General features: G+C 57.8%; 51 protein-coding genes and 1 pseudogene (2 of these 52 only partly in view). 14 read left to right on the top strand and 38 right to left on the bottom strand.

Annotated elements, in window-relative coordinates:
- The 15 genes from nuoG to AB7M29_RS24285 all read right to left on the bottom strand — a co-directional run.
- Positions 1-1,715 carry the 5' portion of an NADH-quinone oxidoreductase subunit NuoG gene (gene nuoG, locus AB7M29_RS24355; protein WP_217857155.1) on the bottom strand. The gene continues 1,000 nt to the left of window position 1, outside the view, so only the first 1,715 of its 2,715 coding nucleotides appear in the window; the start codon lies at positions 1,713-1,715; the stop codon falls past the left edge of the window.
- A 137-nt stretch (positions 1,716-1,852) separates the two neighbouring features.
- Positions 1,853-3,208, bottom strand: coding sequence for an NADH-quinone oxidoreductase subunit NuoF (nuoF, locus tag AB7M29_RS24350; protein ID WP_454248185.1), 1,356 nt, complete (start codon positions 3,206-3,208; stop codon positions 1,853-1,855).
- Positions 3,205-3,702 (bottom strand): NADH-quinone oxidoreductase subunit NuoE, encoded by a 498-nt coding sequence (gene nuoE / locus AB7M29_RS24345; protein WP_007940871.1) that lies wholly within the window; start codon positions 3,700-3,702, stop codon positions 3,205-3,207. The genes nuoF and nuoE overlap by 4 nt, the downstream gene beginning before the upstream one ends.
- Positions 3,703-3,704: 2 nt before the next feature.
- On the bottom strand, positions 3,705-5,489 hold the full coding sequence (nuoC, locus tag AB7M29_RS24340; protein WP_217857153.1) for an NADH-quinone oxidoreductase subunit C/D: 1,785 nt from the start codon (positions 5,487-5,489) through the stop codon (positions 3,705-3,707).
- A gap of 72 nt (positions 5,490-5,561) precedes the next feature.
- Positions 5,562-6,236, bottom strand: coding sequence for a NuoB/complex I 20 kDa subunit family protein (locus tag AB7M29_RS24335; RefSeq protein ID WP_008014893.1), 675 nt, complete (start codon positions 6,234-6,236; stop codon positions 5,562-5,564).
- A 10-nt stretch (positions 6,237-6,246) separates the two neighbouring features.
- Positions 6,247-6,660 (bottom strand): NADH-quinone oxidoreductase subunit A, encoded by a 414-nt coding sequence (locus AB7M29_RS24330; protein ID WP_007905050.1) that lies wholly within the window; start codon positions 6,658-6,660, stop codon positions 6,247-6,249.
- Positions 6,661-7,221: 561 nt separating this feature from the next.
- Positions 7,222-8,547, bottom strand: a complete 1,326-nt coding sequence (gene aceA / locus AB7M29_RS24325; RefSeq protein WP_007905048.1) for an isocitrate lyase — start codon at positions 8,545-8,547, stop codon at positions 7,222-7,224.
- Between the two features lie 510 nt (positions 8,548-9,057).
- Positions 9,058-9,819 (bottom strand): secretin N-terminal domain-containing protein, encoded by a 762-nt coding sequence (locus AB7M29_RS24320; protein ID WP_217857152.1) that lies wholly within the window; start codon positions 9,817-9,819, stop codon positions 9,058-9,060.
- A gap of 243 nt (positions 9,820-10,062) precedes the next feature.
- Complete coding sequence (locus tag AB7M29_RS24315; protein WP_007905044.1) at positions 10,063-10,488, bottom strand: GNAT family N-acetyltransferase; 426 nt, start codon at positions 10,486-10,488, stop codon at positions 10,063-10,065.
- Positions 10,481-11,650, bottom strand: a complete 1,170-nt coding sequence (locus tag AB7M29_RS24310; protein ID WP_454248184.1) for a ribosomal protein uL16 3-hydroxylase — start codon at positions 11,648-11,650, stop codon at positions 10,481-10,483. The genes AB7M29_RS24315 and AB7M29_RS24310 overlap by 8 nt, the downstream gene beginning before the upstream one ends.
- A gap of 86 nt (positions 11,651-11,736) precedes the next feature.
- Entirely contained in the window at positions 11,737-13,107 is a 1,371-nt protein-coding gene (purB, locus tag AB7M29_RS24305) for an adenylosuccinate lyase (protein WP_217857150.1), read from the bottom strand.
- A gap of 127 nt (positions 13,108-13,234) precedes the next feature.
- Positions 13,235-13,858, bottom strand: coding sequence for a high frequency lysogenization protein HflD (gene hflD / locus AB7M29_RS24300; RefSeq protein ID WP_048396927.1), 624 nt, complete (start codon positions 13,856-13,858; stop codon positions 13,235-13,237).
- Positions 13,855-14,988 (bottom strand): tRNA 2-thiouridine(34) synthase MnmA, encoded by a 1,134-nt coding sequence (gene mnmA, locus AB7M29_RS24295; protein ID WP_008014884.1) that lies wholly within the window; start codon positions 14,986-14,988, stop codon positions 13,855-13,857. Before mnmA ends, hflD begins: the two co-directional genes overlap by 4 nt.
- Positions 14,989-15,047: 59 nt before the next feature.
- Positions 15,048-15,494: an NUDIX hydrolase gene (locus tag AB7M29_RS24290; RefSeq protein ID WP_048396931.1), complete on the bottom strand. Its 447-nt coding sequence runs from the start codon at positions 15,492-15,494 to the stop codon at positions 15,048-15,050.
- A 230-nt stretch (positions 15,495-15,724) separates the two neighbouring features.
- Positions 15,725-17,950 (bottom strand): NADP-dependent isocitrate dehydrogenase, encoded by a 2,226-nt coding sequence (locus tag AB7M29_RS24285; protein WP_454248183.1) that lies wholly within the window; start codon positions 17,948-17,950, stop codon positions 15,725-15,727.
- Between the two features lie 492 nt (positions 17,951-18,442).
- Between AB7M29_RS24285 and icd the strand changes: the two genes are divergently transcribed.
- Positions 18,443-19,699 carry an NADP-dependent isocitrate dehydrogenase gene (gene icd / locus AB7M29_RS24280; protein ID WP_007905029.1) on the top strand — a complete coding sequence of 419 codons (1,257 nt, stop codon included), beginning with the start codon at positions 18,443-18,445 and terminating at the stop codon, positions 19,697-19,699.
- A 61-nt stretch (positions 19,700-19,760) separates the two neighbouring features.
- On the opposite strand, the gene AB7M29_RS24275 is transcribed toward icd, so the two are convergent.
- Positions 19,761-20,045, bottom strand: a complete 285-nt coding sequence (locus AB7M29_RS24275) for a cold shock domain-containing protein (protein WP_217857147.1) — start codon at positions 20,043-20,045, stop codon at positions 19,761-19,763.
- Positions 20,046-20,269: 224 nt separating this feature from the next.
- Between AB7M29_RS24275 and clpS the strand changes: the two genes are divergently transcribed.
- Together clpS and clpA are read left to right on the top strand one after the other, a co-directional pair.
- A complete protein-coding gene (gene clpS, locus AB7M29_RS24270; RefSeq protein ID WP_015094394.1) occupies positions 20,270-20,632 on the top strand; it encodes an ATP-dependent Clp protease adapter ClpS in 363 nt (120 codons plus the stop codon).
- Between the two features lie 30 nt (positions 20,633-20,662).
- Positions 20,663-22,933, top strand: a complete 2,271-nt coding sequence (clpA, locus tag AB7M29_RS24265) for an ATP-dependent Clp protease ATP-binding subunit ClpA (protein WP_052967012.1) — start codon at positions 20,663-20,665, stop codon at positions 22,931-22,933.
- A 235-nt stretch (positions 22,934-23,168) separates the two neighbouring features.
- On the opposite strand, the gene infA is transcribed toward clpA, so the two are convergent.
- The 4 genes from infA to trxB form a co-directional block, all read right to left on the bottom strand.
- The gene (gene infA / locus AB7M29_RS24260; RefSeq protein ID WP_002553999.1) at positions 23,169-23,387 is read right to left on the bottom strand and encodes a translation initiation factor IF-1; all 219 of its coding nucleotides are present in this window, start codon (positions 23,385-23,387) and stop codon (positions 23,169-23,171) included.
- A 100-nt stretch (positions 23,388-23,487) separates the two neighbouring features.
- Positions 23,488-24,195: an arginyltransferase gene (locus tag AB7M29_RS24255; RefSeq protein ID WP_052967992.1), complete on the bottom strand. Its 708-nt coding sequence runs from the start codon at positions 24,193-24,195 to the stop codon at positions 23,488-23,490.
- A 56-nt stretch (positions 24,196-24,251) separates the two neighbouring features.
- Positions 24,252-24,932: a leucyl/phenylalanyl-tRNA--protein transferase gene (gene aat, locus AB7M29_RS24250; RefSeq protein WP_454248182.1), complete on the bottom strand. Its 681-nt coding sequence runs from the start codon at positions 24,930-24,932 to the stop codon at positions 24,252-24,254.
- A gap of 68 nt (positions 24,933-25,000) precedes the next feature.
- The gene (gene trxB / locus AB7M29_RS24245; RefSeq protein ID WP_454248181.1) at positions 25,001-25,960 is read right to left on the bottom strand and encodes a thioredoxin-disulfide reductase; all 960 of its coding nucleotides are present in this window, start codon (positions 25,958-25,960) and stop codon (positions 25,001-25,003) included.
- A gap of 306 nt (positions 25,961-26,266) precedes the next feature.
- On the opposite strand from trxB, the gene AB7M29_RS24240 reads away from it, so the two are divergent.
- The 6 genes from AB7M29_RS24240 (at position 26,267) to cysG (ending at position 33,918) form a co-directional block, all read left to right on the top strand.
- Positions 26,267-28,672, top strand: coding sequence for a DNA translocase FtsK (locus AB7M29_RS24240; protein WP_032830114.1), 2,406 nt, complete (start codon positions 26,267-26,269; stop codon positions 28,670-28,672).
- A 68-nt stretch (positions 28,673-28,740) separates the two neighbouring features.
- Entirely contained in the window at positions 28,741-29,364 is a 624-nt protein-coding gene (gene lolA, locus AB7M29_RS24235) for an outer membrane lipoprotein chaperone LolA (RefSeq protein ID WP_007904916.1), read from the top strand.
- A gap of 166 nt (positions 29,365-29,530) precedes the next feature.
- Positions 29,531-30,853, top strand: a complete 1,323-nt coding sequence (locus AB7M29_RS24230) for a replication-associated recombination protein A (protein WP_008008559.1) — start codon at positions 29,531-29,533, stop codon at positions 30,851-30,853.
- Positions 30,853-31,227 (top strand): fluoride efflux transporter CrcB, encoded by a 375-nt coding sequence (gene crcB / locus AB7M29_RS24225; protein ID WP_217857144.1) that lies wholly within the window; start codon positions 30,853-30,855, stop codon positions 31,225-31,227. Before AB7M29_RS24230 ends, crcB begins: the two co-directional genes overlap by 1 nt.
- 15 nt (positions 31,228-31,242) lie before the next feature.
- Positions 31,243-32,523, top strand: a complete 1,281-nt coding sequence (serS, locus tag AB7M29_RS24220) for a serine--tRNA ligase (RefSeq protein WP_050682726.1) — start codon at positions 31,243-31,245, stop codon at positions 32,521-32,523.
- Positions 32,524-33,918, top strand: a complete 1,395-nt coding sequence (cysG, locus tag AB7M29_RS24215; protein ID WP_052967901.1) for a siroheme synthase CysG — start codon at positions 32,524-32,526, stop codon at positions 33,916-33,918. It begins immediately after the preceding gene.
- Positions 33,919-34,057: 139 nt separating this feature from the next.
- On the opposite strand, the gene AB7M29_RS24210 is transcribed toward cysG, so the two are convergent.
- The 13 genes and pseudogenes from AB7M29_RS24210 to AB7M29_RS24150 form a co-directional block, all read right to left on the bottom strand.
- Positions 34,058-35,065: a glutathione S-transferase family protein gene (locus tag AB7M29_RS24210; RefSeq protein ID WP_454248180.1), complete on the bottom strand. Its 1,008-nt coding sequence runs from the start codon at positions 35,063-35,065 to the stop codon at positions 34,058-34,060.
- A 90-nt stretch (positions 35,066-35,155) separates the two neighbouring features.
- Positions 35,156-36,157 carry a glycosyl transferase family protein gene (locus tag AB7M29_RS24205; RefSeq protein WP_448724685.1) on the bottom strand — a complete coding sequence of 334 codons (1,002 nt, stop codon included), beginning with the start codon at positions 36,155-36,157 and terminating at the stop codon, positions 35,156-35,158.
- Positions 36,158-36,254: 97 nt separating this feature from the next.
- Positions 36,255-36,413 (bottom strand): annotated as a pseudogene (locus AB7M29_RS24200) (IS3 family transposase); the annotation flags it as partial.
- Between the two features lie 89 nt (positions 36,414-36,502).
- Positions 36,503-36,991: a thioesterase family protein gene (locus tag AB7M29_RS24195; RefSeq protein WP_007929174.1), complete on the bottom strand. Its 489-nt coding sequence runs from the start codon at positions 36,989-36,991 to the stop codon at positions 36,503-36,505.
- Between the two features lie 491 nt (positions 36,992-37,482).
- Entirely contained in the window at positions 37,483-37,671 is a 189-nt protein-coding gene (locus AB7M29_RS24190; RefSeq protein WP_192408072.1) for a hypothetical protein, read from the bottom strand.
- 102 nt (positions 37,672-37,773) lie between these two features.
- Positions 37,774-38,145: a DoxX family protein gene (locus AB7M29_RS24185; protein ID WP_427622863.1), complete on the bottom strand. Its 372-nt coding sequence runs from the start codon at positions 38,143-38,145 to the stop codon at positions 37,774-37,776.
- A 44-nt stretch (positions 38,146-38,189) separates the two neighbouring features.
- On the bottom strand, positions 38,190-39,212 hold the full coding sequence (dmpG, locus tag AB7M29_RS24180) for a 4-hydroxy-2-oxovalerate aldolase (RefSeq protein ID WP_427622862.1): 1,023 nt from the start codon (positions 39,210-39,212) through the stop codon (positions 38,190-38,192).
- A gap of 11 nt (positions 39,213-39,223) precedes the next feature.
- Entirely contained in the window at positions 39,224-40,165 is a 942-nt protein-coding gene (locus AB7M29_RS24175; RefSeq protein ID WP_427622861.1) for an acetaldehyde dehydrogenase (acetylating), read from the bottom strand.
- A 52-nt stretch (positions 40,166-40,217) separates the two neighbouring features.
- Positions 40,218-41,009, bottom strand: a complete 792-nt coding sequence (locus tag AB7M29_RS24170; RefSeq protein WP_192408086.1) for a 2-keto-4-pentenoate hydratase — start codon at positions 41,007-41,009, stop codon at positions 40,218-40,220.
- Complete coding sequence (gene mhpA / locus AB7M29_RS24165) at positions 41,006-42,757, bottom strand: bifunctional 3-(3-hydroxy-phenyl)propionate/3-hydroxycinnamic acid hydroxylase MhpA (RefSeq protein ID WP_427622860.1); 1,752 nt, start codon at positions 42,755-42,757, stop codon at positions 41,006-41,008. Before mhpA ends, AB7M29_RS24170 begins: the two co-directional genes overlap by 4 nt.
- Before the next feature lie 12 nt (positions 42,758-42,769).
- Positions 42,770-43,765, bottom strand: coding sequence for a VOC family protein (locus tag AB7M29_RS24160; RefSeq protein ID WP_427622859.1), 996 nt, complete (start codon positions 43,763-43,765; stop codon positions 42,770-42,772).
- 24 nt (positions 43,766-43,789) lie between these two features.
- Positions 43,790-44,659 (bottom strand): alpha/beta fold hydrolase, encoded by an 870-nt coding sequence (locus tag AB7M29_RS24155; RefSeq protein WP_427622858.1) that lies wholly within the window; start codon positions 44,657-44,659, stop codon positions 43,790-43,792.
- A gap of 251 nt (positions 44,660-44,910) precedes the next feature.
- Positions 44,911-45,516 (bottom strand): TetR/AcrR family transcriptional regulator, encoded by a 606-nt coding sequence (locus AB7M29_RS24150; RefSeq protein WP_192408094.1) that lies wholly within the window; start codon positions 45,514-45,516, stop codon positions 44,911-44,913.
- A 192-nt stretch (positions 45,517-45,708) separates the two neighbouring features.
- Between AB7M29_RS24150 and AB7M29_RS24145 the strand changes: the two genes are divergently transcribed.
- The 5 genes from AB7M29_RS24145 (at position 45,709) to AB7M29_RS24125 (ending at position 51,943) form a co-directional block, all read left to right on the top strand.
- Positions 45,709-46,782 carry an amidohydrolase family protein gene (locus AB7M29_RS24145; RefSeq protein WP_192408096.1) on the top strand — a complete coding sequence of 358 codons (1,074 nt, stop codon included), beginning with the start codon at positions 45,709-45,711 and terminating at the stop codon, positions 46,780-46,782.
- Positions 46,783-46,889: 107 nt separating this feature from the next.
- Positions 46,890-48,185 carry an OmpP1/FadL family transporter gene (locus AB7M29_RS24140; protein WP_454248179.1) on the top strand — a complete coding sequence of 432 codons (1,296 nt, stop codon included), beginning with the start codon at positions 46,890-46,892 and terminating at the stop codon, positions 48,183-48,185.
- Between the two features lie 123 nt (positions 48,186-48,308).
- The gene (locus AB7M29_RS24135; RefSeq protein ID WP_192408100.1) at positions 48,309-48,557 is read left to right on the top strand and encodes a VOC family protein; all 249 of its coding nucleotides are present in this window, start codon (positions 48,309-48,311) and stop codon (positions 48,555-48,557) included.
- A 147-nt stretch (positions 48,558-48,704) separates the two neighbouring features.
- On the top strand, positions 48,705-50,561 hold the full coding sequence (locus AB7M29_RS24130) for a DUF1302 domain-containing protein (RefSeq protein WP_427622856.1): 1,857 nt from the start codon (positions 48,705-48,707) through the stop codon (positions 50,559-50,561).
- A 14-nt stretch (positions 50,562-50,575) separates the two neighbouring features.
- Positions 50,576-51,943, top strand: a complete 1,368-nt coding sequence (locus AB7M29_RS24125; protein ID WP_427622855.1) for a DUF1329 domain-containing protein — start codon at positions 50,576-50,578, stop codon at positions 51,941-51,943.
- Positions 51,944-52,232: 289 nt separating this feature from the next.
- Here the strand turns inward: AB7M29_RS24125 and AB7M29_RS24120 are convergent, their stop codons facing one another.
- From AB7M29_RS24120 to AB7M29_RS24100, 5 genes are all read right to left on the bottom strand, one after another.
- Positions 52,233-52,715, bottom strand: coding sequence for a TetR family transcriptional regulator (locus tag AB7M29_RS24120; protein ID WP_427622854.1), 483 nt, complete (start codon positions 52,713-52,715; stop codon positions 52,233-52,235).
- Entirely contained in the window at positions 52,712-54,592 is a 1,881-nt protein-coding gene (locus tag AB7M29_RS24115) for an integrase (RefSeq protein ID WP_454248178.1), read from the bottom strand. The genes AB7M29_RS24120 and AB7M29_RS24115 overlap by 4 nt, the downstream gene beginning before the upstream one ends.
- Positions 54,589-56,265 carry a hypothetical protein gene (locus AB7M29_RS24110; RefSeq protein WP_454248177.1) on the bottom strand — a complete coding sequence of 559 codons (1,677 nt, stop codon included), beginning with the start codon at positions 56,263-56,265 and terminating at the stop codon, positions 54,589-54,591. The genes AB7M29_RS24115 and AB7M29_RS24110 overlap by 4 nt, the downstream gene beginning before the upstream one ends.
- Positions 56,265-57,410 (bottom strand): tyrosine-type recombinase/integrase, encoded by a 1,146-nt coding sequence (locus AB7M29_RS24105; RefSeq protein ID WP_454248176.1) that lies wholly within the window; start codon positions 57,408-57,410, stop codon positions 56,265-56,267. Before AB7M29_RS24105 ends, AB7M29_RS24110 begins: the two co-directional genes overlap by 1 nt.
- A gap of 140 nt (positions 57,411-57,550) precedes the next feature.
- Positions 57,551-57,671, bottom strand: partial view of a TusE/DsrC/DsvC family sulfur relay protein gene (locus tag AB7M29_RS24100; RefSeq protein ID WP_048396941.1) — the 3' end only. It continues 215 nt past the right edge of the window; only the last 121 of its 336 coding nucleotides appear in the window; its start codon lies beyond the right edge, outside the window — the gene reads right to left on this strand; its stop codon occupies positions 57,551-57,553.

Genomic DNA, 57,671 nt, shown 5'->3' with positions numbered 1-57,671 from the left:
TCGGTACGGGTGTACAGATCGTTTTCCAGCACGACGATGGCGTCCGCCTTGCCGTCGATCACCGCTTGCAGGGCTGCGTCGACCGAGTCACCACCGAGCATGGCCAGGCCGAGGCTGTTGGCCTCTGGCACGATCAGGCTGATGGAGCCGTTCTTCTCGCGCAGCTTCAGGGCCTTGGCGATGTTCGCCGCGGCTTCGATCAGCGCCTTGGAACCCAGCGAGGTGCCGGCAATGATCAATGGACGCTTGGCAGCGAGCAGGGCGTTGGCGATGCGCTGAGCCAGTTCGAGGGCTTCAGCGTCCAGGCCTTCAACGGCCGGCGCGCTGGCATCGAGGGCGTGAGCCACGGCGAAACCGATGCGGGCCAGGTCGTCGGGAGCTGCGTGAACGCATTCTTCAGCCACGTCGTCGAGCTTGGTTTCAGCCAGGCTGGCGATGAACAGCGGGTTCAGCGCGTTCTGACCGATGTTCTTCACCGCGGCATCGAGCCATGGCTGAACACGCATGGCGTCGGCCATGTCTTCGGCCTTGCCCTTGACCGATTGGCGCAGGGCCAGGGCCATGCGCGCAGCAGTCTGGGTCAGGTCTTCGCCGAGGACGAAAATCGCATCGTGATCTTCGATGTCGCGCATGTTCGGGATCGGCAGCGGGCTGTCTTTGAGCACCTGCACAACCAGACGAATGCGTTCCAGCTCAGCGGCTTCGATACCGGAGTAGAAGTGCTCGGCACCGACCAGTTCAAGCAACGCGTAGTTGCTTTCGAGGCTGGCGCGCGGCGAACCGATACCGACGATATTGCGACCGCGCAGCAGGTCAGCGGCTTTATCCAGCGCTTCGTCGAGGCCCAGCTTGGCGCCGTTGGCCAGCAATGGCTGACGCGGGCGGTCTTCGCGGTTGACATAGCCATAGCCGAAACGGCCACGGTCGCACAGGAAGTACTGGTTCACCGAACCGTTGAAACGGTTTTCGATGCGACGCAGTTCGCCGTAACGCTCGCCCGGGGAAATGTTGCAGCCGCTGGAGCAGCCATGGCAGATGCTCGGCGAGAACTGCATGTCCCACTTGCGGTTGTAGCGCTCGGAGTGAGTCTTGTCGGTGAACACACCGGTCGGGCAGACCTCGGTGAGGTTGCCGGAGAACTCGCTTTCGAGGGTGCCGTCTTCGACGCGACCGAAGTACACGTTGTCGTGGGCGCCGAACACACCGAGGTCGGTACCGCCAGCGTAGTCCTTATAGAAGCGCACGCAGCGATAGCAAGCGATGCAGCGGTTCATTTCGTGGGAAATGAACGGCCCCAGTTGCTGGTTCTGGTGAGTACGCTTGGTGAAGCGATAGCGGCGCTCGTTGTGGCCGGTCATCACGGTCATGTCTTGCAGGTGGCAGTGACCGCCTTCCTCACAGACCGGGCAGTCGTGAGGGTGGTTGGTCATCAACCATTCAACGACGCTGGCGCGAAACACTTTCGCTTCTTCGTCGTCGATGGAGATCCAGCTGCCGTCGGTGGCGGGGGTCATGCAGGACATGACGATCCGACCACGCTTGTCGTTCTCGTCGGTGTACTGCTTGACCGCGCACTGGCGGCAAGCGCCAACGCTGCCAAGGGCTGGGTGCCAGCAGAAATAAGGGATATCGAGGCCTAGCGACAGACACGCCTGTAACAGGTTGTCTGCCCCATCGACTTCGAGCTCTTTGCCGTCTACGTGGATAGTGGCCATGGTTCAAAGTTCTTCGTTGGCCCGGTGTCAGCGGGCGTGGCTAATGGAATCTTGTTATTCGCGTGAATCAACACAGCCGTTTTCGGCGTCATCACACGAGAAGACGAAGGGCACGGACCCTTCGCCTTTTTAAGCGTTTACGCGCCGACTACGATCGGCTTTGCCAGAGGCGGGACGACGGCGCTGGTGGGCGCGATGCCGGCTTCGAACTCTGGACGGAAGTATTTGATGGCGCTGCCCAACGGCTCCACGGCACCCGGTGCGTGTGCACAGAAGGTCTTGCCCGGGCCGAGGAAACCGACCAGACCCAGCAGGGTCTCGATATCGCCGGCTTGCCCTTCACCGTTCTCGATCGCCCGCAGCAGCTTGACGCTCCACGGCAGACCGTCACGGCACGGGGTGCAGAAGCCACAGGATTCGCGGGAGAAGAACTCTTCCATGTTGCGAAGCAAGGACACCATGTTGACGCTGTCGTCCACCGCCATGGCCAGGCCGGTACCCATACGGGTGCCCACTTTGGCGATGCCGCCGGCATACATTTGTGCGTCCAGGTGTTCCGGCAACAGGAAACCGGTACCGGCGCCGCCTGGCTGCCAGCACTTGAGCTTGTAACCGTCGCGCATGCCGCCGGCGTACTCTTCGAACAGCTCGCGACCGGTGACGCCGAACGGCAATTCCCACAGGCCAGGGTTCTTGACCTTGCCGGAGAAGCCCATGAGCTTGGTGCCCATGTCTTCGCTGCCTTCGCGGGCCAACGATTTGTACCAGTCCACGCCGTCGGCAATGATCGCCGGCACGTTGCACAGGGTTTCAACGTTGTTCACGCAAGTCGGCTTGCCCCACACGCCCACGGCGGCAGGGAAGGGCGGCTTGGAGCGCGGGTTGGCGCGGCGGCCTTCGAGGGAGTTGATCAGTGCGGTTTCTTCACCGCAGATGTAACGCCCGGCGCCGGTATGGACAAACAGCTCGAAATCGAAGCCGCTGCCCAGGATGTTTTTACCCAGCAGGCCTGCTGCCTTGGCTTCTTCCACGGCACGGTTCAGGTGCTTGGCGGCGGTGGTGTACTCGCCACGCAGGAAGATGTAGCCACGGTAGGTTTTCAGCGCGCGAGCACTGATCAGCATGCCTTCGATCAGCAGATGGGGCAGTTGCTCCATCAGCATGCGGTCTTTCCAGGTGTTCGGCTCCATCTCATCCGCGTTGCACAGCAGGTAGCGGATGTTGATGGATTCGTCCTTGGGCATCAGGCCCCACTTCACGCCCGTGGGGAAGCCTGCACCGCCGCGGCCCTTGAGGCCGGAGTCTTTCACGGTCTGGACGATGTCGTCCTGGGCCATGTCGGCGAAGGCCTTGCGCGCAGCGGCGTAACCGTTCTTGGCCTGGTATTCGTCGAGCCATACGGCTTCGCCGTCGTCACGCAGACGCCAGGTGAGCGGGTGAGTCTCAGCGACACGCTTGATGCGGTTGGCTGGACCGAAGGAAGTCAGGGTCATACGTAGCCCTCGAGCAATTTGGCAACGCCGGCAGGCTGTACATCACCGAACGTGTCGTCGTCGATCATCAGCGCCGGCGCCTTGTCACAGTTGCCGAGGCAGCAGACCGGCAGCAGGGTGAAACGACCGTCGGCGGTGGTCTGACCCAGGCCGATGCCCAGCTTGCTCTGGATTTCGCTGACTACCGACTCGTGGCCGCCGATGTAGCAGACCATGCTGTCGCAGACGCGAATGATGTGACGGCCCACGGGCTGACGGAAGATCTGGCTGTAGAACGTCGCCACCCCTTCAACGTCGCTGGCCGGGATGCCGAGGATCTCGCCGATGGCGTAGAGCGCGCCATCAGGCACCCAGCCACGTTCCTTCTGGACGATCTTCAGGGCTTCGATCGACGCCGCGCGCGGGTCTTCGTAGTGATGCAGCTCATGCTCGATGGCCGAGCGCTCGGTTTCGCTCAGGGCGAAACGGTCTGTCTGGATAAGCGGGCTGTTCATGCTTAGCGGTCCACGTCGGCCATAACGAAATCGATACTACCCAGGTACGCGATCAAGTCCGCGACCATGCTGCCTTTGATCACCGAAGGGATCTGCTGCAGGTGCGGGAAGCTTGGAGTACGAATCCGGGTGCGGTAGCTCATGGTGCCGCCATCGCTCGTCAGGTAATAACTGTTGATACCCTTGGTCGCTTCGATCATCTGGAAGGATTCGTTGGCCGGCATGACCGGGCCCCACGAAACTTGCAGGAAGTGCGTGATCAGGGTCTCGATGTGTTGCAGCGTGCGCTCTTTGGGTGGCGGCGTGGTCAGCGGGTGATCCGCCTTGTACGGGCCTTCCGGCATGTTGCGCATGCACTGCTCGATGATCTTGATGCTCTGGCGCATTTCTTCGACGCGAACGATGCAACGGTCGTAGGCATCGCCATTGGCCGCCAGCGGGATTTCGAATTCGAAGTTTTCGTAGCCGGAGTAAGGGCGAGCCTTACGCAGGTCGAAATCGCAACCGGTCGAACGCAGGCCGGCACCGGTGACGCCCCATTCCAGGGCTTCTTTGGTGTTGTAGGCGGCGACGCCGATGGTCCGGCCACGCAGGATGCTGTTGTCCAGTGCGGCTTTCTGGTATTCGTCCAGACGCTTGGGCATCCACTCGACGAAATCCTTGACCAGTTTTTCCCAGCCGCGCGGCAGGTCGTGGGCGACGCCACCGATGCGGTACCAGGCCGGGTGCAGACGGAAACCAGTGATGGCTTCGATCACCGTGTACGCCTTCTGGCGGTCGGTGAAGGTGAAGAACACCGGGGTCATGGCGCCGACGTCCTGGATGTAAGTCCCCAGGAACAGCAAGTGGCTGGTGATCCGGAAGAACTCGGCCATCATGATGCGGATGACGTCGACCTTCTCGGGCACCTTGATGCCGGCCAGCTTCTCGACCGAGAGCACGTACGGCAGGTTGTTCATCACGCCGCCGAGGTAGTCGATACGGTCGGTGTACGGAATGAAGCTGTGCCAGGACTGACGCTCGGCCATCTTCTCGGCACCACGGTGGTGGTAACCGACGTCCGGCACGCAGTCGACGATCTCTTCACCGTCCAGCTGCAGAATGATACGGAATGCACCGTGCGCCGAAGGGTGGTTGGGACCCAGGTTGAGGAACATGTAGTCCTCGTTCGGTCCGGAACGTTTCATGCCCCAGTCTTCAGGCTTGAAGCGCGCGGCTTCTTCCTCAAGCTGTTGCTTGGCCAGGGTCAGGCTGAACGGGTCGAACTCGGTGGCGCGGGCCGGGAAGTCTTTGCGCAGCGGGTGACCTTCCCAGGTCGGCGGCATCATGATGCGGGTCAGGTGCGGGTGACCGGCAAAGTTGATGCCATACATGTCCCACACTTCACGCTCGTACCAGTTGGCGTTCGGCCAGAGACCGGTAACGGTCGGCACGCTGAGGTCGCTCTCGGACAAGGCGACCTTGATCATTACGTCACTATTACGTTCGATCGACATCAAGTGATAGAACACAGTGAAGTCGGCGCCGCTTGGCAGCCCTTGACGCTTGGTGCGCAGACGCTCGTCCACGCCGTGCAGGTCATAGAGCATGACGTACGGCTTGGGCAGGTTGCGCAGGAAGGTCAGGACTTCGACGAGTTTGGCGCGGGCAACCCAAAGCACCGGCATGCCGGTGCGGGTCGGCTGGGCGGTGAACGCCTCCGGGCCAAAACGATTGTTCAGTTCGACGACCACATCCTGGTCGTCTGCCTTATAAGGCGGGATGTACAGAGCACTGCCTGTAGTCATGGTTATTTATCGCTTTCGGTCAACGTAAAGAATGAAGCCAGTTTCTCGTTTCTTTGTAAGAACAGATCTGGATCAGACTTCGTCGGGGCTGCGCAGGTTGGTTACCTGAATACGCTGTTCGCGGCGCTGTTCCTTTTGCGAAGGCATCTCGGCGCGGTAAACGCCTTGATCGCCAACGACCCAGGAAAGTGGGCGACGCTCCTGGCCAATCGACTCCTGCAACAGCATCAAGCCTTGCAGAAAAGCTTCAGGGCGGGGCGGGCAGCCAGGCACGTAGACGTCCACGGGCAGGAACTTGTCCACCCCTTGAACGACGGAGTAGATGTCGTACATGCCACCGGAGTTGGCGCACGAACCCATGGAGATGACCCATTTAGGCTCGAGCATTTGCTCGTAGAGACGCTGAATGATCGGCGCCATCTTGATGAAGCAGGTACCGGCGATAACCATGAAATCCGCCTGACGCGGCGATGCCCGGATAACCTCGGCGCCAAAGCGCGCGATGTCGTGGGGCGCCGTGAAGGCGGTGGTCATTTCCACGTAGCAGCACGAAAGACCGAAGTTATACGGCCACAGGGAGTTCTTGCGCCCCCAGTTGATCGTGCCGTTGAGCACGTCTTCGAGCTTGCCCATGAAAATGTTTTTGTGGACTTGATCTTCTAACGGATCGGAAACGGTTTCCCGTTTGCCAATCGGATACTGCTCGTTAGGAGCATCGGGGTCGATCCTGGTGAGATTGTATTGCATTGCCAAAGCCTCATTGTTTCAGCTTCGCTTGCCGCTTACGACGAGCTTCCGGAGCCCAGTCAAGGGCGCCCACTCGGAATAGGTAGACAAGACCTGCCAACAGAATTGCTATGAAAACGAGAGCTTCGACGAATCCGGTCCAGCCGCTTTCGCGGACGGACACAGACCAGGCAAAGAGAAAAAGGGCTTCGATATCGAAGATCACGAAGAGCATCGCGACCAGATAGAATTTGGCTGAGAGCCGCAAGCGGGCGCCACCGGTAGGTAGCATGCCGGACTCGAACGGTTCGTTTTTGCTGCGGCCCCAGGCTTTTGACCCGAGGAGGCTGGATACGCCGAGCATGAAGGCGCAAAGGCCGCCGACACCCAGAAGGAAAATGGCAAAGCCCCAGTTGTGGGCCATGAGTCCGGTCGCTTCGGGCATGCTGGTAATCCTTAACAGAGAGCAAAGGTCTCTGAGCTTGAAAAGAAACAAAGCAGTGACGATATGTCGCAGCAATCAATCGCGGTGATTTTATGGCTAAACACCGAGCAAGTAAAATTCAGATAGCGAAATTATTTACAAGAATAAGGACATAGCGTGCCTCCAAAGCCCTGTAGCCCATGCCGCTCGGGCATTAGCGGGGGTTTTGTCAAATATGTTTTGTAGGGAATGTAACGAACATAGTTACCGCTAAATGATAATCAATATTATTTGACGCGGTTTTCAAACTGTTTAACGGGTGAGTGGCTGGGAAGTTGTCTTATATGCGTGTTACTGCAAGTAGCGAGCACGGTCGTTTTACCTTATTTTCCGGGTCGTGAAACTGCTCTGGATCAATGTGTTTCGCAAAATTCTGTGGGTTGACACGCTCCCACAGGGTTTTGCAGTGATCGAAAAATCGCAGGCAAAAAAACGCCCCGAACCAGTCGGGGCGTCAGATGAGCGGCTTTGCGGTTAGCTTTTTATTCGGTCCGCAAGGGCCGTTTGCTTAAACGAAGCAGATCAGTGGAACTGTTCTTCTTCGGTCGAACCAGTCAGCGCGGTCACCGAGGATGTGCCACCTTGAATCACGGTGGTCATGTCGTCGAAGTAGCCGGTGCCCACTTCCTGCTGGTGAGCCACGAAGGTGTAACCCTTGGCAGCGTCAGCGAACTCTTGCTCTTGCAGCTTCACGTAGGCAGTCATGTCGTTGCGGGCGTAGTCGTGCGCCAGGTTGAACATGCTGTGCCACATGTTGTGAATGCCGGCCAGGGTGATGAACTGGTGCTTGTAACCCATGGCGGACAGTTCGCGCTGGAACTTGGCGATGGTCGCGTCGTCCAGGTTTTTCTTCCAGTTGAAGGAAGGCGAGCAGTTGTACGACAGCAGTTGGTCCGGGTATTCCTTTTTGATCGCTTCAGCGAAGCGACGAGCCTCGTCCAGATCCGGCTTGGCGGTTTCGCACCAGATCAGGTCGGCGAACGGTGCATAGGCCAGGCCGCGAGCGATGGCCTGGTCGAGACCGGCGCGCACTTTGTAGAAGCCTTCCTGGGTACGTTCGCCAGTCACGAATGGCTGGTCGTACGGGTCGCAATCGGAAGTCAGCAAGTCGGCTGCGTTAGCGTCGGTACGGGCCAGGATGATGGTCGGTGTACCGGCAACGTCAGCTGCCAGACGAGCAGCGGTCAGCTTCTGCACAGCTTCCTGGGTAGGAACCAGTACCTTGCCGCCCATGTGGCCGCATTTTTTCACGGAAGCCAGTTGGTCTTCGAAGTGAACGCCGGCGGCGCCTGCTTCGATCATGCTCTTCATCAGCTCGTAGGCGTTCAGAACGCCACCGAAACCGGCTTCAGCGTCAGCCACGATCGGTGCGAAGTAGTCAATGTAACCTTCGTCGCCCGGGTTCTTGCCGGCTTTCCACTGGATCTGGTCAGCACGACGGAATGAGTTGTTGATGCGCTTGACCACGGTCGGAACCGAATCCACTGGGTACAGCGACTGATCCGGGTACATCGATTCGGCGGAGTTGTTGTCCGCAGCCACTTGCCAGCCCGACAGGTAGATCGCCTGGATACCGGCTTTGACTTGTTGTACAGCCTGGCCGCCGGTCAGGGCGCCCATGCAGTTGACGAAATCTTTCTCAGGACGGAAGGACGGCTTGGCACCCTGGGTTACCAGGTTCCAAAGCTTGTCGGCGCCCATTTTTGCAAAGGTGTGCTCAGGTTGAACCGAGCCACGCAGGCGGACGACGTCAGCAGCGGAGTAATTGCGTGTCACGCCTTTCCAGCGCGGGTTTTCAGCCCAATCTTTTTCGAGGGCTGCAATTTGCTGTTCGCGTGTCAGTGCCATGGGGATAAACCTCGTCGCGTCTTTAATCGAAAGTGGTTCTGGGTGGACAATTCCTGCGTGCCAAATACGCATTTCAAAGGGGCGTAAAAGGCTGCTCGCTGACCAGAAGCTTAGGCGGTCAAGTCGGGTTCGGCGGGGATGGCGACGGGATGAACGATGGGCTCGAGGGGAAAGTGAGCAGGTAAGGGCGAACTGGCGAGCGCATTCGGGCGTCGTGGGCCTTGGTGCGAACTTCAGTGTGGAGCCGGGTTACCTAATACGCTTCCGTCCCTCGGGACAACTTCGTTCCAGTCGGCAACCTCGTCAAACACACCTTGTGGGCGGTACAGACACGAATCGGCTCGCGGGGTAGGTGCGAACAACAACTCGAAAGCCCTTGCCAGGGCCTCTGATTAGCGGGAGCGAGGCCATCATGCCTTTGCTTTTTTGGCTCGTCAAACGTTTTGTAGTGCTTTTTTTTAAGCACTACATCTTTGGTCTAATACGACTAATCAGTCAGTTTTTGGTGCTTTAGTCCAGCGTATCGACTTTCACCCGTAGGGTCATGTCATCCCGGCCTTGAGTCGAGTAGCTGCGGGTCAGGCCTTGTTTGTCGGCTTGAGTCTGGCGATTCACGCCCGCCAGGGTGATCCATTCACCCAGTCGGCCGCTGACAGTTGTGTCGGTGCTTTGCACGTTCACTACATCGGGACGTTCCTGGCTCATCCGGTCACGGTTAGTACTGATTGCCAGATGAACGATGTCGCCGGTGACGCTCGCGGTGACGTAGAAGCCTTGGGTGACGTTGCGGTATTCAGTTTGGCTGCGCAGGTCGCCATAGGAATCGGTCTGGGTGCTGGTGAGCGGCACACTCTGGCCGACCTGGATCAGCGCCGGTGTGCCTTCACTGGCCTGAACCTGCTGGATACCGCCGTCGCGACTGTCGGTGCTGCGGTTGATGATGCGCGTCTGGCTCGGCTTGGCGCCGTTGACCGAGTACCCCTGATCGCCCTGGAAGTTGTTTTCGTTGGTGTCGACGGTGATCAGCAAGCGTTTGGCGGCCACATCGAGTTGGCTGATCAAGGCCTTAAGTTCGTCGATCCTGCGTTGTTCTGCGTTGACAATCAGCTGATTGCCATAGGCGCTGACCTGACCATCCTTGCCGATGAAATCCTGCGCCACCGGCAGCAGGTCGGCGCTGGTGCGATAGTTCAGGGGCACGATCTCGGTGGCGGCCATGACCGAAAAACTGCAGGTCAGCAGCAGCGTGGTGAGGAGGGTGCGTAGGGACATATCCGTTATCTCCGGCCTTTAAAGTCTTGATATTGCCAGTTTGTCGGCTCGCGGTGGGGCAAGTTGAATCGTAGACAGCAAAACGCCCCGGCATCCGAGGATGGCGGGGCGTTTTGTGGTGTTCTTCAGGGCCTCATCGCGAGCAGGCTCGCTCCCACAGGGTTTTAGGTGTTGTTACAGATTGCAGCAACACCATCAATTCACTGTGGGAGCGAGCCTGCTCGCGATGGCAGCACCTCGGTGTTATGCCGAGTGCCGCACCATGTCCACATGCGGAATCCCGGCTTCCAGGAATTCCTCACTGACCATGCTGAAACCCAAACGCTCATAGAACGCCGTGGCCTGCACTTGCGCGCTCAGCATCTGCTGCTTCAACCCGCGTTCCTCGGCTTCACCGATCACCGCTTGCATCAGCGCATCGCCGACTTTCAAGCCGCGCCAGTCCTTCAGCACCGACACCCGGCCAATGTGACCATCTGGCAGCAGGCGGGCAGTGCCGATCGGGAAGTCGCCTTCAAAGGCCAGAAAGTGGACTGCCGTTGCGTCATCAGCATCCCATTCCAGCTCAGGCGGAACGGATTGCTCGGCGATGAACACCGTCTCACGAATGCGCCGGATCTCGGCGTTGTCCTTTTGCCAGTCTGCGACACGTACGTGAATTTTATTCATCAGCAAACCCCAGGCTGCCTTGCTTGACCAACTCGCACAGCAGGCCGCGACCGTCTTCGTCGCTCAGCCACTCGCCAAGGTTGTCGGTATGCAGGGCGTCGGCGGCGCAGATCATTTTCAGCAGCTCGCGCAGTTTGCCCGGCAGGTAACGGCTCTGGCCGCTGGCGAACAGCAGAAGATCGTCATCGACTTCAGACCAGGCCATGCGCGCGCTAGGGTTGCGGATCAGGATCGCGCCTTGCTCGAGGCTGGCGAGCAAGTCTTCTTCTTCGATCTCTTCCGGGCCAGCCACCAGCTCAGGGTAGCGCGGCTCGGTCATGAATTGGCCGAACCAGGTCAGCAGCAAGCGCTCGTCGCTCATGTGCTCGGCCAGCAGGCTTTTCAGGCGATCGAGGGCGTCGTGCTGGATCTGATGAGGATCGACCGCCGGCAGGGCGTCGGCGTCGGTGTAGCGCTCTTCGTCAGTCAGGAACTGGCTGAGGAAGTCGGTGAAGTGAGTCAGCACTTCAGAGGCGCTCGGGGCGCGGAAACCAACCGAATAGGTCATGCAGTCATCGACAGCCACGCCGCAGTGGGCGAGGCGTGGCGGCAGATACAGCATGTCGCCCGGTTCCAGAACCCACTCATCGGTGGCTTCGAAATCAGCGAGGATGCGCAAGTCGGCGTGTTGCAGCAGCTTGCTCTCGGAATCGCACATCTGGCCGATTTTCCAGTTGCGCTTGCCGTGGCCTTGCAGCAGGAACACGTCGTAGTTGTCGAAGTGCGGACCCACGCTGCCACCTGGAGCAGCGAAGCTGATCATCACGTCGTCGATGCGCCAGCTCGGCAGGAAACGGAAGTTTTCCAGCAGTTCGCTGACTTCCGGCACGAACTGATCAACGGCTTGAACCAGCAGGGTCCACTCGCGTTCCGGCAACTTGCTGAATTCGTCTTCGGCGAACGGGCCGCGGCGCAATTCCCAAGGGCGCTCGCCGTGCTCGATGATCAGGCGCGATTCGACTTCTTCTTCCAGCGCCAGGCCGGCCAGTTCGTCGGCGTCGATCGGGCTTTCGAAATCAGGGATCGCCTGACGGATCAGCAGGGGTTTTTTCTGCCAGTAGTCACGCAGGAATTCGCGCGCCGTGATGCCGCCCAGAAGTTGAAGAGGAATGTCAGGATTCATGTGTAACCTATTGAAAAAAAGCACTTTTCAGACGGGAATAAAAACGCCCGGCGCTGCCGGGCGTCTCAAACGGGTAAAGCGGTCGATCAGATGCGTTTGGCTTGCGCTACAGCGTTGCCGATGTAGTTTGCCGGGGTGAGCAGCTTCAGCTCAGCCTTGGCTTGCGCAGGCATGTCCAGGCCGTCGATGAAGGTCTGCAGCGCTTCAGGGCTGATGCCCTTGCCGCGAGTCAGCTCTTTCAATTTCTCGTACGGGTTTTCGATGTTGTAGCGGCGCATCACAGTCTGGATCGGCTCGGCCAACACTTCCCAGCATGCGTCCAGGTCAGCAGCAATCTTCTGCTGGTTGAGCTCCAGTTTGCTGATGCCTTTGAGGCTGGCTTCGTACGCGATCACGCTGTGGGCGAAGCCGACACCGAGGTTGCGCAGTACGGTGGAGTCGGTCAGGTCACGCTGCCAGCGGGAGATCGGCAGCTTGCTCGCCAGGTGCTGGAACAGTGCGTTGGCGATACCCAGGTTGCCTTCGGAGTTTTCGAAGTCGATCGGGTTGACCTTGTGCGGCATGGTCGACGAACCGATTTCGCCAGCGATGGTGCGCTGTTTGAAATAACCCAGGGAGATGTAGCCCCAGATGTCGCGGTCGAAGTCGATCAGGATGGTGTTGAAGCGCGCGATCGCGTCGAACAGCTCGGCGATGTAGTCGTGCGGTTCGATCTGCGTGGTGTACGGGTTGAAGCCCAGGCCCAGCTCGTCTTCGATGAAGGCGCGGGCGTTGGCTTCCCAGTCGATCTCAGGGTAGGCCGACAGGTGAGCGTTGTAGTTGCCGACAGCGCCGTTGATTTTGCCCAGCAGCGGAACGGCGGCGACTTGAGCGATTTGACGCTCCAGACGATAAACCACGTTCGCCAGTTCTTTGCCCAGGGTGGTCGGCGAGGCCGGTTGACCGTGGGTGCGCGACAGCATTGGCACGTCAGCGAAACGGATGGCCAGCTCGCGGATGGCGTCGCTAGTCTGGCGCATCAGCGGCAGCATCACATCATCACGGCCTTCGCGCAGCATCAGGGCGTGGGACAGGTTGTTGATGTCCTCGCTGGTGCAGGCAAAGTGGATGAATTCGCTGACGGCAGCCAGTTCTGGCAGCTTGGCCGCTTGCTCTTTGAGCAGGTACTCAATGGCTTTTACGTCGTGGTTGGTGGTGCGCTCGATCTCTTTGACACGTTCGGCGTGCTCCAGAGAGAAGTTTTCCGCCAGGGTGTTCAATACAGCGTTGGCTTCGGCGGAGAACGCCGGCACTTCACTGATGGCAGGGTGAGCGGCCAGGCGCTGGAGCCAGCGCACTTCAACCAGAACGCGAGCACGGATCAGACCGTATTCGCTGAAAATTGGGCGCAGGGCCTGGGTTTTGCCGGCGTAGCGGCCGTCAACAGGGGAAACCGCAGTGAGCGAAGAGAGCTGCATGGGGTGTTCTCGGACAGTCGGGCAACGAAATGGGGCGCGTATCATACATGAAAAAATCCGCCGGTCCGTTGCCAACTGACCGGCGTATTACGCGTTACTGACTACAAAGCGGTATTGCGGGCGCGGTTCAGCTGCTGCGCATCAGCGGGTAAAGCTCTTTAAGCAACTTGCGCCGGCTGATCACCAACTGCCAGCGATGACCGCCCAACTGCCGCCACAGGCGTGCCGAACGGATCCCGGCCAGCAACAGAGCGCGAATCTTCGAAGCATTGCTCGGTTGTTGCAGGTTGCGCATGTCGCCATGCACCTGAATCCGTTGGCGCAGGGTGCTCAGGGTGTCCTGATACAGCGCACCGCAGGCGGCGATTACGTTTTCATGAGCCGGGCCGAAGTGTTCGACCTGAGACTGGATCTGTGGCAAACGCTTGCCGATCACTTCCAGCATGTCTTCGCGCTTGGCCAATTGACGCTCCAGCCCCAGCATTGACAGGGCATAGCGCAGCGGTTCGCGCTGAAGGGTGCTGGGGTCGCGCTCCAGAGCGCCGATCAAGGCGCGGTAGCCTTCACGCAGGTTGATGTCGTCACCGCCATAGACTTCCAGCGTGTCCTTGGGGTCGCGAATCAGCAGGCTGCCGAGCATGCAGGTCAGGCCGGCTTCGTTGGTCTGGCCGCTCTTGGCGATCTTGTCGACCAGTACGGCGGCGAGAAAAACGCCGCCCAGGGCTGTCAGTTGCTCCTGAGTCGGGCTCATGAACGCTGACCCTTGCTGGTCCAGGGTTCGGCCACTTCGATCACGCCGCCGCCGAGGCAGATTTCACCGTCGTAGAACACCACGGATTGGCCTGGGGTGACCGCGCGTTGCGGGTCATCGAAGGTCGCGCGGTAGCCGGTGGCGGTCTTTTCCAGCGTGCAAGGTTGGTCGCTCTGGCGATAACGCACTTTGGCGGTCAGCTTGCGCGGCTCGGTCAAATCGATCGGGTTGACCCAATAGATATCCGAGGCGAGCAGGGCGCGGGAGAACAAATAAGGGTGATCATTGCCCTGGCCAACGATCAGCTCGTTGTGTTCCAGGTCTTTGATCAGCACGTACCACGGTTCGTCACTGGCGTCTTTCAGGCCGCCGATGCCCAGGCCCTGGCGCTGGCCGATGGTGTGATACATCAAGCCATGGTGACGGCCGATGACTTCACCTTCGGTGGTCTTGATCTCGCCTGGCTGGGCCGGCAGGTATTGCTTGAGGAAGTCGCTGAAGCGGCGTTCGCCGATAAAGCAGATTCCGGTGGAATCCTTTTTCTTCGCGGTGGCCAGGTCATGTTTCTCGGCAATCGCGCGCACTTCGGGTTTTTCCAGCTCGCCGACCGGGAACAGAGTCTTGGCGATCTGTTCGCCGCCGACGGCGTGCAGGAAGTAGCTCTGGTCCTTGTTCGGATCCAGGCCCTTGAGCAATTCGGTGCGGCCATCGATGTCGCGGCGGCGCACGTAGTGGCCGGTGGCGATCAGGTCGGCGCCGAGCATCATGGCGTAGTCGAGGAACGCCTTGAACTTGATTTCGCGGTTGCAGAGGATGTCCGGGTTCGGCGTGCGACCGGCCTTGTATTCGGCCAGGAAGTGTTCGAACACGTTGTCCCAGTACTCGGCGGCGAAGTTGGCGGTGTGCAGCTTGATGCCAATCTTGTCGCACACGGCCTGAGCATCCGCCAGGTCATCCATGGCGGTGCAGTATTCCGTTCCATCGTCCTCTTCCCAGTTCTTCATGAACAGGCCTTCCACCTCATAGCCCTGCTCGATCAGCAGGAGAGCGGAAACGGAAGAGTCCACGCCGCCGGACATGCCGACAATGACGCGCTTCTTTTGTGTGTCAGAAGGGGCTGGATCACGCATAGGGATTCAATGAGTGTCTTTAAAAAGGACGCGATTCTAGCAGGCCGAAGCCCGCAAGGCTAAAGAGAAGGGCGGATCAGTTCGAGACCGAAGTGTTTGCCGTCCAGATAATCATCAATACAGCGGATGATCAGCTCACTGCGCCAGTTTGCGCGCTGTTGCAGCAGTTCGTCACGCGTCAGCCATTTTGCGCCGACGATACCGTCGTCCAGCTGATAGTCCGGATGGTGTTTGAGCGGTTTTGCGGTGAAGCAGACCCGCTGGTAAGTCACGCCGTTGCTTGGGGCGGTGTAGAGATAAATCCCCACCACGCCTGTCGGCTTGACGTCCCAGCCGGTTTCCTCAAGGGTTTCACGCACGGCGGCTTCGATCAGGGTTTCGTCCGGGTCCAAATGGCCGGCCGGTTGGTTAAGCACCGTTTGTCCGTGCTTGAGTTCTTCGACCATCAGGAAGCGACCATTGTCTTCGACGATGGTGGCGACGGTGATGTGGGGTAGCCAATCCATGAAGCTTCCTCGAATTTTGAATATTGAAACACGGTCAATGTGGGAGCGGCGGTGCGACGATTCGACTTGCTCGCGAAAGCGGTGGGTCAGCCAGCATGAATGTTGAATGATAAACCGCATTCGCGAGCAAGCCCGCTCCCACATTGGTCCAGTGTTCACATTGGAAGGGTGTGAACGCCAGAAACAGAAACCCCGGCACTGGGCCGGGGCTTCTTTGCATCCTTACAACCTTAAACCAGCGCAGCGATCGCGGCGTTGAAGGTGTTGCTCGGGCGCATGGCCTTGCTGATCAGCTCGGCATTGGCGTGGTAGTAACCGCCGATGTCCACTGGCTTGCCCTGAACGGCGTTGAGTTCGGCAACGATGGTCGCTTCGTTCTCGGTCAGGGTTTTGGCCAGTTCGCCGAACTGTGCTTGCAGTGCAGCGTCTTCGGTCTGGGCGGCCAGGGCTTGAGCCCAGTACAGCGCCAGATAGAAGTGGCTGCCGCGGTTGTCGATGTTGCCGACTTTGCGCGATGGCGACTTGTTGTTGTCCAGGAACTGGCCAGTGGCCTGATCCAGGGTCTTGGCCAGCACCAGCGCTTTAGGGTTGTTGTAGGTAACACCCAAGTGCTCGAGGGAGGCAGCCAGGGCCAGGAACTCACCCAGGGAATCCCAGCGCAGGAAGTTCTCTTCCAGCAGTTGCTGAACGTGCTTCGGTGCCGAACCGCCGGCGCCGGTTTCGAACAGGCCACCGCCGTTCATCAGTGGAACGATCGACAGCATCTTGGCGCTGGTGCCCAGCTCCATGATCGGGAACAGGTCGGTCAGGTAGTCGCGCAATACGTTGCCGGTCACCGAAATGGTGTCCTTGCCTTCGCGGGTGCGGTCCAGGGTGAACTTCATCGCGTCGACAGGCGACATGATGCGGATGTCCAGGCCGGAAGTATCGTGATCCTTCAGGTACGCCTGAACTTTCTCGATCACTACACCATCGTGGGCGCGCATTGGGTCCAGCCAGAAAATCGCTGGAGTTGCGCTTGCACGGGCACGGTTGACGGCCAGTTTGACCCAATCCTGGATCGGTGCGTCTTTGGTCTGGCACATGCGGAAGATGTCGCCGGCTTCAACCGACTGTTCCAGCAGAGTGCGGCCAGCACCGTCGGAAACCCGAACTACGCCGTTTGCCTTGATCTGGAAGGTCTTGTCGTGGGAGCCGTACTCTTCGGCTTTCTTCGCCATCAGGCCAACGTTTGGCACGCTGCCCATGGTGGTTGGATCGAAAGCGCCGTGCAGCTTGCAGTCTTCGATCACTGCCTGGTAGATGGTGGCGTAGCAGCGATCCGGGATCACAGCCTTGGTGTCGTGCAGCTGACCGTCAGTGCCCCACATTTTGCCGGAGTCACGGATCATTGCCGGCATCGAGGCGTCGACGATGACGTCGCTCGGCACGTGCAGGTTGGTAATGCCTTTGTCGGAGTTGACCATGGCCAACGACGGACGAACGGCGTAGACCGCCTGGATGTCTGCTTCGATCTGCGCTTGTTGCTCGGCAGGCAAAGCCTTGATGCGAGCGTACAGGTCGCCGATGCCGTTGTTCAGGTTGAAGCCGATCTGTGCCAGCACGTCAGCGTGCTTGGCCAGGGCGTCTTTATAGAACTCGGCAACGATCTGGCCGAACATGATCGGGTCGGAGACCTTCATCATGGTGGCTTTCAGGTGAACCGACAGCAGTACGCCTTTGGCTTTGGCGTCTTCGATCTCGGCCGCGATGAAGCTGCGCAGCGCTTTTTTGCTCAGAACGGCGCAATCGAGGATCTCACCGGCTTGCACGGTGGTTTTTTCTTTCAGGACGGTGGTGGTGCCGTCTTGAGCGATCAGTTCGATTTTGACGGCATCAGCGGCGTCGATCAGGGCGGCTTTTTCGCTGCCGTAGAAATCGCCGGTGCTCATGTGAGCGACGTGGGACTTGGAGTCTTTGGCCCAAGCGCCCATTTTGTGCGGGTGCTTGCGCGCGTAGTTCTTGACCGACAGTGGTGCGCGACGATCAGAGTTGCCTTCGCGCAGAACCGGGTTTACGGCGCTGCCTTTGATTTTGTCGTAACGCGACTTGGCGAGCTTGTCGGCATCGCTGGTCACGGTTTCCGGGTAGTCCGGCAGTGCGAAGCCCTGGGCTTGCAGCTCTTTGATCGCGGCCTGCAGTTGCGGAACCGAAGCGCTGATGTTCGGCAGCTTGATGATGTTGGCTTCAGGCGTAACGGCCAGGTCGCCCAGTTCGGCGAGGTGGTCGGCTACGGCTTTGTCACCCAATTGCTCGGGGAAGCTGGCCAGAATGCGCCCTGCAAGAGAGATATCGCGGGTTTCAACGGCGATATCAGCCGAGGCGGTGAAAGCCTCTACGATAGGCAACAGTGAATAGGTGGCGAGGGCTGGGGCTTCGTCGGTGAAGGTATAGATGATCTTCGAGCGGGTGGGCATATTCGGATTAACTCTCTCTTCTTTGCTAAAGCGTGCGCAGAAACTCGAGGGGCGCCGGGTAAGCGCGTTCGTTCAAAGTCATCCATGAGCCGAATGTCGAGATTCTTCGCGGTGATGTTGGGTGCATCAGTCGAGCGTCAAGCGGGTGGACTGCGGTAACAATCCGGCTTATTCGGGCCCAACGTCTTGTGATAGAGCGGTCGGCCGTCGTGACTCTGTGGTCAGCGGCGGCATTATACATAGGTAGCTGGCAATCTGCCGATGGTTCATATGCAACGTTTTTCGTCCATTGGTCTAAAGGTCGCAGGCCGGTGTGGGGCGTAGAGTCGTTCGCCGTGCTTGAGTTTGGCGCTTTTCCCTTTGCTTTCAGGCTTGTACGTCGCGAACTGTGCAGCTTTGCGGCAGATGGGTGGAACATAGGGTTTGCGCGCCGATTTAACTGGGGTACGCTCGAACGCAGCCAGATGTTCAATCCAAACAATGGAGTACAGCATGGGATACAAGAAGATTCAGGTTCCAGCCGTCGGCGACAAAATCACCGTCAACGCGGACCATTCTCTCAATGTTCCTAACAACCCGATCATCCCCTTCATCGAAGGCGATGGTATTGGCGTTGATATCAGCCCGGTCATGATCAAGGTTGTCGATGCTGCTGTTAAGAAGGCTTACGGCGGCGAGCGCAAAATTTCCTGGATGGAAGTCTACGCCGGGGAGAAAGCGACTCAGGTTTACGATCAGGACACCTGGCTGCCTCAGGAAACCCTGGACGCGGTCAAGGATTACGTGGTTTCCATCAAGGGCCCTCTGACCACGCCGGTCGGCGGCGGCATTCGTTCGCTGAACGTGGCCCTGCGTCAGCAGCTCGACCTGTATGTCTGCCTGCGCCCGGTGCGCTGGTTCGAAGGCGTACCGAGCCCGGTCAAGAAGCCAGGCGACGTCGACATGACCATCTTCCGTGAAAACTCGGAAGACATTTATGCCGGTATCGAATGGAAAGCCGGTTCGCCGGAAGCGACCAAGGTCATCAAGTTCCTTAAAGAAGAAATGGGCGTCACCAAGATCCGTTTCGACGAAAACTGCGGTATCGGCGTCAAGCCGGTTTCCCTGGAAGGCACCAAGCGTCTGGCGCGCAAGGCTCTGCAGTATGTGGTCGACAACGACCGCGATTCGCTGACCATCGTGCACAAAGGCAACATCATGAAGTTCACCGAAGGTGCCTTCAAGGAATGGGCCTACGAAGTGGCCGCTGAAGAATTCGGCGCGACCCTGCTCGATGGCGGTCCATGGATGCAGTTCAAGAACCCGAAAACCGGCAAGAACGTCATCGTCAAGGACGCCATCGCCGACGCCATGCTCCAGCAGATCCTGCTGCGCCCGGCCGAGTACGATGTGATTGCGACCCTGAACCTCAATGGCGACTACCTCTCCGACGCCCTGGCGGCCGAAGTGGGCGGTATCGGTATCGCGCCGGGTGCCAACCTGTCCGACACCGTGGCCATGTTTGAAGCGACCCACGGGACTGCGCCGAAGTACGCCGGCAAGGACCAGGTCAACCCGGGTTCGTTGATCCTGTCCGCCGAGATGATGCTGCGTCACATGGGCTGGACCGAAGCGGCCGATTTGATCATCAAAGGCACCAACGGCGCGATCTCCGCGAAAACCGTGACCTATGACTTCGAACGTCTGATGGAGGGCGCGAAACTGCTGTCGTCTTCCGCGTTTGGTGATGCGTTGATCTCGCACATGTAAGCCAGCTGACAAAAAAAACCGCCTTCGGGCGGTTTTTTTATGACTGGATGATTAGGTTGCGTCAGCTCGACACTGTTTCTTGTTGCAGGGTGGCGTGCGCAGCCTGTTCATTAGCGCTGTCAGCGGGTGCAATATTCACCGCGTGAAGCCCCTTGGGGCCCTGAATAATCTCGAAACTTACGGCTTGTCCGGCTTTGAGGGTCTTGTAACCTTCCATTTTAATAACCGAATAGTGGGCAAAGAAATCGATGTCCTTGCCATCCTCGTCGCGACCTTCTCTGGCGTCGGTGTTAATGAAACCGAACCCCTTGGCATTGTTGAACCATTTCACCTTACCGACAGCCATACCCATATCCCTCTGCAACAGACTCCATCACTGGAGTATCATCCAGTTAATCCGCAGTCTAATCTGCAAATAAGATTGACTCCGCGGACCTTTTTTACCCACTGTGGGCTCTATTGGTTGTAACACCGATTTTCCGATAGTCAAGGTGACCGGGCAGTCGGAGTTGAAAACGTTCATAACCGCCCCCACCACTGTATTTGCACAACTGACGAACCTTTCTTTCCATGCATGCAATCAGCCAGATTCGACTAACATTCAATCAGGATCGCCCTGATTTACACGACGACGATTCCGCAGGCATTGCTGTTCAGGAGGCTAAGCCTGCTTTACAGGCGCCACCGATGTACAAGGTGGTTTTGTTCAACGATGACTACACACCGATGGATTTCGTCGTCGAAGTGCTCGAGGTGTTTTTTAACCTGAATCGCGAGCTGGCGACCAAGGTCATGCTGGCCGTCCACACAGAAGGACGGGCAGTATGTGGAGTGTTTACCCGCGACATCGCCGAGACCAAGGCCATGCAGGTCAACCAGTACGCCAGGGAAAGCCAGCATCCGCTACTCTGTGAAATCGAGAAGGACGGTTAATCGCCGACCACTTGGGTATGAGGTGAAGCTATGTTAAACCGCGAGCTCGAAGTCACCCTCAATCTTGCCTTCAAGGAGGCTCGTTCGAAGCGTCATGAATTCATGACCGTCGAGCACCTTCTGCTGGCCCTATTGGATAATGAGGCTGCCGCCACCGTTTTGCGTGCCTGCGGCGCAAACCTCGACAAACTCAAGCATGATCTGCAGGAGTTCATCGACTCCACCACGCCATTGATCCCTCTTCATGACGAGGATCGTGAAACCCAGCCAACCCTGGGCTTCCAGCGTGTACTGCAACGTGCTGTCTTTCACGTACAGAGCTCGGGCAAACGCGAAGTGACTGGCGCTAACGTGCTGGTCGCAATCTTCAGTGAGCAAGAGAGTCAGGCAGTGTTTCTGCTGAAACAGCAGAGCGTTGCGCGCATCGATGTCGTCAACTACATCGCCCATGGCATTTCCAAAGTGCCGGGGCATGGCGATCACTCTGAAGGTGAACAAGATATGCAGGACGACGAGGGCGGTGAGTCTTCCTCTTCAGGCAATCCTCTGGATGCTTATGCCAGCAACCTCAACGAACTCGCGCGCCAGGGTCGTATCGATCCGTTGGTAGGCCGTGAGCTGGAAGTCGAGCGCGTCGCGCAGATCCTCGCGCGTCGTCGCAAAAACAATCCGCTGCTGGTGGGCGAGGCGGGCGTGGGTAAAACCGCGATTGCCGAAGGCTTGGCCAAACGCATTGTCGACAACCAGGTGCCGGATCTGCTGGCCAACAGCGTGGTGTATTCCCTCGATCTGGGGGCTTTGCTGGCCGGGACCAAATACCGCGGCGATTTCGAGAAGCGTTTCAAGGCGCTGCTCAATGAGCTGAAAAAACGTCCGCAGGCGATCCTGTTCATCGACGAGATCCACACCATCATTGGTGCGGGCGCTGCGTCCGGTGGCGTCATGGATGCTTCGAACCTGCTCAAGCCATTGCTGTCTTCGGGCGACATTCGCTGCATCGGTTCGACCACGTTCCAGGAATTCCGCGGGATCTTCGAGAAGGACCGTGCTCTGGCTCGGCGCTTCCAGAAGGTCGATGTGTCGGAACCTTCGGTGGAAGACACCATTGGCATCCTGCGTGGCCTGAAAGGGCGTTTCGAAGCGCACCACAACATCGAATACAGCGATGAAGCGCTGCGTGCCGCTGCTGAACTGGCCTCGCGTTACATCAATGACCGGCACATGCCGGACAAGGCCATCGACGTTATCGACGAGGCGGGCGCCTATCAGCGTCTGCAGCCGATCGAGAAGCGGGTGAAGCGCATCGAAGTGGCTCAGGTCGAGGACATCGTCGCGAAAATCGCGCGAATTCCGCCAAAGCACGTCACCAGTTCCGACAAAGAGCTGCTGCGTAACCTTGAGCGTGATCTGAAGCTCACGGTATTTGGCCAGGATGCGGCGATCGATTCTCTGTCGACCGCGATCAAACTGTCCCGTGCCGGCCTCAAGTCGCCTGACAAGCCCGTCGGTTCGTTCCTGTTCGCAGGGCCGACCGGTGTTGGTAAAACCGAGGCCGCGCGGCAACTGGCCAAGGCGTTGGGTGTCGAACTGGTTCGCTTCGACATGTCCGAGTACATGGAGCGCCACACCGTATCGCGTCTGATCGGTGCCCCTCCAGGCTATGTCGGGTTCGATCAGGGCGGTCTGCTGACCGAAGCCATCACCAAGCAGCCTCACTGCGTGCTGCTGCTCGATGAAATCGAGAAGGCGCATCCGGAAGTCTTCAACCTGCTGTTGCAGGTCATGGACCACGGTACGCTGACCGATAACAACGGGCGCAAGGCGGACTTCCGTAACGTGATCGTCATCATGACGACCAACGCCGGTGCCGAGACTGCAGCGCGTGCTTCGATCGGTTTCACCTATCAGGACCACTCGTCCGATGCGATGGAAGTGATCAAGAAGAGCTTCACGCCGGAATTCCGTAACCGTCTGGACACCATTATCCAGTTTGGTCGCCTCAGCCATGAGGTCATCAAAAGCGTGGTGGACAAGTTCCTCACCGAACTTCAGGCGCAGCTGGAAGACAAGCGTGTGCTGCTGGAAGTCACCGACGCGGCTCGCAGCTGGCTGGCGGCCGGTGGCTACGACTCGGCAATGGGCGCTCGTCCAATGGCGCGTTTGATCCAGGACAAGATCAAGCGTCCGCTGGCGGAGGAGATTCTCTTTGGCGAACTGGCCGAACATGGCGGTGTGGTACACATCGACATCAAGGACGGCGAGCTGACCTTCGAGTTCGAGACCACGGCTGAAATGGCCTGACGTTAACGCGATAAAGCAAAAGGCGCCGAAAGGCGCCTTTTTGCTGTCTTGAAGAAACACACCAAACCCCTGTGGGAGCGGGCTTGCTCGCGAAAGCGGTGGGTCAGCTTGCATCAATGTTGAATGTGCCGCCGTCTTCGCGAGCAAGCCCGCTCCCACATTGGATTTAGGGTGGTCATCAAATTCCACACAAACAAAAACGCCCGGCATAGCCGGGCGTTTTGTATTGACTTGATTAGCGAGCGCGGTAGGTGATGCGCCCTTTGCTCAAGTCATAGGGCGTCAGCTCGACGCGCACTTTGTCGCCGGTAAGAATACGGATGTAGTTCTTGCGCATCTTGCCGGAAATATGCGCGGTTACGACGTGCCCATTTTCCAACTCCACACGAAACATGGTGTTGGGCAGGGTGTCGACGACAGTGCCTTCCATTTCGAAGCTGTCTTCTTTCGACATGCAGTAAAGCCCTCGGTGTCCAATGAATGGCCCGGTGCAACTGCGCCAGGCAAAAGCGGCGTGCATTGTGCCCGAAAAATGGGGTTTAAGCCAAGGGGTTCTAGCTCAGGATGACCCAACGCTGATTAATCAGCAGTTCGATAGGGCGATATTGGGTCTTGTAGCTCATTTTTTTGCAGTTTTTGATCCAGTAGCCGAGATAGACCGCTTCCAGCCCCAGGCGCCGGGCTTCGGTGATCTGCCAGAGAATCGCATAACGCCCCAGGCTGCGACGCTCCTCGCCGGGCTCGTAGAAGGTGTAGACCGCCGATAAACCGTTGGGCAGCAAGTCGGTGACGGCCACTGCCAGCAGTCGGCCTTCGAGACGAAATTCGTAGAAGCGGGAGAACGGCAAGTCACGCACCAGGAAGGTCGAAAACTGGTCGCGGCTTGGCGGATACATATCGCCATCGGCGTGACGTTGTTCGATGTAACGCTGATAGAGGCCGAAGTACTCTTCGCTGAACTTTGGCCTGGCCGGACGCACCTGCAAGTCGGCATTGCGTTTGACGATGCGTTTCTGCTGACGGTTGGGGGTAAATTGCCCCACAGGAATGCGCGCCGGTACGCACGCATTGCAATGCTGGCAATGGGGCCGGTAGAGATGATCGCCACTGCGACGAAAACCCATTTCCGACAGGTCTGCATAGACATGCACATCCATGGGCTGGCTAGGGTCGAGAAACAGCGTCGTGGCCTGCTCCTCGGGCAGATAACTGCAAGAGTGGGGCTGAGTGGCATAGAACTTCAAACGCGCCAACTCGGTCATGATCAACCCTCGGGATAAGCTTTTGATTAAGTGTAAGCCACATGGGGAAAAGTCGCTCAGCAAACCCAGGTGGCGCGGCCCGGTTGATCCAGGTGCCGGGCAAGGTAGCCGGCAAATTCGCGGCGGGGAATCGCTCGGGCGCCCAGGCTGTGCAGATGATCGGTAGGCATCTGGCAGTCGATCAGCACAAAACCTGATTCTTTCAGGTGTCGCACCAGGGTGGCGAAGCCATATTTGGAGGCGTTGTCGGCGCGGCTGAACATCGACTCACCGAAAAACAACTGCCCCATAGCCAGGCCGTAGAGCCCGCCGACCAGCACGCCATCGTCCCAGACCTCCACCGAGTGGGCGTAACCACGCCTGTGCAGTTCGACGTAGGCGTCCTGCATCGCTTGGGTGATCCAGGTGCCGTCAGCGTACTCGCGCGGTGCGGCGCAAGCGCGGATGATTGCGGCAAAATCCCGATCGAAGGTCACTTGATAGCGCTGTTGGCGCAGCAGTTTGTTCAAGCTGCGGGAGACATGCAGTTCGTCGGGAAACAGTACCGTGCGCGGATCCGGCGACCACCAGAGAATCGGCTGGCCCTCCGAAAACCACGGAAAGCAGCCGTGACGATAGGCTTGAATCAGCCGATCGGCGGACAAATCGCCACCCGCGGCCAGGAGCCCGTTGGGGTCGCGCATGGCTTTTTCCAGCGGCGGGAAGGTCAGGGTGTTGCGTTGTAACCAAGTCAGCATGGCATCCGGGCTTGCAGAAGGGGAGGGCGGTAGCGGGCCGTTGAACCCGCCTTGTAGGAGGTTAACCGTCAAACGGTGGGGATGTCATCGAGATACTTCTCGGCATCCAGCGCGGCCATGCAGCCGGCCCCGGCGGACGTCACCGCCTGGCGGTAAATATGATCGGCCACATCACCGGCGGCGAATACGCCTTCGATGTCGGTGGCAGTGGCGTCACCTTCGCTGCCGCCCTTGACCAGCAAGTAGCCGTCACGCATTTTCAGTTGGCCCTGAAACAGATCGGTGTTGGGTTTGTGGCCGATGGCAATGAATACACCGGCCAGCGGCAATTCATTGGTTTCGCCCGTATGGCTGTGCCGCAGGCGGGCGCCGGTCACACCGCTGGCGTCGCCCAGCACTTCGTCCAGATTCTGGTTCCAGTGCAGGCGGATATTGCCGTTGGCGGCTTTTTCGAAGAGCTTGTCCTGGAGGATCTTCTCCGAGCGCAGTTTGTCGCGACGGTGAATCAGGTGGACTTCCTTGGCAATGTTCGACAGGTACAGCGCTTCTTCCACGGCCGTGTTACCGCCGCCGACCACCGCGACCACCTGGTTGCGGTAGAAGAAGCCATCACAGGTGGCACAGGCCGAAACTCCTTTGCCGGCAAAGGCTTCTTCCGATGGCAGCCCCAGATATTGGGCCGAAGCGCCGGTGGCGATAACCAGCGCATCGCAGGTGTAGGTGCCGCTGTCGCCGATGAGTTCGAACGGGCGCTGTTGCAACTTGGCCGTATGGATGTGGTCGTAAACGATCTCTGTGTCGAAGCGTTCGGCGTGTTTTTGCATGCGTTCCATCAGTACCGGGCCGGTCAGGCCTTCGACGTCGCCAGGCCAGTTGTCGACTTCGACGGTGGTGGTCAGCTGGCCACCTGCCTGTATACCGGTGATGACAACGGGTTTGAGGTTGGCGCGAGCGGCATAAACGGCTGCGCTGTAACCGGCAGGGCCGGAACCCAGAATGATCAGGCGGGAATGCTTCGCTTCACTCATAAAAACACCTCATAAGCCTTTGTCACAAAAGAGAATGCATGCTCAAATTGGACTGCGCGTACTGTGCTGTTGGCTATGCTGCACCCAAGGGTCTCAAGCATGGCATCGGGCGAACAAACCCGTACAATGCCCGCTTGTAACAGTGTTTGTATCAAAAAAGCGGTGCGTGCCGTATTTCGAAAAACCGGGGCGCAGTGTTAAAAGTAGTCCCAGTTGCGCCTGTTAACTTTTTTACCTGCCTGGATTGGGCAGTTTTTATAGTCATTCAACAGATGGACGCGCCATGGGCGCAGGAAAAGAAGCGTTTTGAAGAAATCCACCGCAGCACCTAAAACAGTCGTCCCGCTCTGGCGCCAGCAATTGCACTACCGGCTCAAGGAAGGTGCATTGATCGCCATCGGCGCCTTGTGCCTGTTCCTGATGATGGCTTTGTTGACCTACGGCAAAGACGATCCGGGCTGGAGCCATAACAGCAAGATCGACGATGTGCAGAACTTCGGCGGGCCTGCCGGCTCTTACAGCGCCGACATCCTGTTCATGGTCCTGGGTTACTTCGCCTACATTTTCCCGTTGCTGCTGGCGATCAAGGCGTATCAGATCTTCCGCCAGCGCCACGAGCCGTGGCAGTGGAGCGGCTGGCTGTTCTCCTGGCGCCTGATCGGCCTGGTGTTTCTGGTGCTGTCGGGTGCAGCGCTGGCCCACATCCATTTCCATGCGGCGACCGGTCTGCCGGCCGGCGCTGGTGGTGCTTTGGGCGAAAGCCTCGGCGATCTGGCCCGGAACGCGCTGAACATCCAGGGCAGCACGCTGTTGTTCATCGCGCTGTTCCTGTTCGGCCTGACGGTGTTCACCGACCTGTCGTGGTTCAAGGTGATGGACGTCACCGGCAAGATCACCCTTGATCTGTTCGAACTGTTTCAGGGCGCGGCCAATCGCTGGTGGGCGGCCCGTGTGGAGCGCAAGCAACTGGTCGCCCAACTGCGTGAAGTCGACGATCGCGTGCATGACGTGGTCGCGCCGACTGTCACCGACAAACGCGAGCAAGCCAAGGTCAAGGAGCGCCTGATCGAGCGCGAGCAGGCCTTGAGCAAGCACATGTCCGAGCGCGAGAAGCAGGTGCCGCCGGTGATTGCCCCGGCTCCGCCCAAACCCGCAGCGCCCAGCAAGCGCGTGGAAAAAGAGAAACAGGCGCCGTTGTTCGTCGACAGCGCCGTGGAAGGCACCTTGCCGCCGATCTCGATTCTTGACCCCGCGGAAAAGAAACAACTCAATTATTCGCCTGAATCCCTGGCGGCCGTCGGCCACTTGCTGGAAATCAAGCTCAAGGAATTCGGCGTCGAAGTCTCGGTGGATTCGATTCACCCGGGCCCGGTCATTACCCGTTACGAAATCCAGCCTGCAGCCGGCGTCAAAGTCAGCCGCATCTCCAACCTGGCGAAAGACCTGGCCCGTTCCCTGGCCGTGACCAGTGTGCGTGTCGTGGAGGTAATTCCGGGCAAGACCACGGTCGGTATCGAGATCCCGAACGAAGACCGGCAGATCGTGCGCTTCTCCGAGGTCTTGTCGACCCCCGAGTACGATAACTTCAAGTCCCCGGTCACCCTGGCCCTGGGTCATGATATCGGCGGCAAACCGGTCATCACCGACCTGGCGAAAATGCCGCACTTGCTGGTGGCCGGTACGACCGGTTCCGGTAAGTCGGTGGGTGTGAACGCGATGATCCTGTCGATTCTGTTCAAATCTGGCCCTGAAGACGCCAAACTGATCATGATCGACCCGAAAATGCTTGAGCTGTCGATCTACGAAGGCATTCCGCACCTCCTGTGCCCGGTGGTCACCGACATGAAGGACGCTGCCAACGCCTTGCGCTGGAGCGTCGCCGAGATGGAACGGCGCTACAAGCTGATGGCGAAAATGGGCGTGCGTAACCTGTCGGGCTTCAACGCCAAGGTCAAGGAAGCCCAGGACGCCGGCGAGCCGTTGAGCGATCCGCTGTACAAGCGCGAAAGCATCCACGACGAAGCGCCACTGCTGCAAAAACTGCCGACCATTGTCGTGGTCGTCGACGAATTCGCCGACATGATGATGATCGTCGGCAAGAAGGTTGAAGAGCTGATCGCCCGTATCGCCCAGAAGGCTCGTGCGGCCGGTATCCACTTGATCCTCGCGACCCAGCGTCCGTCGGTGGACGTGATCACCGGTCTGATCAAGGCGAACATTCCGACCCGTATGGCGTTCCAGGTATCGAGCAAGATCGATTCGCGGACCATCATCGACCAGGGCGGCGCCGAACAACTGCTGGGCCACGGTGATATGTTGTACATGCCGCCGGGCACCAGTCTGCCGATTCGTGTTCACGGCGCGTTCGTGTCCGATGACGAGGTTCACCGGGTGGTTGAAGCCTGGAAACTGCGCGGTGCACCTGAATACAACGATGACATCCTAGCCGGTGTCGAAGAACCCGGTAGCGGCTTTGAAAACGGCGGTGGTGGCGGTGACGATGATGCTGAAACCGATGCGCTCTACGACGAAGCGGTGCAGTTCGTACTGGAAAGCCGTCGCGCGTCCATCTCCGCGGTTCAGCGCAAGCTGAAAATCGGCTACAACCGCGCGGCGCGCATGATCGAAGCCATGGAGATGGCTGGGGTCGTGACGTCCATGAACACCAACGGTTCGCGTGAAGTCCTGGCCCCTGGCCCGGTGCGCGACTGATCCGGTTTTGAAAGGGGCGGTGTCTTGAGACGCCGCCCGCACTCCCACGAATGTTTATGAGGACTCCCATGCGTCTTATCCGCATGCTGTTGCTGCCGGTACTGGCTTTGACCACGCTCTCGGCCCACGCCGATGACAAGGACGTGGCACGTCTGACTCAACTGCTGGAAAAATCCCAGACCCTGACCGCGCGTTTCTCCCAGCTGACCCTCGATGGCAGTGGCACCCAGTTGCAGGAAACCGCCGGTCAAATGTCCTTGCAGCGCCCGGGCCTGTTCTACTGGCACACCGATGCGCCGCAAGAGCAGTTGATGGTGTCCGACGGCAAGAAGGTTTCCCTGTGGGACCCGGACCTGGAGCAGGTGACCATCAAGACCCTCGACCAGCGTCTGACCCAGACTCCGGCCCTGCTGTTGTCCGGTGACGTGTCCAAGATCAGCCAGAGCTTCGACATCAGCGCCAAGGAAGCCGGCGGCGTGATCGACTTCACCCTGAAGCCGAAAACCAAAGACACTTTGTTCGACAGCCTGCGTCTGTCGTTCCGCAATGGTCTGGTCAATGACATGCAGCTGATTGACAGCGTCGGTCAGCGCACCAATATCCTGTTTACTGGCGTGAAGGCCAACGAGCCGATTCCTGCGTCCAAATTCAAGTTCGACATCCCCAAGGGTGCCGACGTGATCCAGGAATAAAACGCAGGACCTGTGGGAGCGGGCTTGCTCGCGAAGAGGGAGTGTCAGTCACCATCAATGTTGTCTGACACACCGCATTCGCGAGCAAGCCCGCTCCCACAGGAACTACGCTGTCCAATTCCTTGACGGATCGGCATCAGGACCCAGTGAGGTTTCATAAGTAGTGATGGACCTGTTTCGCAGCGCCCCGATTGCTCAGCCCTTGGCCGCACGCCTGCGCGCGACCAATCTGGACGAGTACGTCGGTCAGGAACACCTGCTCGCTCGCGGCAAGCCTTTGCGCGAAGCGCTGGAGCAGGGTGCCCTGCATTCGATGATTTTCTGGGGGCCGCCGGGGGTGGGTAAAACCACGTTGGCGCGACTGCTCGCGGAAGTCTCCGATGCGCACTTCGAAACGGTTTCGGCGGTACTGGCCGGCGTAAAGGAAATCCGCCAGGCGGTGGAAGTCGCCAAGCAACAGGCCGGGCAGTACGGTAAACGCACCATCCTGTTCGTCGACGAAGTGCACCGCTTCAACAAGTCCCAGCAGGATGCGTTCCTGCCGTACGTTGAAGACGGCACGCTGATTTTCATCGGCGCGACCACCGAAAACCCCTCGTTCGAACTCAATAACGCGCTCCTGTCCCGGGCGCGCGTCTATGTGCTCAAAAGCCTCGACGAAGCGGCCCTGCGCAAGCTGGTGCATCGCGCGCTGACCGAAGAGCGAGGGTTGGGCAAGCGGCAACTGACCCTCAGCGATGAGGGTTTCCAGATGCTGTTGTCCGCCGCCGATGGCGATGGCCGGCGTCTGCTCAATCTGCTGGAAAACGCCTCTGACCTGGCCGAAGACAACAGCGAAATCGGCGTCGATCTGCTGCAAAGTCTGCTCGGTGATACCCGTCGACGCTTCGACAAGGGCGGCGAAGCCTTCTACGACCAGATCTCCGCGCTGCATAAATCGGTGCGCGGCTCCAATCCCGATGGCGCGCTGTATTGGTTTGCGCGGATGATCGACGGCGGTTGCGACCCGCTGTACCTGGCCCGGCGCGTGGTGCGCATGGCCAGCGAAGACATCGGCAACGCCGACCCTCGCGCGCTCAGCCTGTGCCTGGCGGCGTGGGAAGTGCAGGAGCGCCTCGGCAGCCCCGAAGGTGAATTGGCGGTGGCCCAGGCCATTACCTATCTGGCCTGCGCGCCGAAAAGCAATGCGGTGTACATGGGCTTCAAAGCCGCGATGCGCAGCGCCACCGAACACGGTTCGCTCGAAGTGCCGCTGCACTTGCGCAACGCGCCGACCAAGTTGATGAAGCAATTGGGCTATGGTGACGAGTACCGTTATGCCCACGATGAACCAGATGCCTACGCTGCGGGCGAAGACTACTTCCCGGACGAGCTCGAACCGCAACGGTTTTATCAACCAGTGCCCCGTGGCCTGGAGCTGAAGATCGGCGAAAAGCTTAACCACCTCGCGCAGCTTGATCGTCTAAGTCCACGGCAGCGGAGAAAATAGTGATTCCATTGATCGTTGCCGTTTCTGTCGGCGGTGTCGCCGGTACGCTATTGCGCTTCGCCACCGGTAACTGGATCAACGCGAATTGGCCGCGGCACTTCTATACCGCGACGCTGGCCGTTAATATCGTGGGCTGTTTGCTGATCGGCGTTTTGTACGGTCTGTTTTTGATGCGCCCGGAAGTACCGATAGAGGTGCGCGCCGGGTTGATGATCGGCTTCCTCGGGGGGCTGACGACTTTTTCATCCTTTTCACTGGATACGGTGCGCCTGCTGGAAACCGGGCAAGTGCCGCTGGCCCTGGGCTATGCGGCCATCAGCGTATTCGGCGGGCTGCTCGCCACCTGGGCTGGCCTGTCCTTGACCAAACTTTGATAACGAGAAACCGACATGCTCGATTCCAAACTGTTACGTAGCAACCTTCAGGACGTAGCGGACCGCCTGGCATCCCGTGGCTACACGCTGGATGTTGCGCGCATCGAAGCGCTGGAAGAACAGCGCAAGACCGTCCAGACCCGTACCGAGGCACTGCAGGCTGAACGTAACGCGCGCTCCAAGTCCATCGGTCAGGCCAAGCAGCGCGGCGAAGACATCGCGCCGTTGATGGCGGACGTCGAGCGCATGGCGGGTGAGTTGAGCGCCGGTAAAGTCGAGCTGGACGCGATCCAGACCGAGCTGGATTCGATCCTGCTGGGCATCCCGAACCTGCCGCACGAATCGGTGCCGGTCGGCGATGACGAAGAAGGCAACGTTGAAGTGCGCCGCTGGGGCACGCCTAAGGCCTTCGATTTCCCGGTTCAGGACCACGTGGCCCTGGGCGAGAAGTTCGGCTGGCTGGACTTCGAAACCGCCGCCAAGTTGTCCGGCGCCCGTTTCGCCCTGCTGCGCGGCCCGATCGCCCGTCTGCACCGCGCGCTGGCACAGTTCATGATCAACCTGCACATCAACGAACACGGTTACGAAGAGGCTTACACCCCGTACCTGGTGCAGGCGCCTGCGTTGCAGGGCACCGGGCAGTTGCCTAAGTTCGAAGAAGACCTGTTCAAGATCAGCCGCGAAGGCGAAGCCGATCTGTACCTGATCCCGACCGCTGAAGTGTCGCTGACCAACATCGTTGCTGGCGAGATCGTCGATTCGAAACTGCTGCCGATCAAATTCGTGGCACACACGCCGTGTTTCCGCAGCGAGGCCGGTGCATCGGGTCGCGACACTCGCGGCATGATCCGTCAGCACCAGTTCGACAAGGTCGAGATGGTCCAGATCGTTGAACCATCGACCTCGATGGAAGCGCTGGAAGGCCTGACCGCCAACGCCGAGAAAGTCCTGCAACTGCTGGAACTGCCGTATCGCACCCTGGCGCTGTGCACGGGCGACATGGGCTTCAGCGCGGTCAAGACCTACGACCTGGAAGTGTGGATTCCGAGCCAGGACAAATACCGCGAAATTTCGTCGTGCTCCAACTGCGGAGATTTCCAGGCCCGCCGCATGCAAGCGCGTTTCCGCAACCCGGAAACCGGTAAGCCTGAGCTGGTTCACACCCTGAACGGTTCCGGCCTGGCGGTCGGTCGTACCCTGGTGGCGGTGCTTGAGAACTACCAGCAGGCCGACGGTTCGATCCGTGTGCCTGAGGTGCTCAAGCCGTACATGGGTGGCCTTGAGGTCATCGGCTAAATGGACTATCTGCCGCTGTTTCATAACCTCCGCGGCAGTCGTGTATTGGTCGTCGGCGGTGGGGAGATTGCCTTGCGTAAATCCCGCCTGCTGGCCGAAGCCGGTGCGCTGCTGCGGGTGGTCGCGCCTGAAATCGAACCGCAACTGCGCGAGCTAGTGGTTGGCAGCGGTGGCGAGTGCCTGTTGCGTGGCTACGCCGAAACGGACCTGGACGGTTGCGGGCTGATCATCGCTGCCACCGACGACGAACCGCTGAACGCGCAAGTCTCCGCCGATGCTCATCGGCGTTGCGTGCCGGTCAACGTGGTGGACGCTCCGGCCCTGTGCAGCGTGATCTTCCCGGCGATCGTCGACCGTTCCCCATTGATCATTGCGGTGTCCAGCGGCGGCGATGCGCCGGTGCTGGCGCGGTTGATTCGCGCCAAGCTGGAAACCTGGATTCCTTCCACCTACGGCCAACTGGCCGGTCTGGCGGCGCGTTTCCGCACTCAGGTCAAAGGCCTGTTTCCGGATGTGCAGCAGCGCCGGGCGTTCTGGGAGGATGTATTCCAGGGCCCGATTGCCGACCGGCAACTGGCCGGGCAGGGCGCCGAGGCCGAGCGCTTGATGCTGGCGAAAATCAATGGCGAAGCACCCGTCGCTACCGGCGAAGTTTATCTGGTGGGCGCCGGGCCGGGTGACCCCGACCTGTTGACCTTCCGCGCCTTGCGTCTAATGCAGCAAGCCGATGTGGTGCTGTATGACCGTCTGGTGGCGCCGGCGATTCTGGATTTGTGCCGTCGCGATGCCGAGCGGGTCTACGTCGGCAAGCGCCGCGCCGATCACGCCGTGCCTCAGGAACAGATCAACCAGCATCTGGTGGATCTGGCCAAGGCCGGCAAACGCGTGGTGCGTTTGAAGGGCGGCGATCCGTTTATCTTCGGGCGTGGCGGTGAAGAGATCGAAGAACTGGCGGCCCATGGCATTCCGTTTCAGGTGGTGCCGGGCATTACTGCAGCCAGCGGTTGCGCGGCGTATGCCGGGATTCCGCTGACTCACCGCGATTACGCGCAGTCGGTGCGGTTCGTCACCGGGCACCTCAAGGACGGTTCCACCGATTTGCCGTGGGCCGACCTGGTCGCGCCGGCGCAAACCCTGGTGTTTTACATGGGGCTGGTGGGCTTGCCGATCATCTGCGAGCAGTTGATCAAACACGGTCGCGCAGCCGATACCCCGGCGGCGTTGATCCAGCAGGGCACCACGGTCAATCAGCGGGTGTTTACCGGCACCCTGGCCGACCTTCCACGGCTGGTGGCGGAGCATGAAGTGCATGCGCCGACGCTGGTGATCGTCGGGGAAGTGGTGCAACTGCGCGAGAAATTGGCGTGGTTTGAAGGGGCTCAGGCGCAGGTCTGAATACCGAGTGGCCTCCTTCGCGAGCAAGCCCGCTCCCACATTAGAGCGTGTTCAGCCACAGATTCATGGCCAGACACAGATCAAATGTGGGAGCGGGCTTGCTCGCGAAGAGGCCCTCAAAACCACCCCCATGCTCAGATCAGACCTCAGCTTTACGCCAAACCCCTTTCCCATTCAACCTTGCCCGATCATGAGCCGAAGTGAAATCCTGAGCCGGCCCTTTAGGCACGATCCCGGTCGGATTGATGGTCTTGTGGCTGCCGTAGTAGTGATTCTTGATGTGCTCAAAACTCACCGTTTCGGCTATCCCCGGCCACTGATAAATCTCCCGTAGCCAGTTCGACAGATTCGGATAATCGGCAATCCGTCGCAGGTTGCACTTGAAGTGCCCGAAGTACACCGCATCGAAACGAATCATCGTAGTGAACAGCCGAATATCCGCTTCCGTCAGGTATTCACCCGTCAGGTACCGATTTGCGCCCAGCAATTGCTCCAGCCGATCCAGCTCAGCAAACAGTTCGTCGAACGCTTCTTCATAAGCCTGCTGCGACGTAGCAAACCCGGCGCGATAGACGCCGTTATTCACCGCTGGATAAATCCGCTCGTTCAACGCATCGATCTCGGCCCGCAATGGCGCCGGGTAGAAATCCAGGTCATTGCCGGTCAGCTTATCAAAAGCACTATTGAACATGCGGATGATCTCCGCCGATTCATTATTGACGATGCGATTTGTCTGTTTGTCCCAGAGCACCGGCACAGTGACGCGACCGGTGTAGTTAGCGGTATCGGCGGTGTAGCGTTGGTGCATGAAATTGAAGTGATCAAGCTTGTCGCCGGTCGAGCCCAGGCTCTTGTCAAAGGTCCAGCCGTTTTCCAGCATCAACCAACTGACCACCGACACATCGATCAGGTTTTCCAAGCCTTTGAGCTTACGCAGGATCAGCGTGCGATGAGCCCACGGGCAGGCGAGGGATACGTAGAGGTGATAGCGACCAGCGTCGGCGGCAAAACCACCGACACCGGTCGGGCCTGGCATGCCGTCGGCGGTCAGCCAGTTGCGACGTTGTGCCTGCTCACGCTGGAACGTGCCGTCCTTGCTGCTTTCGTACCATTGATCCTGCCAGCGTCCTTCGACTAACAAACCCATGTTCAAAACTCCTCAACCGATAAGCGTTGGAGAGGAGTCTATGCGCATAGGTTCGAACAAAAAGCGCAAAGGTTAGGCAGTTATGATCGGTTAAATCGATCGGTCCCTTGCATCCCAATACTGCTGGGCGGTTTCGAACGCTTGCTCGCGGGTCTGGCCGAGGCCGCGCAACGCCAGGGCCATGGTCGAGATCAACGCCATTTGCGGGTAGCTGTCGACAACGTCGCCACGCCACACCGCTTTCAAATGCTCTGGATCGAGCGTGGCCGGTTTGACGTGGCGCTGGGTCGACAGCTGTGGCCATTCTTCATCCCAGCTTTCGCCGCCGGTGGTGCCATACAAGTGACTGTCGGCGTCCGGATTGATCTCGATTTCACCACCATCGCCCTTGATGACAATGGCGGTGTCGCCGAGCAAACCGCTGGCATCGCGATGCACGGCCTGATAACCGGGGTGGAAAATGCTTTGCAGACCGCAGCGAGCGCCCAGTGGATTGAGAATTCGCGCCAGGGAATGGATCGGCGAGCGTAGGCCCAAGGTGTTGCGCAGGTCGATCATCCGCTGAAGTTGCGGGGCCCAGTCCACCAATGGCATGAACGCCAGACCGCCCTGATCGAGCGCCGCGCCGACCTGCTGCCAGTTGCGGCACAGTGGAATGTTCAGCGTCTCGAGCAGTTGTTCGCTGTAAAGCCGACCGGCCGTATGCGCGCCGCCGCCATGCATGAAGATGCGCACGCCGTTCTGTGCCAGGCACTTGGCCGCCAGCAGGTACCACGGCAGGTGACGCTTCTTGCCGGCATACGTCGGCCAGTCCAGATCAACTGCCAGCGCCGGTGGATTCAGGCGCTCACGCAAGGCTTCGGTGAACCCGGCCATTTCCTCGGCGCTTTCTTCCTTATGCCGCAACAGCATCAGGAACGCGCCGAGCTGGGTGTCCTCGACCTTGTCGTCGAACACCATGCCCATGGCCTCGCGGGCTTCCTCTCGGGTCAGGTCGCGGGCGCCGCGTTTGCCTTTGCCAAGGATCCGCACGAACTGGGCGAACGGGTGCTCGGCGGGCGTTTCGAGGGTCAGTGCTGGATAGTCGGTCATGCGTTCCGGAGCCTTGCTAACTGTTACATGTGGTTTATCTTCCATAAATCAGTCACTTACCTAATTTAACTTTTTCAAAATTTTTTACATCCCGACTTCATAATGAGGCACGTTCAAATGCCTCAGGACTGACACCGCCCAAGTAACTGTGGCGGCGGGTTCGGTTGTAAAACACTTAGATGTAATCGAACACATCAGCGCGATCATCCTGCCTGGTGCTGTAGATCTTCCGCTTGATCCGCTCTCGCTTCAGCGATTGCATTCGACCTGATCATTAGGTTGTACCGCTTGACTGGCAGAAAGTGGCCAGATTTTTGTTCGAGTTCCGTCCGCTGCGCGAAAAAACTACACCTCAGTGCCCTGATCACCAGAGCGATGCGGTCGCCCCCTAAACGGGTTGCTGCCGCCCTGCAGGTCTTGGAAATCTGTGCTGCGCGCTAATGCCTGCAGCGCCGCCAGCAGCAGAGCGGGTGGATTGACCATACGACGCTGTGTCAAATCCAGCCACCCGCCAGTGGATGTTACGCGAGCGGCAAGTTTACCCTTGCGGAAGAATTCGTTGCGCAGACGCATCTGGCTACCGTCTTCGGATAAACCGGCCAAGCACAGCGTACACTCCACTGAATCCAGCAGATGGAATTCGCGGAAATATTCAATCTGGTCATTAATCACCACGGGACCTATACCCAAGCGGCGAAACTCGCTCACGGGAAATCCCTGGCCAGCAAAATACGTCATGCGGACATCCACGGCCTTGTCAAGATAAGCGGTATTGCGCATATGCGAATTGAAATCCATATCGCCCCAGCCGGCGATTAGAGTCTGCTTGAACATTGTACTTCTCCGGGAAAATTACCTTTCAAGTGCGGGGGCAGGGTTTGGCGCATAACGTTGGTTTCAGGGGCCGGCTTTAGCCGGTCCCGAGCGAGTGACTTGAACCATTTGTTAGGGATGAAGACGTCAGGATGTGGACCGGGGCGACGCCTTGGATAGCGGGTGATCTAAGCTATGCCCGAGTATAGCGACAAGGCCACTCGGGCACGGCGATTCCGGCCAGGGTATTGATAGTGCGCCGCGCCAGCACTTCCCGTAGCACCGGTGTCACTATATGGCGGTGCACATCGATCCTGCCCGCAGTCATAGCGGCTGCGATGGCGGCCTCGCTCTCTTCGACGCTGATGGTCGGGCGTATCTGAGCGCTCTCCGGAACGGAACGCGTGCCTGAAGCGAGCACGCCCGCCCCCACCAGAGCGCCAGCTCCCACTACGAATGTACGACGATTCATGACCACCTCTTGTTCTTGAAATACCGGGCCCCGTCTCGGCTCAGCGATTGCGCATGCTTTCGCCCAGGGACGCCATCGGGCCGGTCGCGGCCCGCTTGATTCGCTCGGCAATGGATTCGCCCTCGAAAATCGGCTGGGCGGTCATCACCTCATCGGTGTGGCGGTACTGCGGGAACAGGTTGAGCGCATGCCCACGACTGATGCCGTACTGGACCTGCTCCGCGAACAAGTCCGACTCAGCCAGCGTACGGCATTGCGCCGATGGAGGCCTGTTGGCCGTTCTTCTCCAGCAACATGCCTTCCAGGCGCAGGTCCAGCGCTGAGAGCTTGGTCAGCTGCTTACCCAGTACGTAGAGCGCAGAGGTGCCGGCTTCGCCAGCATCCAGGCGCATACCAGCAGGATCAGCAACGCTGGAACTGCCTGCAACGCCGGGGTGTAGGCCAGGTGGTAGTAAAGGGCACCGAGCATCAGCGGGATCAGGCAGCCGGCTGCCAGCCGGCGAAGCGGTCTGATATAGAAGGCCAGCACCGCCGCCACTTCGCAAAGACCGACCGCCAAGGCGGTTCCATCGGGTAGCCCCATAGTGGTGAAGCTCTGTGCAACGGCCTGAACCCCGAGCAGTTTGGCGACCCCGGCGGCTCCAACGTACAGCGCCACCAAAGCGACAGCAATTGAATAAGTGTGGTGTTTGAACTTTTGCATGAATGCTCCTGGGCAGCGGGTAGCGCGCTGCCGGATAGGGTGGGTTAATGACGCGCCAGCAGGTCGAGTGCGACATCGACGATCATGTCTTCCTGGCCACCGACCATGCGGCGCCTTCCCAGTTCGACGAGGATGTCCAGCGTCTTGAGACCATACTTGGCGGCAGCGATTTCGGCGTGGCGCAGGAAGCTCGAATAGACTCCGGCATAACCCAAGGCCAGCGTTTCTCGATCGACCCGCACCGGTCGATCCTGCAATGGGCGAACAATGTCGTCGGCGGCGTCCATCAAGGTGTAAAGATCAGTGCCATGGTTCCAGCCCAGACGCTCGGCGGCCGCGATGAACACTTCCAGCGGCGCATTACCAGCACCGGCACCCATGCCTGCAAGGCTGGCGTCGATGCGGTCGCAGCCCTCTTCGACGGCGGTGATGGAATTGGCCACCCCCAGGCTCAGGTTATGGTGAGCGTGCATGCCGGTTTCGGTTTCTGGTTTGAGTACGGCTTTAAATGCGCGGAAGCGGTCGCGGGTGTCCTGCATGTTCATCGCACCGCCAGAGTCGGCCATGTAAACGCATGTCGCGCCATAACTCTCCATCAACTTGGCCTGCTGGGCCAGGTGCTCGGGGGGGATCATATGGCTCATCATCAAAAAGCCGACCGTATCCATCCCCAGCTCGCGGGCGTATTCGATGTGCTGTTTCGAAATATCCGCTTCGGTGCAATGAGTCGCGATGCGCACTACACGCGCACCAGCGCTGTAGGCGGCTTTGAGGTCATGCACCGTGCCGATGCCAGGCAACAATAGGGTCGTGATCTTTGCATGGCTGATGACATCGGCTGCGGCCTCGATCCATTCCAGATCAGTATGCGCTGCGAAGCCGTAGTTAAAGCTTGAACCTTGCAGACCGTCACCGTGGGCTACCTCAATCGAGTCGACCTTGGCCTTGTCCAGGGCGCGGGCAATGTCCTGCACATTCTGGATCGAATATTGATGGCGGATGGCATGGCTGCCATCGCGCAGGGTGACGTCGGAGATGTAGAGTTTTTTACCGGGATTAAAAGTCATGTTTGATCTCCTCAGGCGCTGAGCATCGACTGCGCCATGCGCTCGGCGGTGGCCAAGGCTGCGGACGTCATGATGTCGAGGTTGCCGGCATAGGCTGGCAAGTAATGGGCGGCGCCTTCGACTTCGAGGAACACCGAAGTTTTGAGCCCCGAGAATGCACCCAGACCTGGGATGTGCAGCGGAGCGTTTTCAGGGATCACGTCGAATTGCACTTTTTGTTTCAGCCGATAGCCCGGTACATAGTTTTCTACTGCCGCCGCCATTTCTTCGATGGACGCCTCGACTTCGGCTGGATCGGCCGCTTCAGACAGTACGAACACCGTGTCGCGCATCATCAGCGGTGGCTCGGCTGGATTCATTACGATGATCGCCTTGCCCTTGGTTGCACCTCCAATGATCTCGATTGCTTTGGAGGTAGTTTCGGTGAATTCGTCGATGTTGGCGCGGGTGCCGGGACCGGCGGATTTGCTGGCAATTGAGGCAACGATTTCGGCGTAGTGCACCTTGGCCACACGCGACACAGCGGCGACCATCGGGATGGTGGCCTGGCCACCGCAAGTGACCATGTTGACGTTGAGCTGATCCAGGTTCTGCTCAAGATTGACCACCGGCACACAGTACGGGCCGATGGCCGCCGGGGTCAGGTCGATCAGGCGGATGCCTGGCTGGATCGAGCGCAGGAACGCGTCGTTCTTCACATGGGCGCCCGCCGAGGTGGCATCGAAAACGAAGTCGATGTCGTTGAATATAGCCATGCGTGTCAGGCCTTCAACGCCTTCATGGGTGGTGGCCACCCCCATACGTTGGGCGCGGGCCAAGCCATCGGAAGCGGGGTCGATACCGACCATGACCGCCATTTCCAGGTATTTGGCGTTGCGCAGGATCTTGATCATCAGGTCAGTGCCGATGTTGCCGGAACCGATAATGGCGACCTTGAATTTTGTTTGGCTCATGGATGTAATCTCACAGACTGGCCGGGTCTAAGAGCCCGGCAGAGAAGGGGGCTCAGACGAAGTGGCAGCTGACTTCGCCAAGACGCGTCAGACGCAGGGTCAGGCTGTCGCCGACCGCGACGGGCGTCATCGGCCCGAGCGCCCCGGAAAGCAATACATCGCCGGCCTGCAAGGGGCGGCCCATTTGTGCCATTGTTCGCGCCAGCCACAGGCAGGCGTCGAGAGGGTTGCCTAGGCAAGCGGCACCGACACCAATCGATGCTGCGGCGTTATTTTTCTCCAACAACATCCCTTCAAGTCTCAAATCCAGGGAGGACAGCCGGGTGGGCTGTTTCCCCAACACGTAGAGGGCCGACGAGGCGTTGTCGGCTACTGTGTCCACCAATGTGATGTTCCAGTTCTCAATGGCCGAGTCGACGATTTCCAGGGCTGGAACCACGTAGTCCACGGCCCGAAGCATCTCAGCCAACGTGGTATCGAGATGGGGAAGATCGCGTCCCAGAACAAAAGCGATCTCGCCTTCGGCTTTTGGCTGAATCAATTGGTTGGTCTGAATTTGACCGCCATCCACAATTTCCATGTCGGCGAACAACATGCCGAAATCGGGTTGGTCGACACCCAGTTGCTGCTGCACGGCGGCGGAGGTCAGCCCGACTTTTCGGCCTGTCAGACGACGCCCTTGGGCCAGAGCTAGATTGGTATTGATCTCCTGCACGGCATAAGCGCCAGTCAGGGTATCGACGCCGAAGGAATCTGATATCCGCGCGCAGGGTTTACGCTGTTGGCGGGCAACAGACAGGGCTGCGGCGGCGGATTGCAGCTGCGGCAAAGAAAACAGATTCATGCGCTTTTCCTCATGGCGGCGGGGAAGTTGGCCACGTGTTCGAGACTCGGTGCCCACTGCAACTGGAACTTCAGTTCAGTGATCGCAAGGTCCAGGTCGTTGGCCTTGACCATGGCGAAGGTGAATTTGTCCGGACGCACCACGGCAATAGCACCCGAGGAGAACCCCGAGCGTTTGAACCAGGCAATCATTTCACCGCGCACATCCTCGACCTCCACCAACTCGCAGGTGTTGACACGCTCGACGTTAGCGCCTTGTGGCCGTGTGCCAAACTCGAAGAGGCTGGCATAACGAGTGCCTTGCGCATCGAGCAGTTGCCGGGATGCCGCGCTAAGGTGCTTCCGCGGGTCTACTTGCAGTCCAATCAGCGCATAACCTTCGCCCAGCAAGTCATCGAGCAATACTCGCTGGCCCTTGAACGTGCGTACTTCGGGTTGCGGGATCATCGTGCCTTCAGGGGACCGCCGATGCCTGCGCGGCATTCCTAGATAGCTGTCGAGTCCATAGGTGGGTGCTGGTTTAAAGCGTCCTTCGCGAACGTAACGCCCGAGGAATGGCGTCACCAGGACGGTTTTGACAAGCAAGTTACGCAGCCGGCTGGCAATCGGATTGGACATCGAGACGAAATCTTTCATTTGCACCGAAATGTCGATCATCGCTTTGGCGTGATGAAAACGTTCGGTTCCATAGGTATCGAGCAACCGGTCGTTCGCACGCCCCTTGAGCACAGAGTCCAGTTTCCAGGCAAGGTTGTACGCGTCTCGCACCCCGGAACTCATGCCCTGGCCCATGAACTGCGGCGTCATATGCGCGGCGTCTCCGGCAATGAAGACCCGACCTTTACGCCAATCCTTGGCGACCAGCGCGTTGAAGGTGTAGACCAGCTTGCGTTTGACGATGAACTTGTCCGGATCGACGTGTCGACTGATGAGTGCTCGCACGACTTGCGGATCCTCCATCTGCTCCTTCGTCTGGCCTGGCATCAGCATGAACTCGAAGCGGTGAAAGCGGCCGGGTTGAGGGCAGCAGACGGTAGGGCACTCGGGGTCGCAGATGAAGCTGAAGTAAGGCAGATGGCGCAATTCGTCTTCGCCTTCTTTCATTTCCAGGTCGACCACCAGCCAGGGCTCAGGAAAATTCTTGCCGCTCATGCCGATGCCTAGGGCTTCGCGCACCGTGCTGCGACCGCCATCGGCGCCGATTAGATAGCGACCGCGAAGGGTTTGCGGATCCGGGTCGACAGCTGTTTCGTTGCGTGCGTCGCTGGCATCGCTAAAGCGAAAGCTGCTGGTGGCTTGATGGGTGACGGTGACGCCTTCGTCATCCTGTTCGAACTGTGTGAGTTCGCGGCCACGGGCGATCTGAACCGTCGGATAACGCTTGAGCAAATCACTCAAGGTGGTTTCCAGCCAGGGCTGATACAGGAAGTTGATGATTGGCCAGCCATAAGGGCGATCAAGGCGCCAATACTGGCCCAGCACTTTGCCATTCGCGAGGACCCACTGAGCGGGTGTATCCACCTGCATGTTGACCGCTAGGTCGTCGGCGACCCCGGCGGCCTGCATGACACGCATGCATTCGTCATCGGTGTAGACGGCCCGGGCGTTGCCGTAAAATGTCGGCTCGCGCTCGAGCACCACCACCGACAAACCACGTTTGCCCAGTAGATGTGCCAAGGTTGCGCCGGTCGGGCCGAGGCCAGAAATAATCACATCAACGGTCTGCGTATTGTCGTTCTTGTTATTCATGCGATGCCTCTCTTACAGCGGTGAATACTCGGGGTTCAGCAACGAGCGCACGCCGCGGGCGAAATTGCCCAGATTGGTGGAGAATTTGTGCAAGGTGCCGGTTTTCTCCGGACGGTGGCCCCAGAGGCTGATGCCTTGATAGGAGGTCGTCTGCCATTGCGCCTCGTCGACCACCAATGCATTCCAGCCCAGTTCCAGCTCAAAGCCGCTGGGGCTCATCACGTAGAACGATTGCTCGCGGTCATTGGGGTGTTCGCCGATTTCATGGGCCATCTCGAAACCCAGTTTTCGGCAACGCAAAAATGCCTCGGTGAGTTCGCTGACCGAGGTCGTCAACAGGTTCATGTGCTGGACACGAGTGCGAATCGGGTCCATTTGCAGGCCGCGCAGACGAGCAATTGCGATCGAATGGTGGCGCTCGTTGACACGGAAAAAATCGATGTCCAGCGTCAATCCTGCGATGCGTTCGACGATATGATCGCTGGTACGGGCATCAAAGATTTCTTGCCAGAAACGCCGCATCTGTTGTGGTTTACGCGAAGTGATCGCTAGATGCCCCATGCCGGCCTGACCGGTGATAAACCCGGCATTGAGCATGTTCAGCGGTTGGTCAGTGGTCAGCGGTTCCCAGAACAGCTCAACAGCCAGGCGCTTGGGGCCGAGGACGCGCCAGAACTGCCTCACCCCCCGATGTGCTGCCGCGCTCGGGTCGCTGATCTGTACTTCGATACCCAGGCGCTGCAAACGTCTCAGAACTTCATCCAGGGTCGCCTGATCGCGCAGTTGCCAGCCTACGGCGATGAAGTCTTCCTGGTCACCGCGCTGGACGATGATCCGCCGTTGGTGGGTGTCCATACGAAAAGCCAGGGTCTGCTCATCAGCGCAGACCAGATGTAATCCGATGCCGTCCTGGAGTAATGAACGCCACTGCTCCAGGCGATTGGACTCGATCAGTGCATAACCCATGCTGCTGGCGCCGAAAATGTCCAGGCTTTCTCTGTTTGCCATTGATTGATACCCCATCCAGGCAAGTCAGCGTGCAGTGCGGCAACTGAGAAACGCTGCGGTCACTGCGTTGAACTCGTCCGAGCGCTCCCACTGCACCCAGTGTCCGGTTTTGCTGAACAGATAAAGATCGCAATCAGGCATGCGACTGCGCAGGGCTTCACCGCCGCTCGGACGATTGACTTTGTCTTCGGCACCCCAGAGAACCAGGGTCGGTACCTGGCAGTTTTTCAGCCGTGGATCGCGGGTGAAGTCCCAGTGGCGGAAGTTGGGGATGCCCTGGGGTTTACGCAGTGGCGGTGCGGCGATCACTTGCGGATCGATGCTTGCCTGGTAGCGTTCCTGGATCATCGCATCGGTGACTTTACTGCCGTCATAGACCAGGTACTCGCGAATGAAGCGGGTGATCTTCTCCAGTGAGGGGCCTTCGTATGAGTAGTAATCGAGCAGAAGCTTGAGGCCGGGAGTAGGCAGACTTCGTGTCGTATTGACGCCACCGGGCCCCATTAACACCAATGCCGAAACCCGACCTGGTGCATCGAGCGCCATTCGCAGGGCACACGCCCCGCCCAATGAATTACCAACCAAATGAGCGCTGCTTATTTTCAGGGTGTCCAGCAAACCGAGCATCGCACCGGCCAGGTCTCCGAAAGGGTCCTTGCGATCCACACCTTTTGTGGACTGGCCGTAGCCAGGCATATCGGCGACGATTACTCGAAACCGCCGAGATAGTGCTTCGATGTTTTGCGAGTAATTGGACAGACCAGATGCACCAGCACCACCACCATGCAGCATGAGCAATGGATAGCCGGTGCCCATTTCACTGATGAAAATTTGCCGACGGCCGACTTGTACCGTGCGGGAAGTCAAACCTGGGAGGGATTCTTTATTAGTCATTGTCAGCTCCTGTCGTAAAGCGCGCCGTCTGATTGCGGTAAAAATCGCAATAAGGTAGCGCTTTCGATCAAAAATTATCACTAAAGTATAAAAATGAACATATGTGTTCAAATATATTTTTGAGCGAAGCAGGGTGTCAGACGGATGGCAGTGATAATGAAACGAAGGGCGAGCGGAAGCTCGGGGGAGGCGCGAGTCGAGCGGGGCCTCCTTGATTGCGAGACGAGGCCTCTACAGGAATGAAGAAGGGGTCACACGGGCAGTGGTGGTAATTCCATGATAGCGATGACCCGTGCCTCCTCTGCCGGCACGCCCAGTGCCCGGAGCACAAGTTCCGCCATGTCGGAGCCGGCGTCTCTCCAAGTCTTGTGTCCTTGCACAACCAGCAAGGTGGCAATCAAGACGCTACCGCCGATCATGCCCATCACTGACGGCAGTTGCTCTTGCCGGAAGCTGTACGTTTCGGACGCCAAACCGCTGAGTACATCTTGCATTGGTGGGCCGCTCCACATTTTTTGCAGCGTTAAATTGCTGGCGGCATAACGCACGATGAAGCTGCCCCAGTGAGGTTCCTCATGAGCCCGACGAATATAAAAGCGAATTCCATTGGCCAGACGTTCGGCTGGTGGAGTGTCAGGACTAGCACTCCTGGCAACCCTGTCATTCATCTCTGCGCTAAGGTGGCTGGCCACATCCTCGAATAGCGACTCGACAGAGGCAAGATTGTTGTAAATCGTGCCGCGCGCAACGCCAGCGATCTGCGCGAGTTCACTGACATTGATCTCTTCGACGCTTTTCTCGGCGAATAGCTGGATGGCTGCATCGTGGATTCGTTTTTGAACGCGACTCAGCTTCAAGGGGAAGCACTCCAAAACAAGTAATAATGCATTGAACAGCTGCGTTCAAAATAAATCAACACTGGGGTTTGGTAGGATTGACATATTTGAACAATAGTGTCCAATATTGGACCGAGGATGTGTTTTAGCCCTACCGCCACACTGAGCGCAGGGATTCAGTCGCTCGGTCGAAACCCAGCCAAGAGTATTACCATGTCAATCAAGCAAGGTCGTATCGACGTCCACCACCACATCATCCCGCCATCCTTTGTTGGAACTATGAGCGCTAGGGGGCTGCATAAGGTCGCTGGAGCCCCCCTACCGAGCTGGACGCCGGAGAAATCGATTGAAGTGATGGATGCTAATGGGATCGAGCGGGCAGTCACTTCGTTGTCGGCGCCAGGCGTGCATTTTGGTGGCGGTGTGCAGCAGGCCAATGTACTTGCTCGCAGTTGCAACGAGTTCGCCGCAGATATGCGTTCCCGCTATCCCGCGCGGTTCGGTAATTTTGCGGTGCTCCCCATGCCTTTTACTGAAGCTGCCTGTGCGGAAGCAATATATGCGCTGGATGTCCTCAAGGCCGAGGGCGTCGTGCTGCTAGGCAGTACCGATGGGGTGTTTTTAGGGGATTCGCGGTTTGACGAGTTGATGGCTGAACTTGATCGGCGCAAGACGGTAGTGTTCGTGCATCCAAACATGCACGAAACTAGCGAGAGCATTGGGCTTCAAACCCCCGGTTTTCTAATTGAGTTTCTATGTGATACCACTCGCGCGGCAGTAAACCTGATCCTAAGTGGAACGATGGAGCGTTACCCTGGCATCAACTGGATCCTCGCTCACTCCGGCGGCTTCTTACCTTTCGTGGCTTGGCGTGTCTCATTGGCGAATGCTTTACCGGAGTTTCAGAACGCTGCTCCTCAGGGAGTTATGACCTACATACGTCGTTTTTACTTCGACACAGCCTTATCTCCGTCGCGTTTCTCAATGGCAGCCCTTAAAGAATTGGTTGAGCCATCGCACATTCTGTTCGGCAGTGATTTCCCCTTCGCGCCGGCGCCCGCCACTGCGCTGCAATGTCAGACGCTGGACAGTTCGAATATGTGGTCTCCGTCTATTCAGCACGGAATCAATCGCGGTCATGCCTTGAGCCTTTTCCCGCAGTTTAAACAAGCAAATGAAGTCGTCTCACCTGCGCCCATCTACGAGGGCGAGTCGTTCGCACAACGCTTTAGACGCAGTCTGACTCGACCAATGGGCGCCCTCGCCGAGCGTATGCGTAATCGCTGATTTTTACTTATATGATCATCGTTGACTTTATTTGAACATAGTTGTTCAATCTTGTCGTACGGGCTATCCATTCCCGATGAGTCAAAAAAATAATAAGAGCTTTAGCCATGAAAATAAGAAATCAGCTATGCGCGCTGGGGCTGTGCCTCACGTCCACCCAGCTCCTGGCCAATGGCCTGCAAATTAACGAACAAAGCATCAGCTCGGAGGGAAAGGCTTATTCCGGCCGCGCCTCAGACGTTCAGGATGCCACCGTCGTCTACGGCAACCCTGCGGGCATGTCGAAATTGACCGGTGAACACGTCAGTGGCGGTATCAGTATTATCGACGCCAACACTCGTATCAGCTCCGTCAACACGTCGGTGGCAGGTACTTCCCGCGGGGATATGGTGCCTAGCCCCATTGTCGTGCCGTCGGGGTTCTACACGCTGCAACTCAATCAGGATTGGCATGTCGGGTTCGGTGTTTACGCCCCCTTTGGCGGTTCGACCGATTACGAAAGCAGCTTCCAGGGACGCTACCGCAGTTCGCGTACCCAAGTGAAAGTGGTGACGTTGCAGCCGACAGTGAGTTACCGGATAAGCGATCGCTTGTCGGTAGGTTTCGGCCCGACGATTAACCACATCGAGGGGCTTCTCGAAAGCAAGATCGATAACCGGGCAGTGAGAGGGCAAGGCGACGGGACGGTCAAGGTGACGGGCGACGACACAGCGCTGGGTTTTAATGTGGGCATCATGTTCGATCCATTCGATGACCTAACGCTGGGCCTGACCTATCACTCAAAGGTTGATTACACCCTCGAAGGCAAGACGAAAGTGTCTGGAGCCAATGGCCTGCTGGGATCGATTCCGGCGCTGGGCCTGCCAGGGCTCAATGGGAAATATGATGCGAGTCTGGACTTCACCACGCCGGAAACCGTTGATGCTTCAGCGACCTGGCGCTTCAACGATCGGCTGGATTTTTCTGCCGGTGCGCTGTGGAGCCGGTGGAGCCGGGTGCCCGAATTGAATGTCCAAAACGCTGGGGTGCCACGCAACTATGCCGCATTCGACTCGATTGTCGAAACCCTGAAGTGGCGTGACACCTGGTCCTTTTCGACAGGCTTGTCCTACCGCCTGAACAAGCAATGGAAAATTCGTACCGGTATCGCTTACGAGCCGACTCCCATGCCTAACCAGTACACCTCCACCCGAGCACCTACGGGGGATCGGAAAATCTTCACGCTGGGTTTGAACTGGCAGGCTACCGAGCAAATGTCTTTGGATCTGGGGTACGGATATATCCATGAGGACACCGTTAAAGTTTCCCAACCCACTACTCAAGGCGGCTTGCGTCCGGGTTACAGCGCAAAGTATCAGAACAGTATCAACGGGATCGGTTTACAGATGAACTATGCGTTTTGAACGTGAACAAGTGCCGCTTCGTAACACACTGAACTGACCCACCGTTAATGCACCAGCGCGGCCTTGTTAATTAAGGTTGATGGCTAGGCTTTGCCCGCGAAACGGCTACGGAGAACAGTAAAAATGATTGGCCATACCGCTTTTCCTCATACTGTACTGGCGACGCCACAACCGGTGCGTCACCCAAAAACCTCCGTTAAGGCCGCCAGCCTCGCCTACTTGATTTTCGAGCGGTCGGACCTCGATAAGGCCGAGCAATACCTGACCGATTTTGGTTTGATCCTCGCACTGCGTAGCGATGACCAGTTGTACCTGCACGGCACCGGCCCGGCACAGCCTCCAGATCGGGACTGGATGGAGCCGCCCCTATGACGCGACGCTAATCCTCAAGTAATACCGATCGAAATAATCCGAACACCGGCCATTGCCCCGAGCACTGGCCAGTAGGACCTGCTGCGCCCAAAAAACCGCAACAGGTCGGCAACACCTCCACAAAAACAACAAGAGGTAGTGAAGGTTATGATGCGTAAACCTCCAACAGGGCGACAGCTCTATTTGCCGCTGACCGTCGGTCTTGCAAGCAGCATCAGCGCACCCGTGTATGCGGTGAACTTCAGTATTGGCGAAATCCAGGGGCAGTTCGATTCGACGCTGTCGGTGGGCGCCAGTTGGGCGTTGCGCAACCCTGATCCGGAGCTGTTGAACAGCCACAGCGCCGATGATGGCAAACGTAATTTCGGCAAGGGCGACACCTTCTCGAAAGTGTTCAAAGGCATTCATGACCTCGAACTGAAGTACGGCGATTCCGGCATATTTGCGCGCGGTAAGTACTGGTACGACTTTGAACTCAAGGACGAAAGCCGTCTGTTCAAAGACATCGATGACAGCAACCGCAAGGAAGGTGCGAAGGCAGCTGGTGCGCAGCTATTGGACGCTTTTGTTTACCATAATTATCTCATCGGCGATTTGCCCGGTACCGTGCGTGTCGGCAAGCAAGTAGTGAGTTGGGGCGAGAGCACATTTATCCAAGGCGGTATCAACTCGATTAACCCTATCGACATCGCCGCTTTCCGTCGTCCAGGTGCGGAGATCAAAGAAGGGCTGATCCCGGTCAACATGTTTTACTTGTCGCAGAACCTGACCGAAAATCTTACGGCCGAAGCATTCTATCAGTTGGAGTGGGACCAGACGGTCATCGACAACTGCGGCACGTTCTTCTCGCAGAACGATGTATTAGCCGATGGCTGCGGTGGATTACCGGTTGGGCCTATTCTCGACCGAAGTGCCGCAGCACAAGCCGCACTGCGCCCGTTAGGAGTCAATCTGACTTCAGAAGGTATCGAGATTCCCCGCGCCGGTGACCGTGATGCCCGAGACAGCGGCCAGTTCGGCGCTGCGCTACGTTGGTTTGCTCCAGAGCTGGACAGCGAATTCGGCGCTTACTTTCTCAATTACCACAGCCGTCAACCGTATATCAGCGCCGTCACCAGCCCTCATGTAACGGATGTGGGGTTTGCGCCGCAGCTGTGCGGTAATCTCGGTGTGCCGTTGGCCGGTTGTAATCGCTTTCTGGGCAGCGCCACCGGCCAGCAACTGGCCCAAGCCTATCGCCTCGGTACCTCGAAGTACTTCGCTGATTACCCCGAAGACATTCGTCTATATGGTTTGAGTTTTAGCACCAGCTTGTCTACCGGCACAACCTTATCTGGCGAAGTCAGCTATCGGCCAAATATGCCACTGCAAATCAACGCCGTAGACTTGATCAGCGCAGCGATTGGTGTTCCGGCAGCTTCACCTGTGTTGTCTTCCGGTGCGGTGACCTTGGCCAACAGCAGCGATGTCAGTGGCTACCGACGCAAAGAAGTGACCCAGGCTCAAGTCACCGCAACGCACTTTTTCGACCAAGTCATGGGTGCGGATCGCCTGACCCTGATCGCCGAAGTGGGCGCTACCCACATCGGAGGGCTGGAAGGTAAAGGTGGTTTGCGTTACGGCCGCAGCACTGCTTATGGTCAAGGTCGGCTGTATCCAAACAACAGCCTGTGCACCAGCAACAGCGTAACGCCGAACAACTGCAACAACGATGGCTTTGCTACCAGCAACTCCTGGGGTTACCGCGCTCGGGCGATCTGGGAATACAACAACGTCATCCCGGGGGTTGAGCTACGCCCCAACCTCGCCTGGTCACACGACGTTTCCGGTTATGGGCCGGAGCCAGGCTTCAACGAAGGCTCCAAAGCAATCAGCGTCGGCCTTGATGCCACCTACCTGAATACCTACAACGCTAGCCTGGCATACACCGATTATTTCGGTGGGGATTACAACGTCAATATCGACCGTGATTTTCTCGCCCTGAGTCTCGGCGTCTCCTTTTGAGTGGAAGCAACCTAATGAACACAACAGCATTGCTCCGTTTTAACTTCGCCATCGTCATCGCTTTGATGGCCAACAGCGTACAGGCGGCGGTATCGAGCGTTGAAGCGGCGAAACTGGGTAATACCCTGACTCCAATAGGTGCGGAAAAAGCTGGAAATGCCGATGGCAGTATTGCGCCATGGACTGGCGGTCTTGCCAAGAATGCTGGTGAGGTTGGCGCCAACGGTGCACTGAGCGATCCGTTCAATAGTGAGAAACCCCTGTTCACCATCACCGCGCAGAATGCTGCGCAGTATCAGGAGAAACTCACCCCCGGTCAGTTGGCAATGCTTAAACGCTACCCCGGCAGCTATCGCATGCAGGTATACCCAAGTCACCGTAGTGCGAGCCTGCCGGACTCCGTCTACAAAGCGATTGCCAACAATGCGATAAACACGCACCTGATTTCAGGCGGTAATGGTTTGGATAGCTTTGATATGGCTACACCTTTCCCCATTCCGCAAAGCGGTTTGGAAGTGGTGTGGAACCACCTTACACGCTATCGCGGCGGCAGCGTCCGGCGAACCCACGTACAAGCGACGCCGCTGGCAGATGGTACCTTTATGCCGGTGTACTTCGATCAGCAGTTCACCTACCGAGACCAACTCAAGGACTTCGATCCAAAAAATCCCGGTAACGTGTTGTTCTATTACAAGCAACTAGTCACCGCGCCAGCGCGCTTGGCCGGTGATGTGGTGCTGGTTCACGAAACGCTCGATCAGGTTAAAGAGCCACGCATGGCCTGGGTATACAATGCGGGTCAACGCCGTGTGCGTCGCGCGCCACAAATTGCTTACGACGGTCCTTACCCCGCGTCGGATGGCCAACGCGTGGCGGACAACCTGGACATGTTCAACGGCGCACCAGATCGCTATGACTGGAAGCTGATGGGGAAAAAGGAAATCTACATTCCCTACAACAACTACAAACTGGACTCCCCGCAACTGCAATACAACGACGTAGTAAAGGCTGGGCACCTGAATGCTGACTTCACCCGCTATGAACTCCACCGTGTATGGGTAGTGGAGGCGACGTTAAAACCGGGAGAACGGCATCTCTACGCCAAACGCGTGATCTATGTTGACGAAGACACCTGGCAGATCGTATTGGCTGACCACTACGACGCTCGCAACACTCTGTGGCGAGTGGCTGAAGGCTTTATGACGCCGATCTATGACAGGCAGATTCCTTGGTTGGGCGTAGAAGCGTTGTACGACTTGATCAATGGCCGCTATATCGTTTCAGGCCTACGCAACGAAGAAAAAAACCCAATGGAAATCGGCTTTAAAGCCCTCGGAGCGGACTACACACCAGCAGCCTTGAGAAGTGCTGGGATTCGCTAACAAACCTGCTACAACCTGACGCTACTTCGTCGACGGCCATAAGCCTGAGACCTCGCCGCCACCATAATTGGCGGCTTTTTTTTGCCAACTGAATGTTGGCAGCCCCCTAGGCGAGAAAGCTGAACTTCTTTTCCAAAAAAGAAAGAAGGGCACCAGTCTACCGTTTAGGAGCTAAACACAGTGTTAGATGCGCCTAAGCCTAGTTTTCTTGCTTACGCTTCCATTCGGTTCCAGGGGCTTTTTTGTGTTGGACGAGATTTGTCTTCCATTGATAAATTTTTTACCTGGTTTAACTTTTTCGAAGATTTTCGAGATGCAGATGAACGTCGTCGCCGTCTGATGCGAGTTTGCGTGGAGTGGATGAAGTTAGTTCAACCACGTTTTGATTTCTCAACTTAGATTTGAGCGCCTGGTTCTCGTTCAGCAGCACTTCGTTGATGGATGCGATGCTGGCGAGCTTCGCCCGCAGGGCCTCAATCTCTTGACGGTAGCCTGCTGACTTTTGGCGTTCGACGATCAGATCTTGATTTTTCACATCCCGCATAGCGCGGCTGGATCGCCCCTGCTTCTCCCGTATTGTCTCTGCAATTTCTGGGTAGTGATTGTGGATCAATGCCGTCGACACGCCGGCTTCGCGTGCAACGGCAGCGATGGTCAACTTGGTTTCCTGGGTATGAGCCCGCCCCTTTTCGATACGGTAGATCGCTAGCTTGAGTTCCTTTTCTCGATCCACGGCAGGCTTGTAATTGGCTGTTTTGTTCTTATTCTTCATGCGGTCAGATCCTCCGAAGGCATGCCCAACTGAACCAATACGTCTCGGCAGCGGTTCAGGTCGCGAATAACGCGCTGGCGACCTCCTTCTCCAATGTCTTTGCAGTGCTGCAGCCCTTTAAGCTCATCGTACAGTCGCTGGTAGAAGGGTGCATGTGTGCTCCCAATCACTGAGTGGTCGCAGCCACTGCAGCGAGAGCGTTCAAGGGTGTTGCCGACGCAGCCGTTGTTGTCCGCTGTACACCAAGCGTGACCGTTGCTGCGGATCGCTGTGCTCTCAGCAATGGATTTCAGCATCGAAGCGTGATCCTTGAAGATCAGCAGGTTTTCTGGCTCCCGCTGCCAGCCCCTAATGGCGCGTCCGTAGCCTCCTGATAGAGACTCATCGCCCATCCAGCTGTCGACGACGCCGAGCTTGATGTCTTCCAGCTCTCCTTGGATTTCCAAGTACAGATCAAGATCAAGATGTTGTCCCCAACTATCGTCCATCGCATAGCCCAAGGTCATGTCCATGGACCAGTGAGCGTAATGCTCTTTGAGGTAGCGTAGGTCGCCAAAGCGGCTATGCGCGGCGTAGTTGGCGAACTTACGTCGAAATTGGTGGCTGGTGAGCTTCCAGATTAATCCGCAGTCTTCGGCGAATGCTTTTAAGAGGTTGACCCAACTCATGTTTGAAAGCGTACGAACTCGGCTATCTTCATTAAAGTAAACGCCCAAAAACAGCGAATTACGGTGTGTAATAGCTTCAGCGATCTGAGGATCTTGCGGGTTGATTCGACGCCGCTTAGTGACTTCGTTGGCAATCATCGCTTGGTAAGGCGCAGCCCAGCGCTCCATGACGCGCAGAGCACGTACCGCAGCCTCTGGGATCATCCAGTCATGGATCCCTTTATCTGTCTTCTCTGACTTAGAGCGCATCCAGTGATAGATCTTGCCCTCATCATCCTCCGTGCGGTGGTGCGCCCCCGATTGCAGGTTAGCCAGTTCATGATTGCGGCAGCCTGAGGTGCTCGCCAGGACGACGTAGCATGACATGCGTAAGTCTGAGAGGGACTTACTGAAAGTTCTCGCGCCACCTTCCCAGCCCCTAGCATCCAAATACCGTTTTTTTGCATCGTACATACTTCTGGTACTTAGGCTTTTGCAGCCCGCTGCGAAAGCTTCAAGATCATCTCGCAGATCGAGCAGCAGTTTGCCGCGCTCCACCTGCTGATGAGCCTTTTCGAACAACGTGCAGAACACGTCATCGGGAATTAATGGCGTTTTTCCACCACGGGACATACCGATAGCGCTGGCCATAGCTCTTGCAGAGGTTTCGGGCCATGGATGCTTAGGTATTTTGTCGTCGGTGTACTGGCTTAGCTCATAAATCGCCTCAACGGCTGAGTAACGCCCTATAAGTGACTCTGGGAGCAGCGGTTTGTTAGATTTGGCGATTCTGTGAGCCTTGCAGGCTGAGACGTAGGTTGCTGCAATCATAGGCGTTAACGACCGTAAATGATCGAGCCCAAGCGTCTCTAGATGTCGCAAGAATGGGATTGCCGTTTCAAAAAGTCGACGAATCCCCGCGCCCTTAGGCCGATCGCCGTCATGGCGACCACGCCTCATGTAGCGATAAATTATTGCTTTCATCGCCATCCGAAATGGCTTTGGCATGGTGATGAAATTTAGGTATCTCTTACTGGCCCCGACGTTAGTGGGCAGACGGTGTAGCTGCCAAATGTCGTCACCGTAGCGGCTGCGAATAACCCACTGCCCATCAACCTGAATTGCGTTGATGATCAGCATGTCGCGCTCTAAGTCGGACAGCCCACGTACATCGCCAGGCTGAGCGGTGATGGCCTCCCAAGTTAATTCGTCAGAGATATTGTCAGTCATGAAAAGACCTCCAAGCTGGCAATGAGATCAACTGACCAGAAGGAGTGTGGTTTGGCACGAGCGCGCTCACGAGCGGCGTCCACGGCTGCAGCCTTGAAGGTGCCACGGCGAAGCCCCTCGGCGACGATGTAATGGTCGATAAGGCGCGGGATGTGTGCGTACTCGCGTGCCCAGCGCCGCTTGTCCATACGGGAGCATTCAGTCAGCACGCGGAAGTAGAAGCTGAACAGTTTGTACAGGTCTTCGGCGGTCACTGCGTAGTGCTTACAGCGTAGGCAGTTCATGAAATTCATGCAGGTGGAGCCATCATGTTTTGGAGCGAACTGACCATTCAATGGGTCGCTACAGCGACCGAGGGGCGTGTCCTTGTAGGTTGCGCCGATGGTCGCTGTCAGCAGTTCCTGTACCAGTACCTCCCCCATGAACCGCCAGTTTCGACGGGCATCCTCGCTTGGCGCGAGATAGTTTTGATCAGCTACCCGCGGAGTGTTCCCGAGAGCGGAGGCGGTGGTTGCGAGATCTCCGTCCGTCAGCTCGAAAATACGGTTTGCAAAGGTTTTCCGTAGGCGGGAGATGTTGATGCGCAGAGGCTTCCCGTCGCAATCCTTCAGCTCGTACTGTTCTACGAAGCGGCATATCGCACTATCTAATATGTTCGTTCGCAGTGAGGTGACTTGACCGGCTGCATTTGAAGCCCGACTGCGGAATAGCCACACACGTCCTTTGAGGTCGTCCGGCGCTTCTGAATCCAAGGGCTCGGTCAACACCATCATTCGACGGATTAGACGTTCTATGTTGATTCTGACGCTGGGCATTGCCTCCAGGAGCCGTTCGCCTTTCGATTCAGCCCGCAAAGCTACTTTGCTGGTGTTATAGCCACGCCGCTTCCACAGAACCAAGAAGACGGTGTCGTCTTTAGGATGAGGGCGCAGGCAATTACGGCTCATTTCCAGCAAAGGCGTAAGATTACGTCCGGTGTGGAGGGCTATGACAAGTAAGGCATATGCCAACAGGTCGCCAGTGATAGGAGTTCCATCGACCCATATGGGTTTAATGGCGTGCCGTAATGCCACTGTAAACTCATGTCGCTCACGCTTCGATAGAGCTGTCTCACTCTTGTGCTTGCGGTTGGAGTTCGGAAATGGGTTGCGTGGGAAAGTGGCCTCATCACCAGATATCACCAATCTGAAAAAACCGCGCTGTCCGAGTGCAGCTAGCACTGACTTGGTAGGCGTGTAGTAGTTTTTCTGTCCAGCGGTCGTTAGATCTTGCCCAGATAGATGTCCAAGATAGCCATCGATAAGGTTCCGATTTAGATCATCCAACGCCAACGCACGCTCGAAAGCCATTGCTTGGAGTAGGCAGTAGTCAAAAAAATGTGTTAATCCATTGCAATAACCGACCACAGTAGTAACCGAGGGGGCGCCATCTTGCCCCGCTAGGAAACGCTCAATTTGACGCTGGCAGGCGTAAGTGATGGCATCAATGCCCGCGCCATACCACCTCGCAAAATCGAAATTTCGTTTGGTACTGGTGTTGCGCCCGAACGACACCACCGTAATCTTTGGAGGGACTGACTCAGAGAGGATGATCACATTGCCTGCCGTGTCGATGTTGTGCTCGATTTGCGGAATGCTGAGGTCAGTTTTGGCAAATTCCTTTCGCTTTCCCATCAGGCTGCACCTGCCATTTCGTTTAACTCGTCGTCATATGCCAGCACAGCCTCATCGGCCATTTCGTTGATCAGGTGCAAGTACACCATGGTGGTTTGAATCGAGCTGTGGCCAAGCTGCCGCTGAAGGTACACCAGGGGGTCGACCCCGTTCTGGGGGTTGCGCTGAAGATTGACCAAGGTGTGGGTTGCATAGGTATGGCGCAGCATGTGCGTATGGACTTCGATTCCAGCTGATTTCCCGGTCTCGCTGATGATCCGGTTTAGGCTCTTGCCGGCGCTGGAATAAGGTTCTCCCAGATGGTTGAGAAGCAAAGCCTTCTGGTTCTTGCCCAGAGATGCCCGCTCACCACGCACTTTTGACACGTAGCGATAGAGTTCAGCCATGAACTTGCGACTGACCCAGATTTGTCGCTTCTTACTACCCTTGGTCTCCATGCCGCTGCCGTCGTACGGATCAAGCAGAATTCGAAGATTGCGCTCGGTTCGCCCAGCTTTGTCCGGATCGAAAACATACGCCACTGGAAAGGTGGCAAGTTCGTTACGGCGCAGGCCTGTGCGCAGGGCTAGCTGAATCATGATCCGATGATGTGGATTCTCCGCCGCAGCCATAAATGACTTGGCCTGGGCTATGCTCAGGAACTCGGGTAGGGGCTTGTGACGACGCGGCATCACGTCGTTCACCAGCGCTTTGCCTCCGCTGGCATCCACATGCTTAAGGAAGCCTGTTTCGCGCTTCACGATTCGCTCTTCGTGACCGAACGGTAAGCGCTTCACCCAGCCCTTATCCAGGGCGAATTCGTAAAACTTGCAGATGTACGTCAGACGCTGGCGAGTAGTGTTGCGAGCCAGTCCGCACGTCACCAAGCAGTAGTCTCGGTAGGCAGCCACAAGGCTCTTGGCCTCTCCGCGATCTACGTCCCGCCAATCAAGATCATGGGCTTGCAGGAAGCTGAAGAAATCGTACAGTGCCCGTCCAGTGCTAGGCCAGGATTGCTTTGAACCGATGTCCCCGCGAAGGAGATAGAAGCGGAAGAACTGATTGGCCTGGCTGCAGCTCTCCATCGAGTCCCACAGCAGGATCGGAAACCCTTGGTAAGGTTGTCCGGCGATTACGAAATCCTTGGTGCCCCACAGAAGCTCCATCTATCACCCTGTCATCGACCAATCAATCGGTGTCCTGTCTGAGTGGATTGACTGAAGGCTACTGCTGCAGTCTTCCACTCCCAATCAGATAGACCTATGATTTTAATATCAGATAGATCTAACTACCACAACGCTCCGGATCATAAGCAATTCGTCGGTTTGGGCAGGCCCGCCAGTTTTGCGGCGAGTTTGGCAGGGGTGCCTTTGAACAGTCGGTTCAGGTGCAGGCTGTTGCCCTTGTCGGGGCCGAGTTTCAATGCG

The sequence above is a fragment of the Pseudomonas sp. F-14 TE3623 genome, assembly GCF_053629015.1.
This window is presented reverse-complemented; position numbering and strand designations above follow the sequence as displayed.

Excerpts from the sequence above, each read along its gene's own strand:
- nuoF (WP_454248185.1), bottom strand. The coding sequence starts at position 3,208 with ATGACCCTGACTTCCTTCGGTCCAGCCAACCGCATCAAGCGTGTCGCT.
- nuoE (WP_007940871.1), bottom strand. The coding sequence starts at position 3,702 with ATGAACAGCCCGCTTATCCAGACAGACCGTTTCGCCCTGAGCGAAACC.
- nuoC (WP_217857153.1), bottom strand. The coding sequence starts at position 5,489 with ATGACTACAGGCAGTGCTCTGTACATCCCGCCTTATAAGGCAGACGAC.
- AB7M29_RS24335 (WP_008014893.1), bottom strand. The coding sequence starts at position 6,236 with ATGCAATACAATCTCACCAGGATCGACCCCGATGCTCCTAACGAGCAG.
- AB7M29_RS24330 (WP_007905050.1), bottom strand. The coding sequence starts at position 6,660 with ATGCCCGAAGCGACCGGACTCATGGCCCACAACTGGGGCTTTGCCATT.
- aceA (WP_007905048.1), bottom strand. The coding sequence starts at position 8,547 with ATGGCACTGACACGCGAACAGCAAATTGCAGCCCTCGAAAAAGATTGG.
- AB7M29_RS24320 (WP_217857152.1), bottom strand. The coding sequence starts at position 9,819 with ATGTCCCTACGCACCCTCCTCACCACGCTGCTGCTGACCTGCAGTTTT.
- AB7M29_RS24315 (WP_007905044.1), bottom strand. The coding sequence starts at position 10,488 with ATGAATAAAATTCACGTACGTGTCGCAGACTGGCAAAAGGACAACGCC.
- AB7M29_RS24310 (WP_454248184.1), bottom strand. The coding sequence starts at position 11,650 with ATGAATCCTGACATTCCTCTTCAACTTCTGGGCGGCATCACGGCGCGC.
- purB (WP_217857150.1), bottom strand. The coding sequence starts at position 13,107 with ATGCAGCTCTCTTCGCTCACTGCGGTTTCCCCTGTTGACGGCCGCTAC.
- hflD (WP_048396927.1), bottom strand. The coding sequence starts at position 13,858 with ATGAGCCCGACTCAGGAGCAACTGACAGCCCTGGGCGGCGTTTTTCTC.
- mnmA (WP_008014884.1), bottom strand. The coding sequence starts at position 14,988 with ATGCGTGATCCAGCCCCTTCTGACACACAAAAGAAGCGCGTCATTGTC.
- AB7M29_RS24290 (WP_048396931.1), bottom strand. The coding sequence starts at position 15,494 with ATGGATTGGCTACCCCACATCACCGTCGCCACCATCGTCGAAGACAAT.
- AB7M29_RS24285 (WP_454248183.1), bottom strand. The coding sequence starts at position 17,950 with ATGCCCACCCGCTCGAAGATCATCTATACCTTCACCGACGAAGCCCCA.
- icd (WP_007905029.1), top strand. The coding sequence starts at position 18,443 with ATGGGATACAAGAAGATTCAGGTTCCAGCCGTCGGCGACAAAATCACC.
- AB7M29_RS24275 (WP_217857147.1), bottom strand. The coding sequence starts at position 20,045 with ATGGCTGTCGGTAAGGTGAAATGGTTCAACAATGCCAAGGGGTTCGGT.
- clpS (WP_015094394.1), top strand. The coding sequence starts at position 20,270 with ATGCATGCAATCAGCCAGATTCGACTAACATTCAATCAGGATCGCCCT.
- clpA (WP_052967012.1), top strand. The coding sequence starts at position 20,663 with ATGTTAAACCGCGAGCTCGAAGTCACCCTCAATCTTGCCTTCAAGGAG.
- infA (WP_002553999.1), bottom strand. The coding sequence starts at position 23,387 with ATGTCGAAAGAAGACAGCTTCGAAATGGAAGGCACTGTCGTCGACACC.
- AB7M29_RS24255 (WP_052967992.1), bottom strand. The coding sequence starts at position 24,195 with ATGACCGAGTTGGCGCGTTTGAAGTTCTATGCCACTCAGCCCCACTCT.
- aat (WP_454248182.1), bottom strand. The coding sequence starts at position 24,932 with ATGCTGACTTGGTTACAACGCAACACCCTGACCTTCCCGCCGCTGGAA.
- trxB (WP_454248181.1), bottom strand. The coding sequence starts at position 25,960 with ATGAGTGAAGCGAAGCATTCCCGCCTGATCATTCTGGGTTCCGGCCCT.
- lolA (WP_007904916.1), top strand. The coding sequence starts at position 28,741 with ATGCGTCTTATCCGCATGCTGTTGCTGCCGGTACTGGCTTTGACCACG.
- AB7M29_RS24230 (WP_008008559.1), top strand. The coding sequence starts at position 29,531 with ATGGACCTGTTTCGCAGCGCCCCGATTGCTCAGCCCTTGGCCGCACGC.
- serS (WP_050682726.1), top strand. The coding sequence starts at position 31,243 with ATGCTCGATTCCAAACTGTTACGTAGCAACCTTCAGGACGTAGCGGAC.
- cysG (WP_052967901.1), top strand. The coding sequence starts at position 32,524 with ATGGACTATCTGCCGCTGTTTCATAACCTCCGCGGCAGTCGTGTATTG.
- AB7M29_RS24210 (WP_454248180.1), bottom strand. The coding sequence starts at position 35,065 with ATGGGTTTGTTAGTCGAAGGACGCTGGCAGGATCAATGGTACGAAAGC.
- AB7M29_RS24205 (WP_448724685.1), bottom strand. The coding sequence starts at position 36,157 with ATGACCGACTATCCAGCACTGACCCTCGAAACGCCCGCCGAGCACCCG.
- AB7M29_RS24195 (WP_007929174.1), bottom strand. The coding sequence starts at position 36,991 with ATGTTCAAGCAGACTCTAATCGCCGGCTGGGGCGATATGGATTTCAAT.
- AB7M29_RS24185 (WP_427622863.1), bottom strand. The coding sequence starts at position 38,145 with ATGCAAAAGTTCAAACACCACACTTATTCAATTGCTGTCGCTTTGGTG.
- dmpG (WP_427622862.1), bottom strand. The coding sequence starts at position 39,212 with ATGACTTTTAATCCCGGTAAAAAACTCTACATCTCCGACGTCACCCTG.
- AB7M29_RS24175 (WP_427622861.1), bottom strand. The coding sequence starts at position 40,165 with ATGAGCCAAACAAAATTCAAGGTCGCCATTATCGGTTCCGGCAACATC.
- AB7M29_RS24170 (WP_192408086.1), bottom strand. The coding sequence starts at position 41,009 with ATGAATCTGTTTTCTTTGCCGCAGCTGCAATCCGCCGCCGCAGCCCTG.
- mhpA (WP_427622860.1), bottom strand. The coding sequence starts at position 42,757 with ATGAATAACAAGAACGACAATACGCAGACCGTTGATGTGATTATTTCT.
- AB7M29_RS24160 (WP_427622859.1), bottom strand. The coding sequence starts at position 43,765 with ATGGCAAACAGAGAAAGCCTGGACATTTTCGGCGCCAGCAGCATGGGT.
- AB7M29_RS24155 (WP_427622858.1), bottom strand. The coding sequence starts at position 44,659 with ATGACTAATAAAGAATCCCTCCCAGGTTTGACTTCCCGCACGGTACAA.
- AB7M29_RS24145 (WP_192408096.1), top strand. The coding sequence starts at position 45,709 with ATGTCAATCAAGCAAGGTCGTATCGACGTCCACCACCACATCATCCCG.
- AB7M29_RS24140 (WP_454248179.1), top strand. The coding sequence starts at position 46,890 with ATGAAAATAAGAAATCAGCTATGCGCGCTGGGGCTGTGCCTCACGTCC.
- AB7M29_RS24135 (WP_192408100.1), top strand. The coding sequence starts at position 48,309 with ATGATTGGCCATACCGCTTTTCCTCATACTGTACTGGCGACGCCACAA.
- AB7M29_RS24130 (WP_427622856.1), top strand. The coding sequence starts at position 48,705 with ATGATGCGTAAACCTCCAACAGGGCGACAGCTCTATTTGCCGCTGACC.
- AB7M29_RS24125 (WP_427622855.1), top strand. The coding sequence starts at position 50,576 with ATGAACACAACAGCATTGCTCCGTTTTAACTTCGCCATCGTCATCGCT.
- AB7M29_RS24120 (WP_427622854.1), bottom strand. The coding sequence starts at position 52,715 with ATGAAGAATAAGAACAAAACAGCCAATTACAAGCCTGCCGTGGATCGA.
- AB7M29_RS24115 (WP_454248178.1), bottom strand. The coding sequence starts at position 54,592 with ATGACTGACAATATCTCTGACGAATTAACTTGGGAGGCCATCACCGCT.
- AB7M29_RS24110 (WP_454248177.1), bottom strand. The coding sequence starts at position 56,265 with ATGGGAAAGCGAAAGGAATTTGCCAAAACTGACCTCAGCATTCCGCAA.
- AB7M29_RS24105 (WP_454248176.1), bottom strand. The coding sequence starts at position 57,410 with ATGGAGCTTCTGTGGGGCACCAAGGATTTCGTAATCGCCGGACAACCT.